The sequence below is a fragment of the Allobosea sp. 05T438 genome, from assembly GCF_056396025.1.
The window spans coordinates 1-54,252 of record NZ_JBFTKQ010000003.1; the positions used below are offsets into that span (position 1 = coordinate 1).

Annotated in this window: 53 protein-coding genes and 1 tRNA gene (1 of these 54 only partly in view); 28 read left to right on the plus strand and 26 right to left on the minus strand. The window is 66.8% G+C overall.

Translation table 11 applies throughout. From position 1 onward, the window contains the following. Nucleotides 1-72 precede the first annotated feature (72 nt). A tRNA-Met gene (locus tag AC1DIN_RS08435) sits at nt 73-149 on the plus strand. 176 nt (nt 150-325) lie between these two features. On the opposite strand, the gene AC1DIN_RS08440 is transcribed toward AC1DIN_RS08435, so the two are convergent. From AC1DIN_RS08440 to AC1DIN_RS08455, 4 genes are read right to left on the minus strand one after another with little or no spacing between them, the layout of a single operon-like run. Further along, complete coding sequence (locus tag AC1DIN_RS08440) at nt 326-1,075, minus strand: SDR family NAD(P)-dependent oxidoreductase (protein WP_476809391.1); 750 nt, start codon at nt 1,073-1,075, stop codon at nt 326-328. After that, entirely contained in the window at nt 1,075-2,364 is a 1,290-nt protein-coding gene (locus tag AC1DIN_RS08445) for an ABC transporter substrate-binding protein (RefSeq protein WP_476809392.1), read from the minus strand. Before AC1DIN_RS08445 ends, AC1DIN_RS08440 begins: the two co-directional genes overlap by 1 nt. Nucleotides 2,365-2,421: 57 nt before the next feature. Continuing rightward, nucleotides 2,422-3,717 (minus strand): ABC transporter substrate-binding protein, encoded by a 1,296-nt coding sequence (locus AC1DIN_RS08450; protein ID WP_476809393.1) that lies wholly within the window; start codon nt 3,715-3,717, stop codon nt 2,422-2,424. Next, entirely contained in the window at nt 3,689-4,480 is a 792-nt protein-coding gene (locus AC1DIN_RS08455) for a FadR/GntR family transcriptional regulator (protein ID WP_476809394.1), read from the minus strand. The genes AC1DIN_RS08450 and AC1DIN_RS08455 overlap by 29 nt, the downstream gene beginning before the upstream one ends. A gap of 110 nt (nt 4,481-4,590) precedes the next feature. Here AC1DIN_RS08455 and AC1DIN_RS08460 point away from each other — a divergent pair, with 110 nt between their 5' ends. From AC1DIN_RS08460 to AC1DIN_RS08480, 5 genes are all read left to right on the plus strand, one after another. Next, a complete protein-coding gene (locus AC1DIN_RS08460) occupies nt 4,591-5,715 on the plus strand; it encodes a mandelate racemase/muconate lactonizing enzyme family protein (RefSeq protein WP_476809395.1) in 1,125 nt (374 codons plus the stop codon). Nucleotides 5,716-5,911: 196 nt separating this feature from the next. Next, nucleotides 5,912-6,784, plus strand: coding sequence for a carbohydrate ABC transporter permease (locus AC1DIN_RS08465; RefSeq protein WP_476809396.1), 873 nt, complete (start codon nt 5,912-5,914; stop codon nt 6,782-6,784). Beyond that, the gene (locus AC1DIN_RS08470) at nt 6,777-7,604 is read left to right on the plus strand and encodes a carbohydrate ABC transporter permease (protein ID WP_476809397.1); all 828 of its coding nucleotides are present in this window, start codon (nt 6,777-6,779) and stop codon (nt 7,602-7,604) included. Before AC1DIN_RS08465 ends, AC1DIN_RS08470 begins: the two co-directional genes overlap by 8 nt. Nucleotides 7,605-7,607: 3 nt before the next feature. Further along, nucleotides 7,608-8,492 carry a DUF6772 family protein gene (locus AC1DIN_RS08475; RefSeq protein ID WP_476809398.1) on the plus strand — a complete coding sequence of 295 codons (885 nt, stop codon included), beginning with the start codon at nt 7,608-7,610 and terminating at the stop codon, nt 8,490-8,492. After that, nucleotides 8,492-8,827, plus strand: a complete 336-nt coding sequence (locus tag AC1DIN_RS08480) for a hypothetical protein (protein WP_476809399.1) — start codon at nt 8,492-8,494, stop codon at nt 8,825-8,827. Before AC1DIN_RS08475 ends, AC1DIN_RS08480 begins: the two co-directional genes overlap by 1 nt. Before the next feature lie 207 nt (nt 8,828-9,034). Here AC1DIN_RS08480 and AC1DIN_RS08485 read toward each other — a convergent pair whose 3' ends face one another. Continuing rightward, nucleotides 9,035-9,478, minus strand: coding sequence for a helix-turn-helix domain-containing protein (locus AC1DIN_RS08485; protein ID WP_476809400.1), 444 nt, complete (start codon nt 9,476-9,478; stop codon nt 9,035-9,037). Nucleotides 9,479-9,665: 187 nt separating this feature from the next. Here AC1DIN_RS08485 and AC1DIN_RS08490 point away from each other — a divergent pair, with 187 nt between their 5' ends. After that, on the plus strand, nt 9,666-10,469 hold the full coding sequence (locus AC1DIN_RS08490; RefSeq protein WP_476809401.1) for a DUF72 domain-containing protein: 804 nt from the start codon (nt 9,666-9,668) through the stop codon (nt 10,467-10,469). Between the two features lie 3 nt (nt 10,470-10,472). Here the strand turns inward: AC1DIN_RS08490 and AC1DIN_RS08495 are convergent, their stop codons facing one another. The 3 genes from AC1DIN_RS08495 to AC1DIN_RS08505 form a co-directional block, all read right to left on the minus strand. Further along, entirely contained in the window at nt 10,473-10,964 is a 492-nt protein-coding gene (locus AC1DIN_RS08495) for a YbaK/EbsC family protein (RefSeq protein ID WP_476809402.1), read from the minus strand. Continuing rightward, complete coding sequence (locus AC1DIN_RS08500) at nt 10,961-11,239, minus strand: hypothetical protein (RefSeq protein WP_476809403.1); 279 nt, start codon at nt 11,237-11,239, stop codon at nt 10,961-10,963. Before AC1DIN_RS08500 ends, AC1DIN_RS08495 begins: the two co-directional genes overlap by 4 nt. 80 nt (nt 11,240-11,319) lie before the next feature. Continuing rightward, the gene (locus AC1DIN_RS08505) at nt 11,320-11,904 is read right to left on the minus strand and encodes a TetR/AcrR family transcriptional regulator (RefSeq protein WP_476809404.1); all 585 of its coding nucleotides are present in this window, start codon (nt 11,902-11,904) and stop codon (nt 11,320-11,322) included. Nucleotides 11,905-11,987: 83 nt separating this feature from the next. On the opposite strand from AC1DIN_RS08505, the gene AC1DIN_RS08510 reads away from it, so the two are divergent. Then, nucleotides 11,988-12,800 carry a crotonase/enoyl-CoA hydratase family protein gene (locus AC1DIN_RS08510; RefSeq protein WP_476809405.1) on the plus strand — a complete coding sequence of 271 codons (813 nt, stop codon included), beginning with the start codon at nt 11,988-11,990 and terminating at the stop codon, nt 12,798-12,800. A 15-nt stretch (nt 12,801-12,815) separates the two neighbouring features. After that, the gene (locus AC1DIN_RS08515; RefSeq protein WP_476809406.1) at nt 12,816-13,241 is read left to right on the plus strand and encodes a DUF1330 domain-containing protein; all 426 of its coding nucleotides are present in this window, start codon (nt 12,816-12,818) and stop codon (nt 13,239-13,241) included. A gap of 47 nt (nt 13,242-13,288) precedes the next feature. On the opposite strand, the gene AC1DIN_RS08520 is transcribed toward AC1DIN_RS08515, so the two are convergent. Continuing rightward, nucleotides 13,289-14,293, minus strand: a complete 1,005-nt coding sequence (locus AC1DIN_RS08520; RefSeq protein ID WP_441469482.1) for a LysR family transcriptional regulator — start codon at nt 14,291-14,293, stop codon at nt 13,289-13,291. 109 nt (nt 14,294-14,402) lie between these two features. Here AC1DIN_RS08520 and AC1DIN_RS08525 point away from each other — a divergent pair, with 109 nt between their 5' ends. The 3 genes from AC1DIN_RS08525 (at nt 14,403) to AC1DIN_RS08535 (ending at nt 19,814) form a co-directional block, all read left to right on the plus strand. After that, complete coding sequence (locus AC1DIN_RS08525) at nt 14,403-15,239, plus strand: alpha/beta hydrolase fold domain-containing protein (RefSeq protein WP_476809407.1); 837 nt, start codon at nt 14,403-14,405, stop codon at nt 15,237-15,239. Between the two features lie 52 nt (nt 15,240-15,291). Next, entirely contained in the window at nt 15,292-16,491 is a 1,200-nt protein-coding gene (locus AC1DIN_RS08530; protein WP_476809408.1) for an efflux RND transporter periplasmic adaptor subunit, read from the plus strand. A 143-nt stretch (nt 16,492-16,634) separates the two neighbouring features. Then, nucleotides 16,635-19,814, plus strand: a complete 3,180-nt coding sequence (locus tag AC1DIN_RS08535) for an efflux RND transporter permease subunit (RefSeq protein ID WP_476809409.1) — start codon at nt 16,635-16,637, stop codon at nt 19,812-19,814. A gap of 76 nt (nt 19,815-19,890) precedes the next feature. Here AC1DIN_RS08535 and AC1DIN_RS08540 read toward each other — a convergent pair whose 3' ends face one another. Next, entirely contained in the window at nt 19,891-21,210 is a 1,320-nt protein-coding gene (locus AC1DIN_RS08540) for an ATP-binding protein (RefSeq protein WP_476809410.1), read from the minus strand. Continuing rightward, entirely contained in the window at nt 21,207-21,947 is a 741-nt protein-coding gene (locus AC1DIN_RS08545; RefSeq protein ID WP_441469477.1) for a response regulator, read from the minus strand. The genes AC1DIN_RS08540 and AC1DIN_RS08545 overlap by 4 nt, the downstream gene beginning before the upstream one ends. 232 nt (nt 21,948-22,179) lie before the next feature. On the opposite strand from AC1DIN_RS08545, the gene AC1DIN_RS08550 reads away from it, so the two are divergent. Beyond that, entirely contained in the window at nt 22,180-22,917 is a 738-nt protein-coding gene (locus tag AC1DIN_RS08550) for an alpha/beta fold hydrolase (RefSeq protein ID WP_476809411.1), read from the plus strand. Nucleotides 22,918-23,088: 171 nt separating this feature from the next. Then, nucleotides 23,089-24,837, plus strand: coding sequence for a cytochrome c biogenesis protein DipZ (locus tag AC1DIN_RS08555; protein WP_476809412.1), 1,749 nt, complete (start codon nt 23,089-23,091; stop codon nt 24,835-24,837). A gap of 147 nt (nt 24,838-24,984) precedes the next feature. Here the strand turns inward: AC1DIN_RS08555 and AC1DIN_RS08560 are convergent, their stop codons facing one another. Continuing rightward, nucleotides 24,985-26,028, minus strand: coding sequence for an alpha/beta fold hydrolase (locus tag AC1DIN_RS08560; protein ID WP_476809413.1), 1,044 nt, complete (start codon nt 26,026-26,028; stop codon nt 24,985-24,987). 311 nt (nt 26,029-26,339) lie between these two features. Between AC1DIN_RS08560 and AC1DIN_RS08565 the strand changes: the two genes are divergently transcribed. Further along, nucleotides 26,340-26,756 carry an organic hydroperoxide resistance protein gene (locus AC1DIN_RS08565; protein WP_441469473.1) on the plus strand — a complete coding sequence of 139 codons (417 nt, stop codon included), beginning with the start codon at nt 26,340-26,342 and terminating at the stop codon, nt 26,754-26,756. Nucleotides 26,757-26,845: 89 nt separating this feature from the next. Here the strand turns inward: AC1DIN_RS08565 and AC1DIN_RS08570 are convergent, their stop codons facing one another. The 5 genes from AC1DIN_RS08570 to htpX form a co-directional block, all read right to left on the minus strand. Continuing rightward, nucleotides 26,846-28,024, minus strand: coding sequence for a low temperature requirement protein A (locus tag AC1DIN_RS08570; RefSeq protein WP_476809414.1), 1,179 nt, complete (start codon nt 28,022-28,024; stop codon nt 26,846-26,848). Between the two features lie 196 nt (nt 28,025-28,220). Beyond that, on the minus strand, nt 28,221-29,813 hold the full coding sequence (purH, locus tag AC1DIN_RS08575) for a bifunctional phosphoribosylaminoimidazolecarboxamide formyltransferase/IMP cyclohydrolase (protein ID WP_476809415.1): 1,593 nt from the start codon (nt 29,811-29,813) through the stop codon (nt 28,221-28,223). A 105-nt stretch (nt 29,814-29,918) separates the two neighbouring features. Then, nucleotides 29,919-31,637, minus strand: coding sequence for a heparinase II/III family protein (locus AC1DIN_RS08580; protein WP_476809416.1), 1,719 nt, complete (start codon nt 31,635-31,637; stop codon nt 29,919-29,921). A gap of 120 nt (nt 31,638-31,757) precedes the next feature. Then, complete coding sequence (locus tag AC1DIN_RS08585) at nt 31,758-33,119, minus strand: RsmB/NOP family class I SAM-dependent RNA methyltransferase (protein WP_476809417.1); 1,362 nt, start codon at nt 33,117-33,119, stop codon at nt 31,758-31,760. A gap of 1 nt (nt 33,120) precedes the next feature. Further along, nucleotides 33,121-34,074 (minus strand): zinc metalloprotease HtpX, encoded by a 954-nt coding sequence (gene htpX, locus AC1DIN_RS08590; protein WP_476809418.1) that lies wholly within the window; start codon nt 34,072-34,074, stop codon nt 33,121-33,123. A 118-nt stretch (nt 34,075-34,192) separates the two neighbouring features. Between htpX and AC1DIN_RS08595 the strand changes: the two genes are divergently transcribed. Continuing rightward, nucleotides 34,193-34,414: a DUF1674 domain-containing protein gene (locus AC1DIN_RS08595; RefSeq protein ID WP_476809419.1), complete on the plus strand. Its 222-nt coding sequence runs from the start codon at nt 34,193-34,195 to the stop codon at nt 34,412-34,414. 86 nt (nt 34,415-34,500) lie between these two features. Next, a complete protein-coding gene (locus AC1DIN_RS08600) occupies nt 34,501-35,805 on the plus strand; it encodes a class I SAM-dependent methyltransferase (protein ID WP_476809420.1) in 1,305 nt (434 codons plus the stop codon). An 86-nt stretch (nt 35,806-35,891) separates the two neighbouring features. Here the strand turns inward: AC1DIN_RS08600 and AC1DIN_RS08605 are convergent, their stop codons facing one another. Further along, nucleotides 35,892-36,209, minus strand: a complete 318-nt coding sequence (locus AC1DIN_RS08605; protein WP_441469464.1) for a DUF2853 family protein — start codon at nt 36,207-36,209, stop codon at nt 35,892-35,894. Nucleotides 36,210-36,446: 237 nt separating this feature from the next. Between AC1DIN_RS08605 and AC1DIN_RS08610 the strand changes: the two genes are divergently transcribed. Beyond that, complete coding sequence (locus AC1DIN_RS08610) at nt 36,447-37,394, plus strand: 2-hydroxyacid dehydrogenase (protein WP_476809421.1); 948 nt, start codon at nt 36,447-36,449, stop codon at nt 37,392-37,394. A gap of 4 nt (nt 37,395-37,398) precedes the next feature. Here the strand turns inward: AC1DIN_RS08610 and AC1DIN_RS08615 are convergent, their stop codons facing one another. From AC1DIN_RS08615 to AC1DIN_RS08630, 4 genes are all read right to left on the minus strand, one after another. After that, nucleotides 37,399-37,911 carry a L,D-transpeptidase gene (locus AC1DIN_RS08615; protein WP_441469462.1) on the minus strand — a complete coding sequence of 171 codons (513 nt, stop codon included), beginning with the start codon at nt 37,909-37,911 and terminating at the stop codon, nt 37,399-37,401. Nucleotides 37,912-38,019: 108 nt separating this feature from the next. Then, nucleotides 38,020-38,844, minus strand: coding sequence for a heme ABC transporter ATP-binding protein (locus AC1DIN_RS08620; protein ID WP_476809422.1), 825 nt, complete (start codon nt 38,842-38,844; stop codon nt 38,020-38,022). Then, a complete protein-coding gene (locus AC1DIN_RS08625; protein WP_476809423.1) occupies nt 38,837-39,943 on the minus strand; it encodes a FecCD family ABC transporter permease in 1,107 nt (368 codons plus the stop codon). Before AC1DIN_RS08625 ends, AC1DIN_RS08620 begins: the two co-directional genes overlap by 8 nt. Beyond that, nucleotides 39,940-40,884: a heme/hemin ABC transporter substrate-binding protein gene (locus tag AC1DIN_RS08630; RefSeq protein ID WP_476809424.1), complete on the minus strand. Its 945-nt coding sequence runs from the start codon at nt 40,882-40,884 to the stop codon at nt 39,940-39,942. Before AC1DIN_RS08630 ends, AC1DIN_RS08625 begins: the two co-directional genes overlap by 4 nt. A 358-nt stretch (nt 40,885-41,242) precedes the next feature. On the opposite strand from AC1DIN_RS08630, the gene hmuQ reads away from it, so the two are divergent. From hmuQ to AC1DIN_RS08645, 3 genes are all read left to right on the plus strand, one after another. Next, nucleotides 41,243-41,590 (plus strand): heme-degrading protein HmuQ, encoded by a 348-nt coding sequence (gene hmuQ / locus AC1DIN_RS08635; protein ID WP_476809425.1) that lies wholly within the window; start codon nt 41,243-41,245, stop codon nt 41,588-41,590. A 10-nt stretch (nt 41,591-41,600) separates the two neighbouring features. Next, nucleotides 41,601-42,122 (plus strand): heme utilization cystosolic carrier protein HutX, encoded by a 522-nt coding sequence (hutX, locus tag AC1DIN_RS08640; protein ID WP_476809426.1) that lies wholly within the window; start codon nt 41,601-41,603, stop codon nt 42,120-42,122. A gap of 237 nt (nt 42,123-42,359) precedes the next feature. After that, complete coding sequence (locus tag AC1DIN_RS08645) at nt 42,360-43,715, plus strand: hypothetical protein (RefSeq protein ID WP_476809427.1); 1,356 nt, start codon at nt 42,360-42,362, stop codon at nt 43,713-43,715. A 16-nt stretch (nt 43,716-43,731) separates the two neighbouring features. Here the strand turns inward: AC1DIN_RS08645 and AC1DIN_RS08650 are convergent, their stop codons facing one another. Continuing rightward, entirely contained in the window at nt 43,732-44,409 is a 678-nt protein-coding gene (locus AC1DIN_RS08650) for a fused DSP-PTPase phosphatase/NAD kinase-like protein (protein ID WP_476809428.1), read from the minus strand. Between the two features lie 196 nt (nt 44,410-44,605). Between AC1DIN_RS08650 and ppa the strand changes: the two genes are divergently transcribed. After that, nucleotides 44,606-45,145 carry an inorganic diphosphatase gene (ppa, locus tag AC1DIN_RS08655; protein WP_441469454.1) on the plus strand — a complete coding sequence of 180 codons (540 nt, stop codon included), beginning with the start codon at nt 44,606-44,608 and terminating at the stop codon, nt 45,143-45,145. Between the two features lie 61 nt (nt 45,146-45,206). Here ppa and AC1DIN_RS08660 read toward each other — a convergent pair whose 3' ends face one another. Next, nucleotides 45,207-46,082, minus strand: a complete 876-nt coding sequence (locus tag AC1DIN_RS08660; protein ID WP_476809429.1) for an HpcH/HpaI aldolase/citrate lyase family protein — start codon at nt 46,080-46,082, stop codon at nt 45,207-45,209. A 91-nt stretch (nt 46,083-46,173) separates the two neighbouring features. Between AC1DIN_RS08660 and AC1DIN_RS08665 the strand changes: the two genes are divergently transcribed. The 6 genes from AC1DIN_RS08665 (at nt 46,174) to AC1DIN_RS08690 (ending at nt 52,727) form a co-directional block, all read left to right on the plus strand. After that, on the plus strand, nt 46,174-47,886 hold the full coding sequence (locus tag AC1DIN_RS08665; RefSeq protein ID WP_476809430.1) for a serine/threonine dehydratase: 1,713 nt from the start codon (nt 46,174-46,176) through the stop codon (nt 47,884-47,886). Between the two features lie 177 nt (nt 47,887-48,063). After that, nucleotides 48,064-49,125, plus strand: coding sequence for a MaoC family dehydratase (locus AC1DIN_RS08670; protein ID WP_476809431.1), 1,062 nt, complete (start codon nt 48,064-48,066; stop codon nt 49,123-49,125). A 152-nt stretch (nt 49,126-49,277) separates the two neighbouring features. Next, nucleotides 49,278-49,679 carry a succinate dehydrogenase, cytochrome b556 subunit gene (gene sdhC / locus AC1DIN_RS08675; protein ID WP_441469450.1) on the plus strand — a complete coding sequence of 134 codons (402 nt, stop codon included), beginning with the start codon at nt 49,278-49,280 and terminating at the stop codon, nt 49,677-49,679. A gap of 10 nt (nt 49,680-49,689) precedes the next feature. Next, nucleotides 49,690-50,082 carry a succinate dehydrogenase, hydrophobic membrane anchor protein gene (gene sdhD, locus AC1DIN_RS08680; RefSeq protein ID WP_441469449.1) on the plus strand — a complete coding sequence of 131 codons (393 nt, stop codon included), beginning with the start codon at nt 49,690-49,692 and terminating at the stop codon, nt 50,080-50,082. Nucleotides 50,083-50,086: 4 nt separating this feature from the next. Beyond that, entirely contained in the window at nt 50,087-51,919 is a 1,833-nt protein-coding gene (gene sdhA, locus AC1DIN_RS08685) for a succinate dehydrogenase flavoprotein subunit (RefSeq protein WP_476809432.1), read from the plus strand. Between the two features lie 10 nt (nt 51,920-51,929). Then, nucleotides 51,930-52,727 carry a succinate dehydrogenase iron-sulfur subunit gene (locus tag AC1DIN_RS08690; protein ID WP_476809433.1) on the plus strand — a complete coding sequence of 266 codons (798 nt, stop codon included), beginning with the start codon at nt 51,930-51,932 and terminating at the stop codon, nt 52,725-52,727. A gap of 246 nt (nt 52,728-52,973) precedes the next feature. On the opposite strand, the gene AC1DIN_RS08695 is transcribed toward AC1DIN_RS08690, so the two are convergent. Both AC1DIN_RS08695 and AC1DIN_RS08700 read right to left on the minus strand, forming a co-directional pair. Continuing rightward, nucleotides 52,974-54,215, minus strand: coding sequence for an NAD(P)/FAD-dependent oxidoreductase (locus AC1DIN_RS08695; protein WP_476809434.1), 1,242 nt, complete (start codon nt 54,213-54,215; stop codon nt 52,974-52,976). Further along, on the minus strand, nt 54,212-54,252 hold the final stretch of the coding sequence (locus AC1DIN_RS08700; RefSeq protein ID WP_476809435.1) for a glutamine amidotransferase. It continues 763 nt past the right edge of the window; 41 of the gene's 804 nt are visible here — the last part of the coding sequence; its start codon lies off the right edge, out of view — the gene reads right to left on this strand; its stop codon occupies nt 54,212-54,214. The genes AC1DIN_RS08695 and AC1DIN_RS08700 overlap by 4 nt, the downstream gene beginning before the upstream one ends.

Genomic DNA, 54,252 nt, shown 5'->3' on the forward strand with positions numbered 1-54,252 from the left:
GCCGTTTAAAGCCCAAATCGTCCCTGGAAACGCCTCACCGCAAACCCAGGACGCCTAAGGCCCAATCGTTGACGCGGGGTGGAGCAGCCCGGTAGCTCGTCAGGCTCATAACCTGAAGGTCGTCAGTTCAAATCTGGCCCCCGCAACCAAATCAAAAGCCCGCCCCTCAAAAGGCGGGCTTTCGATCGTTCAGAGCGCAAGCCCGGCATCCGCGCCAAGTCGCCAGAAAACTCCAGCCAGACGCCACAACTCAGATCCTGCACGCCAGGGAGCACCAGCCGGCACCACACGGCTTAGCCTCTAGCGACGCCGACAACCTCAGCGATCAAAGTCTCATCCCACCATCCACCGCGATTGTGGCACCGTTGATATAGCTGCCCTCCGGTGAGCAGAGCAGAAGCGCGATCCCGGCGCAGTCCCGGGCGCGGCCGACCCGGCCGAGGGGGATTTGCGCGAGAGCCTGCTGTTCCCGACCAGGCTGCGCAAGAATCGCGCGGTTGCGATCGGTGCGGATGGCGCCCGGCTGAATGATGTTGAAGGTGATATCATCTGCCCGTGTGGTGCGTGCGAGGTTAAGCATCATGTTCGTCTGCGCGGCCTTGGTGGCGGCGTAGTAGAGGCAATCGGCATTGGCGCGCGCCTCCTGCACGGAACCGATCGCGATGACGCGGCCGAAGCCCCGGGCCTGCATGCCGGGCAGGAAGGCTTTCAGAAGCCGCGCCGTCGCGTGCAGATTGACTTCGCCCTGCGCCGCCAAGGCATCGTCGCTCAAAGCGTCGAGCGTCTGGCGAACCTCCATCGAGGCGCAGAGGACGAGAATGTCGGGTGAAAGCGCTTGCCGCTCAAGCTTGCCCACGATGTCGCGGACAGCGCCCGGCTGTGCGAGATCGGCGATGAGAGCTTTAGCGCCACCGTCCTCACCGCCGAGCCGGCGCGCAACAGCTTCCGCCTCGTCGTCGCGGTCGTGGACGATAAGGCGCGCACCCGCGCCTGCGAGAGCGGACGCAATGGCAAGGCCGATCCCTCGGGCGGCGCCGGTGACGAGCGCAACACGCCCGGAAAGCGCGCCTGCCATCAGCCGAGCAGCGGCTTCACGCGCGCCGTCGCATCGTCCATCGCCTGCTGCGCCGGCTTGCGGCCGAGCACGGCAGCCTGTGTCTCCTCGATGAAGATGTCGTGGGCGCGCGCTTGTTCGTCGAAGGCGGGCAGATGGATGCGCGAGGCCTTGAGTGCGGCGGCCTCGTCGGCTGCATATGGCATCGCCGCCGTGAGCTTCTCATCGGCATAAGTCGAGATGCGGACCGGGCCGTTGCCGTTCAGCGCCATGGCGGTCGTGCCTGCCTTCGAGGACAAAGCGCGAATGAACTCCCAGCTCAGGGGCTTCTGCTTGGCATTCTTCGGAATCATCAGCGACCAGAACTCGACTGTCGGTGCGAAGGCGACCTTGCCGGAAAGGTCGGCGGCCATCGGCGGCAGCAGCGATTTGAAGCGCCCGCCATATTTGCCCTTGGACGGGTCGTTATAGGTGACGAGGCGGGCAAAGGGGTTGATCGTCATCGCGGCCCGGCCCTGCTGCATCCAGGTGGTGATCTCCTCGTTGTTCACCGTCGCGAAATTCCGCGGCAGCACGCCGGCCTTGTAGAAATCGGCGAGCAGGGTGAGTGCCTTGACCATCGGCGGCTCGGCCGCGACGATCTTACCGTCGGTGGTCATGTAGTCGCCGCCGAGGCAGCGTGCGAGCGTCAGGAAATTCGAGGCGAAGACGGCTGTGAAGGCGAGGCCATAGACCTGCGTGCCATCCTCGCGCTTGAAAGTCAGCTTGCGGGCGAGTTCCGTCAGCTCCTCGAATGTCGTCGGCAGCTTGGTGACGCCGCGCTCCTCGAGCAGGGCCTCGTTGTAGATCAGGGCATTGGTCGCATGGCGAACCGGGATGCCGTGCAGCGCATCGCCCACCTTGAGCGGCGCGATCAGGCCGGGCGCGAAATCGTCGAAGGCCTCGATCGGAGCCTGCTTCATCAGCGCGTGGAGCGGCTCGAAGAGCTGCAGGTTGCGCGGAACCGCCCGACCGTTGACGAGATAGGCGACGTCGATCGAGGTCTCCGACAGCGAGGCTTCGCGCAGCAATCGTTCATGTACCGCGTTGACATCGCCGAAGGTGACCCAGCTGACATCGGCTCCGGCAGCCTTGCGGAACGCTTCGGTCGCGTCCCCGCCGGGGCCGGTCGTGGCTGCGGTCTGATGGACTCGGTGGCCGAGCGCGGTCAGCGTCTTCGCCTGGGCAACGACGCTGCGCGGGAGAAGCACCGCGGCGGCCGCGGCACCAGTGAGCGCGCCGAACCGGCGGCGCGAGACGCGGGATGTCATCGATTGTCCTCCGGGATGTTGTTTCGACGCTGTCATCGCGCCGCTTCTGTCGGTCGTTCAGGCCGGCAGCAGCGGCTGCACGCGCTTGACCAGCGCGGCCATCGCCTCCTCAGGCGTCTTCATGCCAAGCACGGCGGCTTCCGCCTCTTCCTTGAACAGGTCGCCGGCACGCGCGGCTTCGTCGAAGGCCGGCATCGGCACGCGCGCGACCTTGAGCACCTTCAGTTCCTCGGCGGCATAGGGCACGGTACCGGCGAAGCCCTGGTCCGCATAGGTCGAGGCGCGCACCGGGCCGTTGCCGTTGAGCGCGGCCTTCAGCGTCGCATCCTTGGCGGTCATCGCCTTGATGAAGCTCCAGGCGAGGTCCTTGCGCCTGGCGTTCTTCGGAATGACCATGCCCCAGAACTCGACCTTCGCCGGGGCAGCATCGTATTTGCCGGCGAGCGTTTTCGAGGCCGGGACCGCGATGGTATTGATCTTGCCGGGGAATTTCGATTTCTGCGGATCGTTGTAGATGCGGTTGCGGCCCATGCTCTGCAGGCTCATTGCGGCCCGGCCCTGCTGCATCCAGACATTGACGTCCTCGGGCGAGAGTGTCGCGAAGCTGCGCGGGAAGGCGTTGATCTGGAAAAGCTCGCGCAAGGTGCGGATCGCGTTCAGCATCGGCGGCTGGTCGGCGACGCATTTGAAGTCGGGAGTGATGAAGTCGCCATCCCAGGCGCGGGCGAGGTCGATCACATTGGGGTAGGTCACGCCCGGCGTGCACAAGCCCACGACCTGTGTGCCGTCGCTGCGGCGATAGCTGCAGGCCTTGGCGATCTCGATCATCTCCTCGATCGTCGCCGGGGGCTTGGAGAAGCCCTTCTCGGCCAGGATTTCCTCATTGTAGTGCAGGCCGGAGGAGGCGTGGCGGAAGGGGACGGCGAGCTGGTGGCCACCGACCTTCATGCCCTGCATCAGGCCGGGAAAGATGTCGGCCGGGTCCTCGACCGGATCTTTCTTCAGGTAATCGTCGAGCGGCTCGAACAGGCTCGCGGCGCGCGGCACAACCTGCGTATTGACGACGAAGCCGACATCGACGGAAGTCTCGCCGAGGCTTGCCTCGCGGAACAGCCGCTCCTGCAGAGGCCCGGTGTCGAAGGTGGTCCACTGGACGGTGACGCCGTTCTTCTGCGCCCAGTCCTTGGTTATGTCGCCGCCCTGCGCGCCGGTCGCGACTGTCTGCATGACGCGGTGGGTGAAGACGTTGAACGGGCCGCTCTGCGCCTGCGCCGCGCTGCCGAGCCCGGCGAAGCTCAACCCCAGGATGCCGGCCCCGAACTGTCTACGGTCGAGCGTCGTCCTCTGGCTCATGGTGATCCTCCCTGTGGTTCGCGAGTTCCGCGATGGCGGCTTCTGCCGCTTCGAAATGCTTGTTCATGGCGGCAGAGGCTGCGGCGGGATCGCCGGCCCGGATCGCGTCGACGACACGGACATGCCGCTCGAAAGTGCGCTGCCAGTCGTCGGGACCGCGCGCCTCGCGCGAGTTGAAGATCTCCATCACTTCGCGAATGACCGGCCTGAGGCCCCGGATCTGGAAATCGAGCAGGCGGTTGCCCGATGAGGCCGCCACGGCTTCATGAAAATCGAGATCGGCCTCGATCCAGCGCGGCACGTTGCCGAGCGCATCCTCCATGCGGGCGAGGATGAGGTCGAGCTTCTCGATATCCTCGTCCGAGCGCCGCTGGGCGCTGTGCGCTGCGATCGGCGGCTCGAGGATGCGGCGCAGTTCCACCGCCTCGGTCAGGCCATTGGCGCGGCCGCGCACGGCGAAGCGATAGAAGCGGTCGAGCGGCGCCGCGTCGAGCGCCTGCACCCGCGTGGGCTTACCCTGCTGGATATGCACGACGCCCATTGCCGCAAGCTGCCGGATGGCCTCGCGCGCGATCGGCTTGCTGACGCCGAAAGAGGCCGCGATGCGCGCTTCCGAAGGCAGGGAATCGCCCGGCTTCAGCCGCCCCTCATGGATCGCCTGCGTGATCCGCTGGATCACGGCATCGCCAAGACGCATGGGCACGACATCGCCACCCGCGAACGGGTCGTCAGCATCCAGCACCGAACGGGCGATATCGCTCATCAACTTCCTCCGGTGGCGATCATTGACAGATGCCGCGTTCCTTGGCAACTGTTCAACCTATCAGATAAGTATATGTCGTTCAGCGACGCGTCTCGGGAGGGTCATGCCGCATGTCGGCCAGCCGCATCGCCAAAGTTGATGTCCATCCGTTGCGGGCGACGCTGCCCAAGGTCCAGCGGACCTCGCAGGGCGACTACCCCGCGATCGAGATCGTCGTGGTCGAGATCGAGACCGAGGACGGAACCGTCGGTTTCGGCGAGGGGCTGTGCCGGCGCGGCGCTGCCGGCTACGCGCGCTTCATCGAGGAAGCATTGGTTCCGCGACTGATCGGGCGCGACGCTGCCGACCGCAGAGCGCTCTGGAAGGCGATGCGTGCCGCCCTCTCCGGCCGCCCTGGCGGGCAGGTCGTCGAGGCGATCGCTGCGGTCGATATCGCGCTTTGGGACATTTCAGGGAAGCAGGCGGGGGAGCCGATTCATCGGTTGCTCGGGGGGATGGGGCGCAAGGAGGTTCCCGCCTATGCCTCCTCGATCAACTGGCTCGACGATGCGACGGTCGAGGCCGAGGTGGCGGCGGCACTCAAGGCCGGCTTCCGCGAGATCAAGGTCAAGCTCGGCCACCCACTCAACGATGCGGTGGCGCGGGCCAAGCTGATCCGCAGGCTCGCAGGCGACGACATCGCGCTCTATGTGGATGCGAATTGGGCCTATGACGTCGACGACGCGCTGATCGTCGGGCGGGCGCTCGCCGATCTCGGCTACGGCTTCTTTGAGGAGCCGATCGCCCCGCATGATCGTGAGGGCTACCGGCGCCTCGCGCAGCATCTGCCGATCCGGCTCGCCGCGGGCGAGAGCGATTTCGTCGCGGGCGAGGCGCTGACCATGCTGCAGGATCGCTCCCTCGGCCTGATCCAGCCGGACGTCACGCGCTCCGGCGGCATCACCGAGACATGGCGCATCGCCGAGCTCGCCGCGGCCTTCAATACCGCCTATGCGCCGCATGTCGGCTGGTCGGGCGCGATCTGCGTCGCCGCGAGCCTGCAACTGGCAGCGGCTGCGGAGAGCTTCCGCACCTTCGAATGCATGGTCTACGAGAACCCGCTGCGCGATGCCTTCACGTATCCGCTCGTCGGCGAAGGCTCGCAGCTCGTCGATGGCAAGCTCGCGATCCCGCAAGGGCCCGGCCTCGGCATCGCGATCGACCGCGAGGCGCTGAAGCGCTTCCGGGTGGCGTGATCATGGCCCCTCGTCGGTACGCGTTCTCACGCTCCCATTCGAGCCCTCATCCTGAGGAGCGCCGCAGGCGCGTCTCGAAGGATATTTCAGGGGGCTTCGGAGCCTTCTGGAGCATCCTTCGAGACGCCGCTGACGCGGCTCCTCAGGATGAGGGCTCGTGGGTGGGAGCCTGTGGTCCTGTGGGGAGGGCATATCCATGACCGCCCGCACGCCCATTTCCGCAATCGCGCTAGTCACGCCGGTCCAGTTGATGATCGGTGGGATCATTTTCCTGCCGGCGATCTATGTCTTCTGGCTCAGCCTCAACCAGTCCTCCTTCGGCCAGCAGGCGACATTCGTCGGCCTCGCCAATTACGCCAAGGTGCTGGCCGACCCCTATTTCTGGAAGGCGCTGCTGAACACGGTGATCGTCGTCGCCGTGGTCGTGCATGTCGAGTTGCTGATCGGGCTCGGCATGGCGCTGTTCTTCGCCTCGGGCGTGCCGTTTCGCCCTCTCCTGCTCGCCATCGTGCTCGCGCCCTATGCGGTGAGCGAGGTCTCGGCGGTGGTGATGTGGCGCTATTTGTTCGAGCCGGATGTCGGGATGATGAGCCGGCTTCTGGCCACCATCGGCCTGCCGCCGATCGAATGGGCTGTGAATCCGAGCCATGGCCTCGCCATGGTCAGCCTGCTCTCGATCTGGCTGCACCTGCCCTTCTCGTTCATCATCCTCTATGCGGCGCGGCTCTCGATTCCGACCGATCTCTATGAGGCCGCCTCGATCGACGGCGCCTCGGCCTGGACGTCGTTCAGTCGCATTACGCTGCCGCTGCTGATGCCGGCGCTGCTGATCGCCGCGCTGTTCCGCTACATCTTCGCCTTCCGCCTATTCTCCGAGGTCTGGCTGATGACCGGCGGCGGGCCAGCGCGGTCGACCGAGGTGATGGCGGTCTATCTCTATCTCGAAGCCTTCCGGTACAACGCCTTCGGCCCGGCCGCCGCCACAGGTTGGCTGCTCGTGCTCGCCTCGCTCCTGCTCGCGCTGTTCTACCTCCGCCGGCTCTACAAGGAGATGTTCGCGCGTGCCTAAGCTGCTTCGCCATGTCTTGAAGCTCGTCGGTGTGCTCGCGGTCGTCGCCTGGTCGCTGGTGCCGATCGGGCTGATCGCGCTATCGTCCTTCAAGTCCGATCGCGACATCTTCTCGACCACCGGCGCCTTTTCCTTTGCGCCGACGCTGGCGAACTACCAGGCGCTGTGGAGCCGCTGGGGCGATTTCTTCTTCGGCCTGTGGAACAGCCTCCTCGTCACGGTGGGCGCGACGCTGCTCGCGGTCGGCGTCTCCCTGCTCGCCGGCTTCGCCTATTCGCGCTTCGCCTCGCGCGGCCTGCAGGCCTCGGCCTTCTTCCTGATCTTCATCCGGCTGATCCCGCCGATCGTGATCACGCTGCCGCTGTTCCCGGTGGTGAACTGGCTCGGGCTCAACGACACGCATTTCGTGCTGATCGTGCTCTACGCCACCTTCTTCGTCTCGCTGGGGACGGTGGTGATGCGGACCTTCATCGACCAGATCCCGCGCGAGCTGGACGAGGCCGCGATGATGGACGGTGCCTCGCAGATGCAGATCATCGCCCGCGTCATCCTGCCGATGGCGGCGCAGGGGATGCTTGCGGTCTCGGTCTTCGTCATCGTCTACGCCTGGAACGAGTTCCTCTTCGCCTTCATCTTCACGACCACCAAGGCGAAGACCGCGCCATTGGTGATATCCGAGATGATCGGCGCCGTCGAAGGCGTCGAATGGGGCGTGCTCTTCGCCGCCTCGACCGTGCAGCTCGTGCCCGTGCTCGCCTTCGTCATCCTCATGCAGAAACACCTCGTCGCGGGCCTGACCGCCGGCGCGGTGAAGGGGTAAGCCATGACCCAACTCGACGATCTCAGACGCGCAATCCGCGAGAGCGATCCGCAGCTTAGCCGGTTCGACCCGCTGCCGCGGATCATCTGCCTCGACGATTTCGACCGCGGCATGTGCGGCTGGACACAGCTCGTCGGCAATTACGAGGATACGCTGGACGCGATGCTGCCGGGCTATGCCCAGCACAGCCACGCGATGCTCTCGACCCTGCCGAACTGGGATTTCGGTTCGCATGGCGGCGTCGATGGCTCCTATGCGCTGAAGATCGCCACCCGCCCGAAAAAGGGCGCGCAGAACGTGGCGATCAAGCGCCTGACCTTCCGCAAGGCCGGGCCGATCCGGCTCGAGGCCTATTTCACCTTCAAGCCCGAGGCGACAGAACTCGCGCTCTCGGAAACCGATATCCGCTCCTTCGGTTTCCTCTACGATCTCCAGATCGGCGATACGTCAGGGCCTGGCGACCGGGTGATGCCGCATCTGCGCTTCCTCAACGCGCAGGACGGGCAGCACATCCAGCGCTGGCAGTTCAAGCGCAAGACGACGCCGATCAAGCCGATCGGCACCGCCGGCAAGACGATCACGCATTACCATCTCGCTCCCGAGGACTGGGAGGACCTGCCCGGCGGCGAGCAGCGGCTCTGCTACAACGAGATCCCGACCAAGGTGAACTGGCACTATCTGCGCTTCGACTTCGACCTTGCCGCGATGCAGGCCACGCGCTTTCAGGTCAACGACCGGGTCTTCGCGATGGACGGCTTCGACTGCATCCGCATCCCCGCGATGAAGAACCTGTGGTGCATGCTGAACCTCGCCTTCTTCGCCGAGACGGATACCGACAAACGCGCTTTCGCCTATCTCGACTCCGTCTGCCTTTCGGGGGATTTCTGATGCTGCCCGAGAACCTCACTGCCGTCGTTGCCCGCAACGAGATCTGGACGGGGACAAGCGCGACCGAACCCTACGAGGCCGGCTGGGCGAAGGAAGCGATCGTCTTCATCCGTGCGCTCAAGGAGCCGAAGGGGCCCTTGCCGAAAGCCAGGGTCGAAATTTCGGCAGACGGGATGCATTGGTGCGCCGAGGGTTCGGAGTTCGACCTGCCTCCGGCGAAGGACGCCGTCACGTTTCAGAGGCTCAGCCATTTCGGCAACTTCCTGCGCGTTGCCGCGACGCTGCAAGAGGGCTCCGAGATCACCCTGCTCGTGACGTTCCACCTCAAAGCCTGATCACGGCGCAGCAGCTAACGTTCAGGAGGCGGTCAGTGTCGACAAGGCGGCCGCTGCATTCGCCGCCGCCGCTTGCGTTCCAGACTGCAAGGGCAAGGTGAGATCGGCCGCGGATTGCGGTTTAAGTCGCGGCCAATGGAGCGCCATCGGCCGGTTCGCCACGCCAGCTTCGTTGTTCCAAGCGAATCTTGCTGGGTGCATCCCGGTCTATGGATTGGCCTGTGATGCGTCGGCAGATTTGCCTTCTGCTTCGCTCTTTCCATCGGCCGCAACGGCCTCGACCAGACGGATCGCGAGCAGCCGCTGTTTTCGCGAACGGATTCGCGCGAACGCCTCGTCCAACCGGTGGCTTTCCGATGGCGGCACAGGCTCGGCCTCGTAGTCGGCGGCCGGCCCCTCGGCGAAGCCGTCCGCCGATGGAAACACGGCTAAGCCTTCGAAGAAGAAATGCAGATCGACGCCCAGCCGCTGAGAGAGAATGAAGATCGCGCCGGCGGTCAGCCGATCAGACCCATCCTCGTAGTTCCCGATTTGCTGATGCGAGACACCGAGCAGGCGGGCGATGTCCTTCTGAGCGAGACCCATCTTGCCGCGAAGCAGCCGAAGGCGGTCACCCACATGTCGATTGGCGTGAGTCAGTTCCGGTTTCATCGGGCGCTTTCAATCACGACCCACGGGAGAGACGCTCGCATTATGCCGGCGGCTTCCGAGGCGTCCACCTCTGCTGACAGGGGGGCGCGCCAGCCGCAGTAGCATGAGCATGGCCAATCGCTGAAAACGGGTGGTGCGTGACGAGCCACCGCGGCAGGATCGAAGATCCGGAGAGATGGAGCAGACCATGGCGTGCGAAGCAGGCAAGATCCATATCGGCATCGGCGGCTGGGTCTACGAACCCTGGCGCGGAGCCTTCTACCCGAAGGATCTGCCGCAGAAGCGCGAGCTCGAATACGCTGCGAGCAAGCTCACCTCGATCGAGATCAACGGCACCTATTATGGTTCGCAGAAGCCGGAGAGCTTCGCGAAATGGCGCGAGGACACGCCGAAGGATTTCGTCTTCGCATTGAAGGGCTCGCGGTTCTGCACCAACCGGCGCGTGCTTGCTGAGGCCGGTCCCTCGGTCGAGAAATTCCTGACCAGCGGATTGACCGAGCTCAGGCACAAGCTCGGACCGATCAATTGGCAGTTCATGCCGACAAAGAAATTCGATCCCGAGGATTTCGAGGCGTTCCTCAAGCTGTTGCCCAAGGAGCTGGACGGCATCTCGCTGCGCCATGCCGTCGAGGTTCGGCACGACAGCTTCCGCACGCCCGATTTCATCGCGCTGCTGCGTGAGTACGGCGTCGCCGTCATCACCTCGGCCGATGCCGATTACACGCAGATCGCGGATGTGACGGCGCCCTTCGTCTATGCGCGCATCATGGGCACGCAGGAAGCCGAGCCGACGGGTTATTCCGAGACCGGTCTCGCTCGCTGGGCCAAGGCAGCGCAGGATTGGGCTGAGGGCGGAGTGCCGGAGGGGCTGGAGACGGTCGGACCGGCCGCGCCCAAGCAGAAGCGCGACGTCTTCCTCTACGTGATCAGCGGCGGGAAGGTCCGTAATCCCGCGGCGGCGATGGAGCTGATCGCACGAACCAAGGGCTGAGCCTCAGGCGGTCGCGACGGCTTCCTGGGCGCCCACCTCCTGGCAGACATCGACCCATTGGGCTTCGGTCAGCTCGGCCATGCGCTGCGGTGCGATTCGCAGTGCGCTGTGCGTCGAGCCTGCTGCCGGGACGACCATGTCGAAGGCCTTGAGCGAAACGTCGCAATAGACCTTGAGCGGCGTTGCGAGGCCGAAGGGGCAGACGCCGCCGACCGGGTGCCCCGTCAGGGCTTCGACCTCTTCCTGGCCGAGCATGCGCGGCTTGCCGCCGAGCCCGGCCTTCGCCTTCCTGTTGTCGAGCCGCGCATCGCCGCGCGTCACGACCAGGACGACCTCCTCGCCGATGCGCAGCGAGAGCGTCTTGGCGATCTGGCCGGGCTCGACGCCATGAGCCGCGGCAGCGAGCGGCACGGTGGCGCTGCTCTCATCGGTCACGATGACGGCTATGTCGGGAGCGTGTTCGGCGAAGAAGGCGCGGACGGATTGAAGGCTCATCGGGCAATTCGCGAGGTCAACCAGAGGATCAGCAGGCTGGCGATCGCCGGCACGCCGAAGACGATAAGGAAGATGGGCGCTTCCTCCACCACCGTATAGCCCGCTCGGCTGACGCCGATCCAGAGGTTGATGAGGGCGCCGGCCAGCCAGAGCGGCAGGAACAGCCGGATTGCGAATGCGATCGGCCGGCTGGCCGAGATGGCAAGCCGGGGCGCGGCGACGAGCAGAATGCCGAGCAGGGCAAAGCCGATACCGATGACCTTGACGGTGTGCATGCGTCAAACCCGTTCAATCGAAAACATGATGAATAACAATTTATTACCTTCTTTTGCACGAGCCACGAGGCACTCGCGCTTCATTCATTTGCCGGGTTGCGCGTCCTGACAAGCAATCCCGCGGCGCGGCCGGCCGCCTCGATATAATCCGGATTGCGATGGATCAGCATGATCGAAAAGGCGCCATCCATCAGCAGGACGATTTCACGGGCCAAAATCTGCGGGTCGGCAAGGCCGCGGCTCTGCATCTCGCCGGCCAGCCAGTTTTCGAAGTTCGCCTTGTGCCGTGCCCCCGCCTTGATGGCAGGGTGGCCGGGCATGGCAGCCAATTCCGCGGCGGTGCGCAGGAAACCGCAGCCCTTCCATTTCGGATGCCTCGCGACACGGGCCAGATTGGCGAAGATCGCTTCGACCTTGCGGTCGACCCCGCCATCGGCTGCCCCGAACCAGCCAGCCATCTGTTTCAGGTTGGGCTGATCTCGGGCTTCGAGATAGGCGGCGACCAGATCGTCCTTGCTCTTGAAATGATAGTAGAGCGTCCGCTTGGTGAGGCCCGCCTTCTCGGCCACAGCGTCCATGCTGACGCGGCCGATGCCTTCCGCATAGAAGAGCTTCGTCGCGGCATCGACAATGCGCTTGCGCGTCGGGTTCGTGGCATCCGGCATATCGGCAATGTATACCGACTAGTGAGTGTACACCAAGCGCGATGGCGTCGATTTTTTCCGGCAACCTTGCTGGAGAAACGCCCATGGCCGAGCTCGTCCTGATCGAGACCCGCGATGCGATCGCGACCCTCACCCTCAACCGCCCCGACCGGCTCAACGCCCTGAATTACGCGTTGATCGACCGCCTGCTCGCGCTGCTGGATGCGATCGAGACCGATGACGGCGTGCGGGCCGTCATCCTGACGGGCGCCGGCGAGCGCGCCTTCTCCGCCGGAGGCGATATCCACGAATTCTCGCAAAGCGTCGCTCGCGGCGCCGATGTCGCGATGCGGGACTTCGTGGCACGCGGCCAGCGGCTCACGGCCCGTCTGGAGGCCTTCCCCAAGCCGGTCATCGCCGCGGTCAACGGCCTCGCCTTCGGCGGCGGCTGCGAGATCACCGAGGCCGTGCCGCTGGCGATCGCGAGCGAGCACGCTTCCTTCGCCAAGCCGGAGATCAATCTCGGCATGCCGCCGACTTTCGGCGGAACTCAGCGCCTGCCCCGGCTCGCCGGACGCAAGCGCGCGCTCGAGCTGCTGCTGACCGGCGACGTGTTTTCGCCGGAGCATGCCCTTGCGCTCGGCCTCGTCAATCAGGTCGTAGCGCATGACCAGCTCATGCCCGCTGCGCGCGACCTGGCCAGCCGCATCCTGCGGCATTCGCCGCTCGCGGCAGCGAGCATCCTGCGGGCGGTTACGCGCGGCCTCAACCAGAGCATTGCGGAGGGGCTCCTGGTCGAAGGCGAGCAATTCGCCCGGATGGCGCCGACCGCCGATCTGCGGGAAGGGCTCGATGCCTGGATCGCGCGCCGCAAGCCGGATTATCCCGGATCGTGGTCGCGTGACGCCGTCGCCTAGGCCGGGAGACCAAGCATGACGGGTTTCACAACCTTCACGCGCGAGACCTTCGCCGACTTTTGCGCAGACAACCGGCCGGGCCCGGTTCAGATGCTGAACCTGATCCGGTTGCACGCCGAAGCCCGCTATCCCGGCGGGCGGAAAGCGACCGGCGCGGAGGCCTATGCCAGCTACAGCCGGATCAGCGCACCCGTGTTTACCCGGCTCGGCGGCCGGATCGCCTGGAGGGGCGGGTTCGAGCTCGGAATGATCGGTCCGGAAGAGGAGCGCTGGGATATCTGCTTCATCGCCGAATATCCCAGCCCCGCTGCTTTCGCCGAGATGCTGCGCGATCCTGCCTACCGGGAAGCGATGGCGCATCGCATCGCGGCGGTTGCCGATAGCCGCCTCATCCGGCTCGGCGTCCTCCTCAGCGGTACAAGCTTCGACGGATCCGCATGACGCGACTGCGTCCCGAGCAGTGCGGGCAACCGGTCGTGCTCCTTGGCTCAGGCGGTCCCGACCAGGCCTCTTTCCGGGGCTTGGTCGGCAGCTTGCTTGGCCGCGAACTGCAGCGCCGGGCAGAGCATTGAAACGCCATTCGCATTCCCGACGAGATCGTCCTTCGCAAACAGCTCCGCCAGCCAGTCGACGAAAACGCGCACCTTGTTGCTGAGGTGCCGGTTCGGCGGATAGACGATGTGAAGCGGCTTCGGCGCCGCGCACCAATCGAGCAGGAGCGGCACAAGCCGCCCGTCCACGATCGGCTCGCGGGCCATGAAGGTCGGCAGTTGCACGATGCCATGGCCCGCGAGGCCGGCGGCGAGGTAGCCCGTGCCGTCATTGAGCGAGATGGTGTAGCGACCGTTGATCTCGATCGTTTCGGCCCGGTTCTGATAGATCATCGACAGCACGCGGCCGCCGAGCGCCGGCCGATAGGCGACGATCTGGTGGCCGTCTTCGATGTCGCGCGGATGGCGCGGCGTGCCGAAGCGGGCGAGATAGTCGGGCGAGGCGCAGGTGATGAGCTGCATTTCCCCGATCCGCCGGGCGATCAGGGTCTGGTCCGCGATCTCGCCGGCGCGCACCGCGCAATCCAGGTTCTCGCCGATGAGATCGGCCGGGCGGTCGCTGAGGCCGAGATCGAGCTGGATGTCCGGATAGCGGGCATGGAATTCGTGCAGCGCCGGAATGATCACGGTGATCGCCAACGCCGAACTGCAATCGACCCTGAGACGGCCGCTCGGGCGCGCCTGCGCCAGCGTGAGGCTGGCGTCGAGCTCGGCCAATTCGTCGAGCAGGCGCAATGCCCGCTCGTAATAGGCCGCGCCGTCCATGGTCACGGTCACGCGCCGCGTCGTCCGGTTCAGCAACTTGGCGCGCAGATGCGTTTCGAGCTGCTGGATCAGCTTCGTCACAGTCGGCTTGGGCATGTCGAGGAGATCGGCCGCGCGGGTGAAGGTGCCGGTCTCGACGACACGCACGAACGCCCGCATGGCGGTCAGTTGGTCCATGAGATGCTCGATTGTTTCTGATTGTGAATAATGAATGAGCGAATAGCTTATTTATTTCGAAACGGCGATTCACTAATTCGTGCTGCAACGCAACAGCGAGGGTGAGTCAATGCCCGCGATCGCCGCGCAGAAGCTGCAGCCGGTGCTTTCCGTCTTCTGGCGGGAAGAAAGCCTGAGCGCCCGTGGAGAGACCTTCTCGGGCCGGCTCTATGTTCCCGCCGAGGTTCCGGACGATGCCGGACTCGTGCTGCATCTCCATGGCGGTCACTTCAACAGCGGCTCGCCGGCGGAAGGGCAAGCCGTTGCCACGGCCCTGACCGAGGCCGGCGCGGTCGTGTTCTCGCTCTCCTATCCGCTCGCGCCGGTCCAGCGTTTCCCCGAGACGCTCGAACGCATCTATGGGGCGCTCGAGGCTCTTGCCATAGGGCGGTCTCGCTGGGCGACACGCGGCGCGCCCATCTATGTCGCGGGCGAGGAAGCCGGCGGAAACCTCGCCGCCGCGCTCGCCATGATGGCGCGGGACCGCGGCGGCCCGGCTCTCGCCGGGCAGATCCTGCTTTCGCCGATGCTCGATGCCTGCCTCGGCACGGCGTCCCTGCGCGGCGCCCAGGCCGGCCCGGTCGGTTGCCGCTGGGCCGATGGCTGGGCCGACTATCTCGGCACGCCCGAGCGAGCCGCCCATCCCTATGCGGCACCGCTGCAGGCGACGCGCCTCGCCGGCCTGCCGCCGGCGCTGCTGATCAGCGCGCAGGACGACCCGATGCGCGACGAGGCGGCGCAATACGCTTCCCGCCTCGGTCACGCCGGCGTCGCCGTTCGCCATGTCGAGCTTCCTGCGCCGACGCGCTGGCCGCAGGCCTATGCGGATGCGGCGGAGGAAGGCTCCTGTCTGTGCAAGACCTGCGGCGAGATCGCTGCCTTCTATGAGCGGACCGCGCCGTCCTAGCGGGCCCTCTTTCCGATCATCTCCCAGCATTTTCAAGGAAGGACCGACCCCTATGATTCAGGGAACGAACCGTCGCGGCCTTTTGGCCGGTCTCGCCGCCTCCGTCGCGCTGACTGCCGTCATCGCCTTTGCCCTCTCCGGCGGCCGCGCGCAGGGCGACACCACCCCCGCTCCCGCTCCCGCCGTGCCGGTCTCCGTCGCGACTGTGGAGGCGCGGGAGATCGTGCCCTGGGCCGAGTTCTCGGGCCGACTCGAGGCGATCGAGCGGGTCGAATTGCGCTCGCGCGTATCCGGCGTCGTCGAGGCCGTGCATTTCCGCGAGGGCAATCTGGTGAAGCAGGGCGAACTGCTCGTCAGCATCGACCAGGCGCCCTATCTCGCCGAACTCGAGCGGGTCCAGGCGCAGGTGCTTGCCGCACAGGCGCGCGTCGCGCTTGCCGAGAGCGAGAACGAGCGCGGCCAGCAGCTCAGCGCCAGCCGCAACCTGTCGCAGCGCGACCTCGACACCCGCGTGAACGCTCTGCGCGAGGCCCAGGCCAATCTCCGCGCTGCCGAAGCTGCCCGCCGCACGGCGCAGCTCAATCTCGACTACACGCAGATCCGCGCGCCGATCAGCGGCCGCATCGGCCGGCTCGACGTCACCGTCGGCAACCTGATCGCGGCCGGCGGCCAGGTGCTGACCTCGCTGCTTTCGGTCGATCCGATCTATGCGGCCTTCAATGCTGACGAGCGCAGCGTGCTCGACGCGCTGGCCTCGCTGCCTGACGGTTCACGCGCTCTGGAGCAGATCCCGGTCCGGCTGATGACGGCGACCGCCGATGCGGCCCAGTTCCGCGGCCGGCTGCATTTCGTCGATAACGGCATCGACGGCGCCAGCGGCACGGTGCGGGCCCGCGCCCTGCTCGACAATCCGAATGGCAAGCTGATGCCCGGCCAGTTCGTGCGGGTGCAGCTCGGCCAAGCCAAGGCCGAGCCGCAGCTCGTCATCAACGAGCGCGCCGTCGGCACCGACCAGAACAAGAAATTCGTCTTCGTCGTCGGCGACGACGGCAAGGCTGCGTGGCGCGAGGTTTCCCTCGGTGCCACGCATGACGGGCTGCGCGTCGTTAACGCCGGGTTGAAGCCCGGCGAGCGCATCATCGTCAACGGGCTGCAGCGCGTGCGGCCGGGTGCAGCCGTCGCAGCCGAGCCGGTGCCGATGGCGCAGAAGAGCGAGCTCAGGAAGCCCGCGACCGAACTCGCTCAACGCTGAGACCACAGCCGTCATTCTCAGGCGAAGCGGAGCGCAGACCCGAGAATCTCATGACCAGAAGACACTGGTTTCCGAGATGCTCGGGTCAAGCCCGAGCATGACGGTGCTTTCCCAACAAGATAACCGCTCCGAAGGGGCGCCCCATGAATCTCTCCAAGTTCTTCATCGACCGGCCGATCTTCGCGGCGGTCCTCTCCGTCCTGATCTTCCTGGCCGGGCTGCTCTCGATCAGGGCCCTGCCGATCTCGGAATATCCCGAGGTCGTCCCGCCGACGGTCGTCGTGCGGGCGCAATATCCCGGCGCCAGCCCGCGCGTGATCGCCGAGACGGTGGCGACGCCGATCGAGGAGCAGATCAACGGCGTTGAGGGCATGCTCTACATGTCGAGCCAGGCGACGACCGACGGCGTCATGACGCTGAACGTCACCTTCCGCCTCGGCACCGACCCGGACAAGGCCCAGCAGCTTGTCCAGAACCGCGTCAGCCAGGCCGAACCGCGCCTGCCCGAGGAGGTGCGGCGCCTCGGCGTCACCACGGTCAAGAGCTCGCCGGACCTGACGATGGTGGTCCACATCACCTCGCCGAACGGCCGCTACGACATGACCTATCTGCGCAATTACGCGGTGCTGAACGTCAAGGACCGGCTCGCGCGCATCGACGGCGTCGGACAGGTCCAGCTCTTCGGCTCCGGCGACTACTCGATGCGCGTCTGGCTCGATCCGCAGAAGGTCGCCGAGCACGGGCTCTCGCCCGGCGACGTCGTGCGCGAGATCCGCGCCCAGAACGTTCAGGCCGCGGCCGGCGTCATCGGCGCCTCGCCGAATGCGCCGGGCCTCGACCTCCAGCTTTCGGTGAACGCGCAAGGCCGCCTCCAGACCGAGGAGCAGTTCGGCGAGATCATCGTCAAGACCGGCACGGACGGCGCGGTCGTGCGGCTGAAAGACATCGCCCGCATCGAGCTCGGCGCCGCCGAATATGCGCTGCGCTCGCTGCTCAACGGCAAGTCGGCCGTAGCCGTACCGGTCTTCCAGGCACCGGGCTCGAACGCCATCGCGATCGCCGATCACGTGCAGGAGGTGATGCGCGAGATCAAGCAGAACATGCCGGAAGGCGTCGACTACTCGATCGTCTACGACACCACCCAGTTCGTGCGCGCCTCGATCAAGGCGGTGATCTCGACGCTGCTGGAGGCGGTCGCGCTCGTCGTGCTCGTCGTCATCGTCTTCCTGCAGACCTGGCGCGCCTCGATCATCCCGCTCGTCGCGGTGCCGATCTCGGTCGTCGGCACCTTCGCGGTGATGTACCTCCTCGGCTTCTCGATCAATGCGCTGAGCCTGTTCGGGCTGGTGCTCGCCATCGGCATCGTCGTCGACGATGCGATCGTCGTGGTCGAGAATGTCGAGCGCAATATCGAGAACGGTCTTTCGCCGCGCGAAGCGACCTACAAGGCGATGCGCGAGGTCTCCGGCCCGATCATCGCGATCGCGCTGGTGCTGGTCGCGGTCTTCGTGCCGCTCGCTTTCATCTCGGGCCTGACCGGGCAGTTCTACCGCCAGTTCGCGTTGACCATCGCGATCTCGACGGTGATCTCGGCGATCAACTCGCTGACCCTGTCACCGGCCTTGGCGGCGCTGCTGCTGAAGGGCCATCACGCTCCCAAGGATGGGCTGACGCGCGCCATGGACAAGCTGTTCGGCTGGTTCTTCCGCGCCTTCAACCGCTTCTTCAACCGCTCCTCGGAGGCCTATGGCGGCGGCGTGCGCCGGGTCATCTCGCATCGCGCAGTGATGCTCGCGGTCTATGTCATCATGCTCGGCCTCACCGGCGTGCTGTTCAAGGCGGTGCCGTCGGGCTTCGTGCCCGGCCAGGACAAGCAGTATCTCGTCGGCTTCGCCCAGTTGCCGGACGCCGCGACCCTCGACCGGACGGAGGATGTCATCCGCCGCATGGACGAGATCGCGCTGAAGCATCCGGGCGTCGAGAACGCGATCTCCTTCCCCGGCCTCTCGATCAACGGTTTCACCAACTCCTCGAATTCCGGCATCGTCTTCGTAGGCCTGAAGCCCTTCGACCAGCGCAAGGACGCGTCCTTGAGCGGCAACGCCATCGCGATGCAGCTCAACAAGGAGTTCTCAGGCATCAAGGAGGCCTTCATCGCGATGTTCCCGCCGCCGCCCGTGCAGGGGCTCGGCACCATCGGTGGCTTCAAGCTGCAGATCGAGGATCGCGCCGGCCTCGGCTATGCCGCGCTCGACGAGGCGACCAAGGCCTTCATGGCCAAGGCCGCGACCGCGCCGGAGATCGCCGGCATGTTCTCGAGCTTCCAGGTCAATGTCCCGCGGCTCTATGCCGATATCGACCGCACCAAGGCCCGCCAGCTCGGGGTGCCCGTGACGGAAGTCTTCGACACACTGCAGACCTATCTCGGCTCGACCTATGTCAACGACTTCAACCGCTTCGGCCGCACCTACACCGTGCGCGTCCAGGCCGATGCGCCCTTCCGCGCCCAGCCGGAACATATCGGCCAGCTCAAGGTGCGCTCGAACACAGGCGAAATGATCCCGCTCAGCGCGGTGCTGAACGTGCGCGCGGACTCCGGCCCGGAACGCGCCATGCGTTATAACGGCTTCCTCTCAGCCGATATCAATGCCGGCGCGGCGCCGGGCTTCTCCTCCGGCCAGGCGCAGGCCGCCGTGCAGCGCATTGCCGACGAAACCCTGCCCAAGGGCTTCGCCTTCGAATGGACCGAGCTGACCTATCAGGAAATCCTGGCCGGCAATTCGGCGGTGATCGTCTTCCCCGTCGCGATCCTGCTCGTCTTCCTCGTGTTGGCGGCCCAGTACGAGAGCATGACGCTGCCCATCGCAATCCTGCTGATCATCCCGATGGGCCTGCTCGCGGCGCTGACCGGCGTCTGGCTCTCGGGCGGGGACAACAACGTCTTCACCCAGATCGGCCTCGTGGTTCTCGTCGGACTATCCGCCAAGAACGCCATCCTGATCGTCGAATTCGCGCGCGAGCTGGAATTCGTGGGCAGAACGCCGGTCGAGGCGGCGATCGAGGCCAGCCGCCTGCGCCTGCGGCCCATCCTGATGACCTCGCTCGCCTTCGTCATGGGCGTGGTGCCGCTGGTGATCTCGACCGGGGCCGGCGCCGAGATGCGGCAGGCGATGGGCATCGCGGTCTTCGCCGGCATGATCGGGGTCACCGCCTTCGGCATCTTCCTGACGCCGGTGTTCTACGTGCTGATGAGGAAGCTCGCGGGCAACCGCCCGCTTGTGCGGCACGATATCGAGACGCCGCTCCTGCAAGCTGCGGAGTGACGAGGCGAGCCCGCTTGCGATACGCGGCGCGCAGAGCCTGCGCGCTGCGTATCGTCGTCTCGACCGCGGGGCCGGTTCAGCTCAGCGCCACTTCGGCGATCACGCCGCCGCCCGGGCGGTTGGCCAGCGTCAGCTTTCCGCCGATCGCCGCGGCGAGCTGCTGGGCGATGGCGAGCCCGAGGCCGGTTCCGCCCGTGTCGCGATTGCGGGATTGTTCGAGCCGGTAGAAGGGCTGCAGGACCGCTTCGAGCTGATCGGCGGGAATGCCGGGTCCGCGATCGAGGACGAGGATTTTCAGCCTTCCGTCCGGCGTCTTCTCGAGCTGGATCTCCGCCGCTCCGGCGAATTTCAAGGCATTGTCGATCAAATTGGTGAGGATGCGCCGCAGGGCATGCGGGCGCGTCACCACGACGGCGTCGATCGTCGCGGGCATCGTGACCGCCTTGCCGGTGTCCTGATAGTCGAAGGCGATGCTCTCGACGAAGGAGCGGAGATCGATGCGCGCCGGCTTCTCGGCATCGCCATGGGCACTTTTCGCATAGGCGACGCCTTCACGCACGAGCCGCTCGATCTCCGAGAGATCGTTGACGAGCTTGTCCTTCTCCGGCCCCTCCTCCGCCATCTCGGCGCGCAGCTTCATGCGCGTGATCGGTGTCTGGAGGTCGTGCGAGATCGCGGCGAGGATCTGGACGCGCTCCTGCAGGTAATGCGCGATCCGGTCCCGCATCGCATTGAAGGCGGTCGCCGCATAGGCGACCTCGACCGGGCCACTCTCCGCGAGCCGCTCCCCCTTGCGATTGGGGTCGAGGGTCTCGGCCGCACTGGCCAGCCGCAGCAGCGGCCTGATCGCCAGCCGGACCGCGAGCCAGGTGCAGAATACGAGAAGGAAGAGCTGGGCGAGGAGCACATAGGGCAGCCAGGTCGCGAGCGGCATCAGCTCCGGCAGCATGTCGATCGTCACCTGCGATCCGTCAGTGAGCGTGACATGGGCCTGCAGATGCTCACGCTCGCCCGGGATGCTTTCGACGCTGACCGGGAAGCGCTTGCCGGCCGCGACATTGATGGTCTCAGCGACTTCCGCCGCGCGCCGGCTGAGTTCGGGGACACCGGGCAATCCCGGCCCAAGCTCGTAGCGATAGGTGCGCCGGGCCAGCAGGCCGAGCCATTGCGGGCGCTCTTCCGGCGGCAGACGGTCGAGCAGGGCGATCGAGGTGGCGACGTCGTTCTCCAGCGTCGTATACATCGTCGCCTTCGCGCTCATGGTGCGTTCGTAGAACTGCAGGCTGAACGACAGGGCGTGTGCGATCGCGAGGCCGGCGAACAGGATGAGGAAAAGCCGCCAGCGCAGCGTGCGAGGCAGGTGCAAGTACCCGCCGATACGGGCGGCGGCGCTCATTGCCGCGCCGTCACGATCTCGACCGGCATGGCGAGGACATAGCCTTCGCTGCGCACGGTCTTGATATAGGCGGGCTCGCGCGCATCGTCGCGCAGGCGCTGCCTGACACGGCTGACGAGCAGGTCGATCGAGCGGTCGAAGAGCTCCGCCTCGCGGCCCTGGGTGAGGTTGAGGAGCTGGTCGCGGGAGAGCACGCGCTGCGGATGGTCGAGGAAGACCCGCAGCAGGCGGTATTCCGCACCGCTCAGCGCCACCGCAGTGCCTTCCTTGTCGAGCAGGTGGCGGGCGGTGGTGTCGAGCTGCCAATCGCCGAAGGCAATGAGCTGGCCGGCTTCCGTCACCTGCAGATTGGGCGGCAGCATGCGCGTGCGGCGCAGAATGGCCTTGATCCGCGCCAACAGCTCGCGCGCGACGAAGGGTTTCGCCAGATAATCGTCGGCGCCCATCTCCAGCCCGACGATCCGGTCGGTATCGTCGCTGCGCGCGGTCAGCATCAGGATCGGCGTGGTCTTGTGCCTGCCCGCGCGCAATTCACGGCAGAGCACGAGCCCGTCATCGCCCGGCATCATCAGGTCGAGGACGATGAGATCGACGCGGTCGGCGTCGAGAAAGGCGCGCATCTGCCGCCCGTCTGCGGCAGTCGTCACGCGCAGCCCGTTCTTCTTCAGGTAGCTCGAGACGAGATCCCGGATCTCCCGGTCATCGTCGACGACGAGCACATGGTCGATGTGGTCCATCAGCAAGGCTTCCGGCTTCTGTCGTGGTAGAAATAGCAGAGCCTCGGCGGTTTGCTCGGGCCTTCCGCGGGAGAATTGTAAGCGCGTGTATCGGCTCTCCGCCCCGCTACCGGCGCGGACAATGTTCCCGTCGAACCTCTCGCCTCCTTGCGACAGGGTGCCGGGGAGCACGCAGCCGCCTCGGTCGGTTTGCCTGGCTTCATCGCCTCCAGCGAACAGGAAGGAAGCTTCAATGCGCAAGGGTTTCATCTCGGCCGTCATCGGCGCGCTCGTGCTGCCGATCGCGGGCACATGTTCTGCCGTCGAAGCCGCGGCCATCCGCAACATCGTCATCGTCCACGGCGCCTTCGCGGACGGCTCCGGCTGGCGCAAGGTCTCGGACAGGCTGGTCGCAAGGGGCTACAACGTCACCGTCGTGCAGCAGCCGCTGACCTCGCTCCAGGACGACGTCGCCGCGACTCGTCGTGCGCTGGCGCTGCAGGATGGGCCGGTCATCAGCGATGCCGGCAACGACCCGAAGGTCGCCGGGCTGGTCTATATCGCCGCCTTCCAACCGGAAAAGGGCGAGAGCCTGGCGAAGCTCGCCGGCAGCAAGCCGGTGCCGAATGCCGCGCCCGACGCGATCAAGGCGACGGCGGACGGCTATCTCTATCTCGATCCGGCGCGTTTCGCTGCGGCCTTCGCGGCCGATCTGCCCAAGGCGGAAGCCGCGTTCCTCGCCCATTCGCAGGTGTTCGCCGCGCAGGCGGCCTTCGCCACCGAGGCCGGCGAGCCGGCCTGGAAGCGCAAGCCGAGCTGGGCGCTGGTGGCGAGCGACGACCGCTCGATCAATCCCGCGCTCGAACGCGACATCGCAACGCGGGCCGGCAGCACGGTGCGGGAGGTGGCCGCGAGCCACGCCGTCTATGCCTCGAAGCCGGCCGAGGTCGCGGAGCTGATCGCCGAGGCGGCCGGAGCCGTGTCCCGGTAGCGGCAGAGCGCCGGGCGAGGTTTACGACCGCTCGCCCGGCGCCGTTGGTACAGAGCGTTACAGATCGGCCTCTCGGAGAAATATCGGAGATACGTCGCTGGAGCTGAGTGCTGGTGCATTCGGCGGAGGCCTCGAAAGAAGCGCCGCCGCCGCTTTTTGAGAGGACCAGCCATGACCTTGTTCGTCATCTCCTATCTCGCCGGCGTGCTGACGATCCTCAGCCCCTGCATCCTTCCCATCCTGCCGTTCGTCTTCTCGCGCGCCGACCAACCTTTCATCCGCAGCTCCCTGCCGATGCTGATCGGCATGGCGCTGACCTTCGCGAGTGTCGCCAGCCTCGCCGCCATCGGCGGAAGCTGGGCCGTGCAGGTGAACGAGGTCGGGCGCGATGCGGCGCTTGCTCTGCTCGCGCTGTTCGGTGTCGCGCTCGTCTCGCAGCGGGCGGCCGCAATCTTCACCCGTCCCATCGTCGCGCTCGGCCAGCGGCTTTCCGCGAGCGACGAAGCGGGAGCCCGTTCCGTTGGCGGCTCGCTTCTGCTCGGCGTCGCGACAGGGCTGCTCTGGGCACCATGCGCGGGCCCGATCCTGGGCCTCGTGCTGACCGGCGCCGCGCTGCACGGAGCCTCATCGGAAACGGCTTTGCTGCTGGCCGCCTATGCTGCGGGTGCCGCAACCTCGCTCGCGCTGGCGCTCCGGGCCGGTGGTCAGGTCCTTGCCGCGCTGAAGCTTTCGCTCGGGGTTGGCGAGCGTGTTCGGCAGGGCGTCGGCGTCGCCGTTCTCGCGAGCGTGCTGGCGATCGGCTTCGGCCTCGATACGGGCTTCCTGACCCGGCTCTCCTTCGCCGGCACCGTCGGCATCGAGCAAAGGCTGCTGGATGCGCTCGGTCCGCGTCGGGCCGAGGCCGGACAGCCCCGCACGGCAGAGAATGCCTCTCAGCCCTATCGCAGCAATCTGCCGGATTATGGTGCGGCCCCCGGCCTCGACGGCGCGACCGGCTGGCTCAACGCGGATCCGCTGGGCGCCGAGCAGCTCCGCGGCAAGGTCGTGCTGGTCAATTTCTGGACCTATTCCTGCATCAACTGCATCCGCACCCTGCCTTATGTCCGCGCCTGGGCGGAAAAGTACAGGGACCAGGGCCTTGTCGTGGTCGGCGTCCATACCCCGGAGTTCGCCTTCGAGAAGAAGGTCGAGAACGTCCGGCAGGCGATCGCCCGCTTCGGCATCGTCCACCCGGTCGCGGTCGATAACGACTTCCGGATCTGGCGCGCCTTCCGCAACAGCTACTGGCCAGCGCTCTACTTCGTCGATGCGCAGGGGCATATCCGCCACAGCCAGTTCGGCGAAGGCGGCGAGGCGCGTTCGGAGCGGGTCATTCAGGACCTCCTTGCCGAAGCAGCCGGCCGTCGCGAGGCTCAGGCGGAGCTCGTCACCCCACTCGCGCCGGGAGCCCAGGCCCCGGCAGATCTCGGCAATATTCGCTCGGGCGAGGGCTATCTGGGTTATCTGAAGGCTGCGGGCTTCGCCTCGCCCGAAGGCGTCGCGGGCGACCGGCCGCAGGACTACAGCGTCAGGAAACTGAGGCTCAATCAATGGGGCCTGGACGGCAATTGGACGATCGCCGGGGAGAGCGCCGGCCTCGGACGCGCTGGCGGCGGCATCGCCTATCGCTTCAGCGCGCGGGATCTTCACTTGGTGCTCGGGCCCGGACCGGGCGGCAAGCCGGTGCGGTTCAAGGTCGCGATCGACGGGGCCGCGCCCGGTGCCGACCATGGCGCCGATGTTGACGCGGAGGGCAACGGCACGGTCTCGGAAACCCGACTCTACCAGCTCGTCCGCCAGACCGGCGATGTCAGGGAGCGCCTCTTCGAGATCCACTTCCTCGATCCGGGCGTGGAGGCCTACGCCTTCACCTTCGGCTGAGAGCTGAAAGCAAAGGCCCCGCTGCAAAGCGGGGCCTTTGTCGGCGGGCCATATGAAGGAAAAGCGGCCCCCGAGGGGACCGCTTTCACAAGAGAGATCGGACGGGCGACAGAAACGGGAGGCGCTCGACGCCTCCCTCGCAGTTCCTCAAAGCTTGTCGGCGTCGATCACCGCCCGGGCAAACTCCAGCGGCGCCTCCTGCGGCGGGTTGTGGCCGATGCCGCCCTTGAACAGCCGGTGCTCGTACTTGCCGGTGAAGCGCCTGGCATAGGCCGCGGGTTCGGGATGCGGCGCGCCATTGGCGTCGCCCTCGATGGTGATCGTCGGCACGCCGATGCTCGGGAAGGTGGCGAGCTTCTGTTCCAACGCGTCGAACTGCGCTTCGCCCTGCGCCAGGCCGAGCCGCCAGCGGTAGTTGTGGATGGAGATCGCGACATGGTCGGGATTGTCGAAGGCCGCCGCCGAACGCGCGAAGGTGGCGTCGTCGAACTTCCACTGCGGCGAGGCGAGCTCCCAGATCAGGCGGGCGAAGTCATGGGTGTACTTGGCGTAGCCGGCCGCGCCTCGCTCGGTGGCGAAGTAGTACTGGTACCACCATTGCAGCTCGGCCTTGGGCGGCAGCGGCGCCTTGTTCAACTCCTGGCTGCCGATGAGGTAGCCGCTGACCGAGACCATCGCCTTGCAGCGCTGGGGCCAGAGCGCGGCGACGATGTTGGCGGTCCGCGCGCCCCAGTCATAGGCGGCGATCACGGCCTTCTCGATCTTCAGCGCATCCATGAAGGCGATGATGTCGGTTGCCAGTGCCGCCTGCTGGCCGTTGCGCGCGGTCGCGGCCGAGAGGAAGCGGGTGCTGCCATAGCCGCGCAGATACGGCACGATCACCCGGTATCCGGCCTTCGCCAGGATCGGGGCGACATCGACATAGCTGTGAATGTCGTAAGGCCAGCCATGTAGCAGCAGCACCGGCGGGCCGTCCGCTGGGCCGTCCTCGGCGTATCCGACGTTGAGAACGCCGGCGTCGATCTGCTTCAACGCGGCGAAGGTTGTGTGCTGGCCGGCTCCGGCGGCCGCCGGGGAGGGCGAGCGAGTCTGGGCGCTGGCGCCGCTAACGGCGCCCAGCTGTGCAAAGGCGGCTCCGAGCGCCAGCGTGCTCAGGAAGCTGCGGCGGGGCTGATCGATCCGTTCCGACATGGTTCTGTTCCTGATTGCGTGGATAGCAAGGGGAGTGAGCCTGTCCGCTGTATCCGCGCTGTGTCCGTCAGCGTCGGATTTGCAAGCCTGCGTAGAGACCGGTGCCTCCGATACGAACGGATACAAACCGTCCGCCATCCGCGGCGGCGGGCGAGCGCTGCCGGAAGATCATTGTATCGCACTGTATCGGGGCGGCGAAAGCCGACGTTTCCTTGCATATGGGCCGATCCGCAAAACAAACCGGACGTGTCGGCTTGAGAAGCCCTCGGTCGCCAGCCGCCGACAGGAGCGGCATCAGATGGAGAGTTTCCATGAGCAGGATCGAGAAGGTTCTCTATACCGGCAAGACCCGCACCACCGGCGGGCGCGACGGCGCCTCGCGCAGCTCCGACAGCCGGCTCGACATCAAGCTGTCGCCTCCGGGCAGCTCGGGAGCGGGCACCAATCCCGAGCAGCTGTTTGCCGCCGGTTGGTCGGCCTGTTTCATCGGTGCGATCGGCCTTGCCGCGGGCAAGCGCAAGGTCGCCCTGCCGGCCGATCTCGCTGTTGATGCCGAGGTCGATCTGGGCACGACGGACGGCGCCTATTTCCTGCAGGCGCGTCTGAACGTCAGCCTGCCGGGCCTCGCGCCGGAACTCGCGCGCGAGCTCGTGGAGGAGGCGCACCAGACCTGCCCCTATTCCAGGGCCACGCGAGGCAACATCGATGTCGAGTTGAGGGTCGCCTAGCCGCCGACCGCGAAGAGGCCAGCCTCGGCTGGCCTTTTTATCCGCTTTTGCCCTGCCGACGATCTCATGCCGTCTATCGTCTGAGAGGCTCAGATCTCTTTCGGCCGCAGCGAGATCGCCTCCCAGGCGGCGACGACAATCAGGATCGCGGTGGCGGCCAGGCTGAACGCAAGCGGTGGCAGCGCGGCCGAGACGAGCGTGAGCAGAGCGAGCAGGCCTAGCCCGACGAGATGGGAGAGCGGCAACCAGCCAGCCGTCACCCGTTTGAACAGGAGATTACCAAGCAAGTAGAAGGCCGGCCCCGCGGCCACGGCGATCGCCGTCTTGGCGTCGGTGTGGCCGAGCGGATGGGCGATCACCAACTCGTCGCCGACCGCCACGAGGATGATGCCGGCGACCAGCAGTACGTGCAGGTAGGTATAGGCGATGCGCGCGATCCGGCCGGGGTCGGAGGCGTGGGCAATGAGCTGGCTGCCGCGCTCGGCGCCGATATGGAAGTAGATCCACCACATCGCGACCGAACTCACGAAGGAATTCAGGAATGCTGTCACGTTGACGCCGGTCACCGGCAGCTTGGCTGCGGTGGCACCGGTGATGAGGATCGATTCACCCAGCGCGATGATGATGAAGAGCGCGCAACGCTCGGCGAGGTGGCCGCCCTCGACATTCCAGTCAGTGGTCTGCGAGCGGCCGAGGCCGATGACGTGGAAGCCAAGCGCCGGACCGGCATATTCGATGCCGAGCGCGACTATCCAAAGCCCGAAGCGCAGATTGCCTTCGCACAGCCCGCCGGCGATCCAGAACAGGGCGGAGACCGCGAGCCAGATCGTGATGCGCTGGAAATTGCGATAATTCGCGGGTGAGGCGTTCTTCAGGCTCGCCATGGTGAAGAGCGAGCGGCCGAGCTGGATCGCGACATAGGCGCCGGCAAAGGCGAGGCCGTTCGATCCGAAGGCTTCCGGCACCGAGCAGGACAGGACGAGACCGAACAGCATCAGCACGAACAGCATGAGCCTGACCGGCGCCTGTTCGGGGTCGAGCCAGTTCGTCACCCAGCTCGTATAGATCCAGACCCACCAGACGGCGCCGAGCAGAAAGGCGGCCTGGGCCAGCCCGAGCGCGCTGAAATGCTCGAGCAGCGTGTGCGAGATCTGGGTGATGGCGAAGACGAAGACCAGGTCGAAGAACAGCTCGACGTAAGCGACCCTCGCATGCTGGTGTTCGACGCGCTCCCTAAGCAGCGCGCCGGGCTTGGCGCTTCGCGTCATCTCATGCCTCGCTCAACCTTCGATCCCACGCTCGCCGTCACCCCGGACAAGCCGAGATCGGCGATCCAGTGCCGGAGGGCTTCCAACAAGGGTTCAGGCATGGATCCCGGGTCTCCCTATGGTCGCCCGGGATGACAATGCGAGGACCCGAAAGGCTTCAGCTTGCAATCAGCCTGTCCCGCGGCCGCGGCCGCCGTCAATGGCGGAAGTGGCGGTGTCCGGTGAAGACCATGGCGAGGCCGGCCTCGTCTGCTGCCTTGATGACCTCGTCGTCGCGCATCGAGCCGCCGGGCTGGATCACCGCGGTGGCGCCCGCTTCCGCCGCCGCGAGCAGGCCGTCGGCGAAGGGGAAGAAGGCATCGGAGGCAACGACAGAGCCCTTGGCGAGGCTCTCGGCCACGCCTGCCGCCTTCGCCGCCTCGGCCGCCTTCCAGGCAGCGATGCGCGAGGAATCGACACGGCTCATCTGGCCGGCGCCGATGCCGACCGTGGCGAGATCCCTGGCATAGACGATGGCGTTCGACTTGACGTGCTTGGCGACGCGGAAAGCGAAGCGCAGATCGGCAAGCTCGCGCTCGCTCGGCTGGCGCTTCGTGACGACCTTGAGCTCCATGTCGTCGACGACGGCGTTGTCGCGCGACTGGGCGAGGAAGCCGCCGGAGACGGTCCGGAGCGCAAGGCCGGGCGCGCGGACATCCGGCAGGCCGCCGGTGAGCAGCAGGCGCAAATTCTTCTTGGCGGCGATCATGGCGATCGCCTCCTCGTCAGCGTCGGGAGCGATGATGACCTCGGTGAAGACCTCGACGATCTTCTTGGCGGCGGCCGCATCGAGCTTGCGGTTCAGCGCCACGATGCCGCCAAAGGCCGAGACCGGGTCGCAGGCGAGCGCACGCTCATAGGCCTCGAGCAACGAGCCGCCGGCCGCGACGCCGCAGGGGTTGGCGTGCTTGACGATGACGCAGGCCGCCGAGGCCTTCGGATCGAACTCGGCGACGCATTCGAAGGCCGCATCGGTGTCGTTGATGTTGTTGTAGGAGAGCTGCTTGCCCTGGACTTGGCGCGCGGTCGAGACGCCGGGGCGATTCTCCGGGGTGCGGTAGAAGGCAGCCCATTGATGCGGGTTCTCGCCATAGCGCATGGTCTCGGCGAGCGCGCCGCCGAGCGCGCGGAAGGCCGGGGCGGTATCGCCGAGCTCGTTGGCGAACCAGTTCGAGATCGCCGCGTCATAGGCCGCCGTGCGGGCATAGGCCTTCTGCGCGAGCTTGCGGCGCAGCGTCAGCGTGGTCGCGCCCTTCTGCGCCTCCAGGTCGGCGAGCACCGAGGGATAGTCGGACGGCTCGACGACCACGGCGACGTCGTGATGGTTCTTCGCCGCGGCGCGGATCATCGCCGGGCCGCCGATATCGATGTTCTCGATGCAGTCGTCATAGGATCTGCCGGCTGCGACCGTTGCCTCGAAGGGGTAGAGGTTCACGACCAGCAGGTCGATCGGCTGGATGCCGTGGCCGAGCATGGAGGCCTGGTGCTCGGGATGCGAGCGGATGGCGAGCAGGCCGCCATGGACCTTCGGATGCAGCGTCTTGACGCGGCCATCCATCATCTCGGGGAAGCCGGTGAGGTCGGAGACGTCGCTGACCGGCAGGCCGGCCTCGGCGATCGCCTTGGCGGTGCCGCCGGTCGAGACCAGCGCGATGCCGAGCTTGTGGAGGGCGCGCGCGAAGTCGATCAGCCCCGTCTTGTCGGAAACGGAAAGGAGAGCGCGTTCGACGCGGCGAAGTTCATTCGGCATCGGGGTTCTGGTCCGGCTTGGATTGCAGGGAAGGCAGTTCTTGGGCAGACGCGCGCGGGCTATCATGCTGCGCCGCGAAAGGCAAAGCTCAGCGTCGCAGAACCGTCACGCGTCGGGAGCGGGCTCGGCGGATTCGCGTTCGGCAATGGCCGCGGCCACCGTCTTGCCGGCGCGCGGATTGGCGGTGCTGATCCGGGTGAGGCGCCAGGCGATCCGCGGCGCGGCGGCGGCGTCGAAGGCGACGACGAGCTGCTCCGTGCGCCGTCTGCCGTCCGAAGCGGCCAGGAAGATGCTTTCCTCGAGCACGATCGGCAGCCCCCCGGCCTCGAAGCTCCAGACCTCGCCGGAAGCGAGCGCCAGCAGCGCGCCGCTGCCCTCGCGGACGAGGCTGGCACGGACATTGGGGTGAAGATGAAAGCGGGCCGCGGCCGGCAGCGTTTCGCGCATTCCGCTCAGCGCGACCTCGTCCTCGCCCGAAAGCATGGCTCCGTCCTGGGCGAGCAGGAGGCGGCGGGTGTGGAGCGCGCCGATGCTGCGGCGGTAGCCGTCATGGCTCGCGACCCATTCCGGACCGTCGGCGCCGTCCTGGCGTGCGACGCGGACATCGCGCGGCCCGGAGACGATCCGCATCTCGCCGAGAACCATGCCGAAATTCGCACTGGAGCGATCGTCGAGAACGAGGGCGGAGTGGGCGGCGGTGCTGCGCGCCGCGAGCCTGAGTTCCGGCGGGCCGAAGCGGCTCGCGCCGCAATTGACGATGATGCGCTGCGCGCCGCTGGAAAATTCGAAGGCGAGGCAGCCGGCATGGGCCTCGATCGAATAGGCGCCGTGCGGCGGTGCGCCGGCATCGGCGACGACGACGCTGCGACCCGCGGCGAGACGGCTATAGCCGGAATAGGCGGCATGCTCGGTCGGGCGGCCGCGCGCATCGTCATAGGCCGCGAGCGTCGCCATCAGGTCGGGTGCGGTCGTGCCCATGCCGTTGAACAGGGCAAGTGAACCGTCGCCGTGCCGGAACAGGCGCAAATGCGGCATCATCCGCTCGATCGCGGTCAGCACGCCGCGCGGCGGCTCGAGCCCGCGCGCCGCGAAAGTCTCCCGCAGCGGCAGCAGGTCGAGGAGAAGTTCGACGAGCAGGCGCGGATTGCGCGAGAGATGGCCGCCATCGGGCAGGATCTGTTCGTCCAACTCGTCGGAAAGCATCGTCTCGGCGCGGCGGCGGCGGGCGTCCTGCCCATCGAGGCAGATTGCGGCGAGGGTGACTGCGATCAGCGTGTTCAGCCGGTCGACCCCTTCCACAGCGCCGGCAAGCGCGAGGCTCAAACGATCGGCCAGACGTGCGACATGGCGCAGGAAGCGCTCGTAGAAGACGTGATCGGCACCTTCCAGCAGGAGGGGCGAGTGAGAGAGGAACGCGATCAGGCGGCGGGCGGCCACGGCCGGGCGGCGGGCGATATCATGCCGCTCGCGGCGCCTGGCGATGAAATCCTCGACGAGGCTGCGGGCATTGGCGCGGGCGATCGCGGTGTCGGCTGCACGCATGTGGCGCAGCCAGCCGAAGCCGTACAGAGCCTCGGCCCAGGCGTCGCTCGGCGGCTCGACATCGAAGGGCGATTCGCCGTGGCTGCGCAGGGTGCGGCCGGCGAAGCTGTAGTAGCCGGCGTAGAAATCGCCGGCGGTCGTCGGATCGGCAGTGCGCAGATCATGCGGCGCGAAGAGGAGACGGGTCGGGGTGCTGCGCCCAAAGGGCCAGAGCTTGCGCGTCGCGCCGACGAACTGGCCACGGGTCCGCCGCGCCGCCCGTCCGATCGCGGCCTGGGCCAACCCCCGTCGCTCAGACCAGCCGCTCAAAACCCCCGTATGCTCCGTCCCCGGGCGCGGCCCGATGCCGCGCGGATAGTACCAGCGGAGCCGCGCCGTCCCAGCGCGCGAATCCTTGCCCCGTCATAGCCTGATCAGGCGGCTTGCGTAAAATCCCGCCCATCCGGAGAGGCGCGGGGATTCGCCCTTCAACTGGTGCGGCAGGGTCCGGATATCACCGTTTGCGTCGATTGCTTCTGCCAAACCGCCGATTTCGGCCGCCTCGACGGGTTTACGACGAAACTGGGGATGACGGACGAGAAAGGCGGCGATCTGCGCTTCGCCCTCGGCGGCTTCGAGCGAGCAGGTGCAGTAGACCAGCCGTCCGCCGGGCTTCGTCAGGGCGGCGGCCGCATCGAGCAGGCGCGCCTGCAGGCCGGCGAGCCGGTCGCGATCCTCCGGCAGCTTGGTCCAGGCGACGTCCGGGTGGCGGCGGATCGTGCCGGTCGCGCTGCAGGGCGCGTCGAGCAGAACGGCGTCGAAGGGTTCGGCCTTCCAGGTCGAGGCATCGGCAGTGGCGACATTCGCCGTCAGGCCGAGGCGGGCGAGATTGGTCTTCAGACGGCGCAGGCGCGGCGCCGAGCGATCCAACGCCGTCACATCGGCGCCAGCGACGGCGATCTGGGCGGTCTTGCCGCCGGGCGCGGCGCAGAGATCGGCGATGCGTTCGCCGGATTGCGGCGCCAGCAGCTTCACCGGCAGCGCCGCGGCGGCGTCCTGCACCCACCACTCGCCCTCATCGTATCCGGGCAGCCCGGCGATGGCCTGCCGCTCGCGCAGCCGGACCGAGCCGGTCGGCAGGGCGATGCCGCCGAGAGCCTCGGCCCAGCGGGCGGGATCGGCCTTGACGGTGATGTCGAGCGGCGGCTCCTCGCCATGGCTCGCGGCGATCGCGGCGGCGGTATCCTCGCCATAGGTGGCGCGCCAGCTCTCGGCCAGCCAGTCAGGTGTGTCGCGGAAGGCGTCCATCTGCGTCTCGGCCAGGATCGCGTCACGCTCACGCACCAGCCGGCGCAACAGCGCGTTCCCCAACGCGGCATAACGGGCCGAGCGCGGGTCTTCGTGCAGATGCCGAATCGCGAGATCGACGGCGGCATGGTCGGGTACGTCGAGGAAGAGAATCTGTGCCGCTGCCGCCGTCACGATCGGCTCGAAGAGACCGGACCGCTGTGGGCTGCCCCGTTCGAGGCGGGCATCGACCGCGTGCTGGATCGTGCCCAGCCGGCGGAAGGCGGTGACGGCGATAGCGCGGGCGAGCCCGGCATCGGCGGCATCCAGGCCCGAATCCGGCAGCAGCCGCTCGAAGGTCTCGTCGAGCGCGACGTGGGCGCGCAGCACCTCGTCGATGACATCCGCGGCGAGGCGGCGCGCCGCGAGGCCGGGCGCATTGTCGCGCTTCGGGGCCGCTGCCTGCGGGCGGGGGCGCGAGGGGACGTGACCGGCCATCTCAGCCCCAGGGCCCGCGCTGGTGCGGCGGGTTGTCCCAAGAGCTGCCGCCGGCCTGGCCCCAGGGGCCGTTGCCGGCCTGGGAGGCGAACCCGGCTCCGGCAGCGCCAGTGCCGACGCCCATGATACGGGCCTGCTCCATCAGCGCGGCGATGCGGTTGCCGGTGTCGGGATGGGTCGAGAACAGATTATCCATGCCGCCGCCGGTCAAGGGATTGATGATGAACATGTGCGCCGTAGCAGGCTTGGCCTCGGCTGTCTCGTTGGGAATGTGCTGGACGCCCGCCGCGATCTTGGCCAGCGCATCGGCGAGCCAGACCGGATTGCCGCAGATCTGCCCGCCGAGCTTGTCAGCCTCGTACTCGCGCGAGCGCGAGATCGCCATCTGGATCAGGGCGGCCGCCATCGGCGCGAGGATCGACAGCAGGATCTGGACGATGAAATTCGGGCGGTTGTCGCGCGAGCCGAAGAACATGCCGAAGGTGACGAGCGAGGAAATCGCGCCGGCGAAGGTCGCCGTGATCGTCATGGTCAGCGTGTCGTGGTTCTTGATATGCGCGAGCTCATGCGCCATCACGCCGGCCAGTTCCTCATAGCTCAGCGTGCGCAGGATGCCGGTCGTTGCCGCCACGGCAGCGTTTTGCGGGTTTCGCCCGGTGGCGAAGGCATTGGGCTGGTCCTCATGGATCAGGTAGACGCGCGGCATCGGCATGTTCGCGCGCGCGGCGAGGTCGCGCACCATGCCGTAGAGCTCGGGCGCGGTTGTCGCGTCGACCTCCTGGGCGTTGTGGGCGGCGAGAGCCAGCCGGTCGGAGTTCCAATAGCTGAAGAGATTGGTCACGGCGGCGAAGCCGAGCGCCATCAGCATGCCGCCGCCGCCGCCGAGCAGATAGCCGACGGCGCCGAACAGCGCGGTCAGGCCTGCCATCAACATGCCGGTGCGAACGTAGTTCATCGATTCCTCTTCATCAGCAGCGCGCGGGACGGAAAGCCCTCGCGAAGGCCGGGTTCGTGCCCTATGTGGTGGGAACCAACCCGATCCTGCAAGAGAACGCGCAAGGAAACGAGCCGAAATGCCCGACAAAGCCGATGAGGAGATGCCGGGAGCCGCAGCGGAGCCGAAGGTGCTTTCACCGGCGGCGCAGCGGGCTCTGGCCGAGGCGGCCGCCCGGCGCGCCGCGATCGACGCGCATGCCGCCGACGTCGCGAAGCAGCGCGAGGTCAACGGGCGCGGCGGGCTCGAGCCGGTGCGCTACGACGACTGGGAAGTGAAGGGCATCGCCAGCGATTTCTGAGCGCCAGCCGGCCTCGGATACGCAGAACATTGCCAATCTGCGGCGTTGCGTCCAAACAGCAGCCGGATAGCAGTGGATTTTCGGTGATGGACAGCAACGACAAGCGCCTCGCGGCCCTGCGCCGCCTTCTAAGTGAGGCGCATGAGAAGCTCGGCCTGAAGCTCGGCTTCCGGCTCTGGGACGGCAGCTCCGTGCCCGCCTCCTGGCCCTCTGACGGGCTCGCCATCGCCGTCGCCGATGCCGGCGTGCCGGCCGCGCTGATCCGCAAGCCCAAGCTCGACACGCTGCTCAATCTGCATATCACCGACCGCATCTCGATCCAGAACGGCTCGATCTTCGATCTCGCCGCGGCGCGCCCCGAGGGCAAGGTCGGCAAGCTCGCGCGCAACATCCCGAAGAGTGCCGTCTTCGACGTTATCAGGCGCTTCGTCTTTGCGCCCGGCAAGGCCGAGACCGCGGTTAGCCACCGCAGGGGCGACGAGATTGCGCGTGACGGCGCCCCGGCCACCAACAAGGCCAACATCGCCTACCATTACGACGTCTCGAACGACTTCTACCGGCTCTTCCTCGACGAGGAGATGGTCTACACCTGCGCCTATTTCACCGAGGATCACGGCGATCTGGAACGGGCTCAGCGCGACAAGCTCGACATGATCTGCCGGAAGCTGCGCCTGAAGCCCGGCGACCGCTTCCTCGACATCGGCTGCGGCTGGGGCGCGCTGGTCTGCCATGCGGCCCGCTATTACGGCGTCGAGGCCCATGGCGTGACGCTGGCGGAGGAACAGCTCGCCCTGGCGCGCGAGAAGGTCGAGAAGCTGGGGCTTCAGGGCAAGGTTACGCTCCACCTGAAGGATTTCACGCAGATGGAGGGAGAGTTCGACAAGATCTCCTCGATCGGCATGTTCGAGCATGTCGGCATCCGCAATCACCCGTCCTATTTCCAGGCGGTGAACCGGCTGCTGCGGCCGCGCGGGCTTTACCTGCATCATTGCATCTCGCGGCGCGCCAAGAAGACCGAGAAGGCCTTCAACAAGATGCCGGCGGAATACCGTGCGCTGGTGCGCTACATCTTCCCGGGCGGTGAGCTCGACCATCTCGGCATGTCGATCGCCAATCTCGAGCGCCACGGCTTCGAAATCCACGATGTCGAAGGCTGGCGCGAACACTATCAGCGCACGACGCGGCTATGGTGGGAAAGGCTCGCAGCGAACAAGGCGAGAGCCGAGGCCGAGATCGGGCCGGAGCGGACGCGGATGTGGCTGCTCTATCTCGCCGGCTGCTCGCTCGCCTTCGAGCGCGGCGGGGCGCTGGTCAACCAGACGCTGGTCTCGAAGCGGCGCAAGGGGCCGTCGGGCCTACCGCTGACGCGCGCAGACCTTTATCGCGACTGAGCGGCCCCCGGCCGGCGTGACGGCCGGCCATGCCGTTCATCCCTGCATATGCGGGTGGGAGTGCCCGGCTTGGGCCGGGCCATGACCTACTTCTTGACGAAGAGGTCGAGCTTTCCGTGATGTTCGGCCAGCAGGTAGTAGAAGGTCAGGCGGGATTTGGTCCGGTCTGCCTTCATATGCTCGCAGATCGCCTTGATCGAGCCGTCGAGATCGCCGGACTTCAGACCGAGTTTCTTCTTCAGGAAATTCTCGCGGACGCGGTCGACCTCGGCCGGGTCCGAGCAGGCGACGTAGCGGGTGTCGGGCTTGCTCATCACGAGCGCATAGGCCTTGGACATTCCGGCGAAGGCAGCATCGTTCAGTGGCTTCTTGGCGAACTTCTTCACGTCGGCGAGGTGATCCATCTGGTTGCCCCTTCCTGGCCCGTCGTGGCACGGGCGGTTGCGTGTCGCGGCCGGAGGTTAACGCGGTTCCCTTCGGGCGGCGAGGGGAAAAAGCGCGTGATTGCCGGCTTTTGGAGCGATTCGATGCGTCTTTCGTCGAAGCCCGGAATGCGTGGAGCGGATGGCGGGGCATTTGCCGATGTGGGTTGAGCGAGCGGCGGCGTGGTGCTGCGATGCAGCATCCGCTGGAGCAACGCAATGAAGCCGACGATACTGATGGTGCCGCGCATGCCGGAGGCCCTGATCGCGCGGCTCAAGGAGAACTTCACCCTGCTGGGGCCGATGGAACGCTCTGCGCCGGACGCCTTGCCGCCTGGCGCGGAGCAGGCCGAGGCGCTGCTCACCATGGGAAGCCTCAGCACTGATGCCGCGCTGCTCGACGCGCTGCCAAGGCTCAAGCTGATCTGCTGCTATGGCACCGGGATCGAAGGCGTCGACCGTGCCCATGCCAAGGCGCGCGGCATTGCCCTCGCCAATGCCGGAGAGGCCAATGCCACCGGCGTGGCCGAGTTCGCGATGGGACTGTTGCTCGCCACCGCGCGGCAGATCCCGCAGGCCGACCGTTTCGTCAGGGCCGGGCGCTGGCAGGGCAATTCCGTCCAGCGCATGGCCTCGGTGCCAGGTCTGGCAGGGCGCAGGCTCGGCATCTACGGCCTCGGCGCGATCGGCAGCCGCATCGCGCGCCGGGCCGAGGCCTTCGAGATGGAAATCGGCTACCACAATCGCAGCCGGCGCGTTGATATGCCCTATCTCTATCACGACAGCCTGCTCAGCCTCGCCGACTGGGCGGACGTCCTCGTCGTCTCGGCCCGCGCCAGCGCCGAGAACCGCCATGCCGTCGATGCCGCCGTGCTGAAGGCGCTGGGGCCGCACGGGCATCTGGTCAACATCTCGCGCGGCATTGCGGTCGACGAGGGCGCGCTGTGCGCGGCGCTGGAGACCGGCGCGATCGCAGGCGCGGGGCTCGATGTCTACGAGCATGAGCCGCATGTCTCCGACGGGCTGAAGGCGCTCGACAATGTCGTGCTGACGCCGCACATCGCGGCCGCCTCGGACTCGGCTCAAGCGGCGCAGCAGGATGTCATGCTCGGCAATCTGCGGGCGTTCTTCGCCAGCGAACCGTTGCTCTCGCCCGTCACGATCTGAGAAGTCAGGGGAGAACGACCACCGGCGTGCCCATCTGGACGCGGGCGTACAGGTCGATCACGTCCTGATTATGCATGCGGAAGCAGCCATAGGAGGCGGCGGTGCCGATGGTGTTCGGCATGTTCGTGCCGTGAATGGCGTATTGTCCGCCGGGGCCGAGGCCGATGACGCGCGCACCCATCGGATTGCGCGGCGAGCCGCCGGGAATGACGTCGGGCAGGCGAGGATTGTCGCGCTTGACCTCGGACGGTGGAGCCCAAGCCGGGTCGACCTGCATCTCCTCGACATATTTGACGCCGCGCCATTGCTTGCCGGCCTTGCCGACCGCGATGGTGTAGCGAATCGCCTCGCCGGGAGAGACGACGAAATAGAGCTTCCGCTCGCCGGTGCGGATGATGATGGTGCCGGGCTCGAAGCGATCATCGCGTAGCCCGATGACGTCGCGTGCTTCGGCGCTGGTCAGGCCCGGCAGCAGCAAGGCTGCGGCGAGGCCGATGGCGGCAGCGTATCTGGCCATGGTCGAAACTCCCGTTCGGACGTGCACGGGTTTAGTCCTCAGTCATGAAGCATGGGTTGAGCGATATGGTGAAGCGGGATTCAGGATGAAGGGCGGGTGAATCGCGATTTAGGCAGCAGGGCGCGAGCGATGCTGCTGCGGCAGCAGGAAGGGCAAGCCCGGGGCGGGCGCCCGGCTCAGGGTCAGGTCTACCTTGAACACTTGGCGCAGCAAGGCGTCGTCCAACGTCTTCGCCGGCGAGCCCTGCGCGATGATCTGCCCCTGGTCCATCACCACCAGATGGTCGGCATAGGTCACGGCGAGGTTGAGGTCGTGCAGGACGATCAGCACCGCGACGCCGCGGGCCGCGATGTTGCGCGCCATGTCGAGCAGGGCCAGTTGATGGCAGAGATCGAGGCTGGCGATCGGCTCGTCGAGGAAGAGCACCTGCCGCTCGGCGACGCTGCGGCCGGCCTCGAGCTGGCAGAGGACGCGGGCGAACTGCACGCGCTGCTGCTCGCCGCCCGAGAGCGTCTGATAGCGCCGGCCGGCAAGGTCGATCACCCCGGCGGCTGCGAGACTATCTGCGACGATCGCCTCGCGGCGCTGGCGCGTCAGCGCCCGGCCTATGCCGTCGACGCCAAGGCTCGCGACCTCGTAGACGCTGAAAGGGAAGGCGAGGCGGGCATGCTGGGCCATGACGGCGCGCTGGCAGGCGAGGCGCCAGTGTGGCACCGCCGCCAGCGGCTCGCCGGACATGCGGATTTCCCCGCTGGCGGGCTTCGTCTCGCCGGTGAGGAGCTTGAGCAGGGTCGATTTTCCCGCGCCGTTCGGCCCGATCAGGATCGTGGTCGTGCCCCCGGCGAGCTGCAGGTTAGCGTCGGCGACGAGCCGGCGACCGCCTGCAGCGAAGCTCGCGCCATGGGCGGAGAGGATGGGTGTCGCTTCAGACATCGAGAGCGCTCGTGCGTCGCAGCAGCAGCCAGAGGAAGAAGGGCGCGCCGATCGTGGCGGTGACGATGCCGATCGGCAGCTCCGCCGGGACAACGATCAGCCGCGCGACGATGTCGGCGCCGACCAGCAGCATCGCGCCGCCGAGTGCCGACAGCGGCAGCAGCAGCCGGTGATCCGGCCCGACGCAAAGCCGGATCAGATGCGGCACGACGATGCCGACGAAGCCGATCATTCCGGCCGAGGCGACGCTGGCGCCGACGGCGAGCGCGACCAGCAGGATCGCCAGCGCCTTGATGCGCTGGACGGGGATGCCGAGGTGATAGGCCTCGGCCTCGCCGAGCATCAGCCCGTTCAATCCGCGCGCCAGCAGCGGCATGGTCAGCAGCAGCGGCAGGATGATTGGCGCGACCACTGAGAGCTTGGTCCAGCTCGCACCGCCGAGGCTGCCGAGCGACCAGAAGGTCAGGTCGCGCAACTGCCGGTCGTCCGACATGAAGGCGAGCAGGCCGGTCAGCGCGCTCGCCATCGCACCGAGCGCGACGCCGGCCAGCAGCATGGTGGCGACCGAGGTCCGGCCGCCGCGCGTGGCGATGACATAGAGCGCCAGCGTCGAAACGAGGCCGCCGCAGAAGGCGCCGACGGGCAGGGCGGCGAAGGGCAGTTTCATCACAGTGCCCGCCAGGAAACGGTCCCCCAGCACGATGGTGGCGGCCGCGGCCAGGGCGGCGCCGCTGGAAACGCCGACGAGGCCGGGGTCGGCCAGCGGGTTGCGGAACAGGCCCTGCATCAGGGCGCCGGAGATGGCGAGGCCGGCGCCGACGAGCAGGCCAAGCAGTACGCGCGGCAGGCGGATGTTGAGTACGACGAGCGCATCGCGACCATCCAGCAGCGTGGCGTCGCCCGTCAGCTTTGCCATCAGGATTTCGGCGACGCGCCCGGGAGGAATCGAGATGGCGCCCTGGCCGATCGCGACGATGGCGATCAGCAGGCAGACCAGGGAGAGGCCGACGACGGCCAGCAGGCCGATGCGGCGCCTGCCGGCGATCAGCGTCGTCAGCGCGTTGGAAGCGATAGCGGGGGCGGGTGCCGCAAGCGTCACGGGGCGGCGGCCGTCTTCAGCGGCGGGATCGCCGCCTCCGGATAAATCGCGGCCATCAGATCGCGTGCCGCCATCGGCGTGCGCGGGCCGAAGCCGAGCAGATAGAGCCCGTCCATATGGACAAGCCGCTTGTCCTTGGCCGCGGGCGTCTGGGAGAATGACGGCATGGCGAAGAGTTCGTCGGGGGTGGTGTTGTGGGCGCTGCTGTTGCGCATCATCAGCACCATCTCGGGCGCGGCTGCGGCGATCGCCTCGTCCGTCATCGGCTTGTAGCCTTCGATCGCATCGGCGACGTTGATGCCGCCCGCCAGTGAGATGATCGCATCGGCCGAGCTGTTGCGACCGCCGACGAGGGCGCGGCCATTCTGAAGCGAAAGCAGGAAGAGGACCCTTTTCTTCTTCGTCATGCCGGAGCGCAGTGTTGCCAACTCGTCGAACCGGGCCTTGGTCTGCGCCGCAAGGCGCTCGGCGGGAGCCGCAGCGCCGATCGCAGCCCCTATTGCGGCGATCTTCGTGGTGACGCCTTCCGGGGTCAGCCCGTCGTTGATGCGGGCGATCTTCACGCCGGATTCGTTCAGCAGCGAAACGGCGTCAGGCGGGCCAGCGCCGTCGATCAACATGATCAGCGAGGGCTTCAGCGAGAGGACGCCCTCGGCCGACAGCGCGCGGACGTAACCGACATTCGCCTTGTCCTTCAGCGCCTCGGCCGGGAACTGGCTGGTGGAATCGACGCCGACGATCCGATCCTGCAAGCCGAGCGCATAGATCACCTCGGTGATGACGCCACCGGCGACGACGATGCGTTCGGGTGCCTGGGCCAGGGCGGGGCCAAAGGAGCCGAGCGCGGCCAGGCCGAGCAATGACAAGGCCGAGGCCGCCAGTTCCCGCCGGTTCGGTTGCGCGGGACCGGAATGCATCGCTCGGTCGCGTGAGCCAGACATGTTGCAACTCCGTTCGGACGCGAGCGATGGGCCGCGGCCATTGCAATTCAGACCGATTTAAAAGATCGGCTCGTTTAGAATGGTTCAATACAAAGTAAATCCTTGTTTTTAATTCTTCAAAACAAGAATTGACCAGATGTATTGTTGACGGTGATATTCATCTTTACTACAAGGGGTCAAGGGCAGCGCCTGTGCGCCGCCGGCTTCGGTCGCGGCGCGTCGTCGCGCGGCCGCTCCCGGCGCGCATTCTCCAGGGTAGACGCTTCGCCAGGCGTGTATCGGGAAACGGCGATGACCGGCCGCGCAGCGGCACCGTTCCATTTCAGCCGTCTCGCGGCTTCACATGCAGGATGCGTCGATGTTCATCGCCATGAATCGCTTCAAGGTCGTCAAGGGCGAGGAGGTCGCCTTCGAGACCGTCTGGTCCTCGCGCAAGAGCCGGCTCGACGAGATGCCCGGCTTCATCGCCTTCCACCTGCTCAAGGGGCCGGAGAAGGAGGATCACACGCTCTACTCCTCGCACACGACCTGGGCCTCGAAGGACGACTTCGTCACCTGGACGAAGTCGGACCAGTTCCGCGAGTCGCATCGCAGTGCCGGCCAGCCGCGTCCGAAGCCGATCTATCTCGGTCATCCCGAGTTCGAGGGCTTCGAGACGGTGCTGAGCGAGACCAACCCGCACCTTCCCCGCCAGGCGGCCGAGTAAGGCGGCGGCGATGACCACTGCCGACGTCGCGACCCGCGATCCGATCGAGCATGCGCGCGCGCTGCTCGCTGCCAAGCCCGACGGCCTCATCGAGGCCGTGGCGCGCGAGGCGAATGTCTCGACACGCGCGGTGCTCGAGCTCCTGCCGGGCGAGCAGCGCCTCTTCGTAGCGCCTGAGCGCTTCGAGGATGTCTGGAAGGACCTCGCGACCTGGGGCACTGTGCTCTTCCTGATGCACACCCCCGACATCGTGCTGGAATGCGAAGGCGCGCTGCCGGTCGGCAGCTTCGGCCATGGCTACTACAACATCCACGGCGACAGCCCCATTGGCGGCCATATCAAGGCCGAGAACTGCCGCGCGATCTATCTGGTGGACCGCTCCACGGCGCAGGGCCGGCGGGCCTGCTCGGTCCAGTTCTTCAACGGCGCCGGCGAGGTGATGTTCAAGATCTTCGTGCGGCGCGATGCAGCGCGCCAGCTCCTGCCGGATCAACTGGCGCGGTTCGAGGCGCTGAAGACGAAATTCGTCTGAGCCGCAAAAAAGGCGACATGGTGCGGTTCATGCGCCGTGACCCGGGGGCGGGGATCATCGCCCCCTCTCCAGCTATCGGCCCGTGACCAAGTTTAATCGATCGTTAACCATACAGGCGCAGCCTCCTCGGCAGAAGGCGCGTCACCCGTGAATCAGTCCGCCGATCGTTCTTCCGTGAAGAATGGCGTGGGACCGGCACGAGACGGCCCATCCGATCATCCGAGCGTGGATGTCGATATGACCGCTCAAGTCGTCCTGGAACGGGTGCAGCTGCCGCCACGCCAAGCCATCGGGCGCCTGTCGGCGGGCCGGCGCTTTGTTGCGGCACGCGCGCCGCTGCTGCGCTCCAGCCTGAGCTCTTCGATCCTGCTCGGCCTGCGCTTCATTCAGGCGCGGCTGATCTCGGTGTGGGGGCTGCTGGTCGCCGCCATCCTCTGCCCGCCTTTCGTCTTTGCCGCCTTCGCCGTGTTCTCGGCGCTGGTCAATTTCGTTTCGATCGCGGCATTGCTGCGGCTGGAAGCCGTCTTCTTCCAGAGTGCTGATCGCGCGCGTCTCGGGCGTGCCTTCCGGCTTGCCGCGGCCGTCGGCCTGGCGTTCTGCGGTGTCGCCGCGATCTTGCTGGTCGGGCTGGTGCTGTCCGGCTGGGTCGCCCCGGCGATCGCCCTGCTGTTCCTCGTTTCGCTGTCGGCGCGCGCGGTCCTGAGACTGCTCTGGACCGAGGCGACCGCCGAGGGAGACTTCCGCGCGATCGGCAACAGCAACGTCGTCCAGGCCGTCGCGCAACCCGCGGTCATGTTGATCCTGATCGGCATCTTCGGGCCGAAAGCGCTCGCCCTCTTCATGGCCGATGCGCTGGGCCATGTCCTTGCTGCTCTCTATCTGCTGCGACGGCGCTGGCGCGCGATTTCGCCGTTCGTCGAGCCGCATCTGTGGTCGTGGCAGAGCCTGCTTGTCGCAGCCTATCATTGGCGAAGCGTCCCGCTGACATGGCTGCCGAGCGCGCTCCTGGCCTATGGCTTCGCGATCGCACCCGTGTTGGCGCTGCCCTACGCGGCCAATACGGCGCTCGCTGCGCAAGTCGCACTATCGATGCGCTTGCTCGACATGCCGACGCAGATGTTCGGTACGGTGTCGGCGCCCATCGCGCTCAACCGGTTGCGCGCCTATGCGGGGCCGCGCCGACGTTTCGTGGCACGGGTGATGGCGCTGGGCCTGATCGCTGCTGCGGCGATGCTGTTCGGCGCGATCGCCGTGGTCGCGACTTTGGTCGAGCCGCTGTTCGAGGGAACCCATTGGGACAATCTCGGCCCGGTTCTGGCGCTTCTCGCGCCGTTCTACGCCGGCATTGCGGTGCTGACGCCACTCCAGGACATGGCGACGCTGTCGCGCCAGCCAGCCTGGCAAGTGCTGATCAATGCACTGGCCCTGGTCGCGATCATCGCGGCGATGAACTGGTTCAGAGCGTTGTCGCCGGAGCTCCTGCAGGCGATCGGCCTGATCTCGATCCTGCGCGCGCTGGTCCATACGGGCTTCATCTGGCTGCACCTCGGGGACGCAGAGACCGCGCCGGTCGTCGGCAGCCCGGCGCGCTGAGCCGACGACGGCCCGGTCACTCCCGACGGATCAGCCTGTCGGCGATCAGCGACGAAACCACGCCCGGTTTGAATTCGCGCTCGAGCCGCTCCGGATCGTAGATGGTCTCGACCCAATCGAGGAATGCGATCCCCTTGGCCTCGCCCTCGCGGCGATAGGCCTCGAAGAAGGCATCCAGAATTCCGGTCTTGGCAAAGCGGAAATGGCCGTAGCGCAGCGAGAGCTGCCGCATGGCTTCCGCGAGCGGGCGCTTTTCGTGGATCAGGAGATAGAGGGCGGAGAAGAAGCCGGCCCGGTCCGCGCCCGACTTGCAATGCACCAGCACGGGTTCCTGCAGGCTCGCGAAGAAGTCCTTCGCATTGAGGATCGTCTCGCGGTCCGGCGCGCCGCGCGAGCGCAGGACGAAATCGATCAGGGCAATGCCGTGACGCTCGCAGGCTTCCTTCTGCAAGGGCCAGGAGCCGTGCTCGCGCCCGCCGCGCAGATTGACGATGGTCCTGATGCCCCGGCGGGCAAAGCCGGCGATCTGATGCGGTGCCGGCTGGGCCGAGCGCCAGAGCCGCGGCGTCACCCGATGCGTGTTGAGATAGGCCAGGCGGAAGATGCCGTGGTCGACGAGCAGCATATTGGCCCAGGCGCGCAGGCGCTGGCCGCGGCTCTCGATCGGCCGGTCCCAGCGTGCGATGCGTGCCATGCGACGGGCGTAACGCTCTTCATCGGGGCGCAGCCGGGTCAGCACGGAAAAGCCTTGGTCGATTTCATGCAGCGCCCGATACCAGCGTGACTCCGGCAGCGCAAATCATTGGGCAACCGAAAACCAAGGAAGGGGTTGGACTTTTCGCTCCGAACTTGCATAAGGCCCGGCGAAATTTTGTAACGACAGGTTCCCCATGCGCATCGACGCCATCTCCATCGGCAAGAATCCGCCCGACGAAGTCAACGTCCTGATCGAAGTGGCGATCGGAGGCGAGCCGATCAAGTATGAGATGGACAAGGACGCCGGCACGCTCTTCGTCGACCGCTTCCTTTATACGCCGATGCGCTATCCGGGTAATTACGGCTTCATCCCGCATACGCTCTCGGAGGACGGGGACCCCTGCGACGTCCTCGTCGCCAATACGCGCCCGCTGGTGCCCGGCTCCTACATCGCGGTTCGGCCGATCGGCGTGATGCTGATGGAGGACGAGGGCGGTGGCGACGAGAAGATCATCGCCGTGCCCGTGCCGAAGCTGACCAAGCGCTACGAGAACGTGCACAACTACACCGATCTGCCGCAGATCACGCTCGACCAGATCCAGCACTTCTTCGAGCACTACAAGGATCTCGAGCCCGGCAAGTGGGTGAAGCTCAAGGGCTGGGGGGACGCCGCCGAGGCCAAGAAGCTGATCATCGAGGCCATGGAGCGCGCCAAGGCCGCCAAGAAGGGCTGATCCCGGCGCCCCGCGATCCAGATGTTCACGGGGCTGCGCCATGCGCGGCCCCGTTTTCTTTTCAGGCTGCAATCGCTGCCGCCAGCGCGACCGTCCGGCGCGCCATGTCGGCGTGCAGTAATTCGACCATGCGGCCGTCGAGCTGGATCGCGCCCTTGCCGGTGTTCTCCGGCAGGTCGAAGGCGGCGATGATGGCGTTTGCTCGTGCCAGCTCGGCCTCGTCGGGGGCGAAAACCGCGTTGGCGATGCCGACCTGCGAGGGATGGATCAGCGTCCTGCCGTCGAAGCCGAGATCGCGCCCCTGCTCGCATTCGGCGCGGAAGCCGGCCTCGTCCTTGATGTCGTTGTAGACCCCGTCCAGGATGTCGATGCCATGGGCGCGGGCCGCCAGAATGGCCTGCGTCAGCCAGGGCAGCATCGGCGCGCGGCCGGGTACGAAGCGGGCCCGTGTCTCCTTGGCGAGATCGTTTGTGCCCATGACGAAGCAGGACAGGCGCGTCGCGGGGTCGCGGGCGGCGCGCGCGATGCGCTCGACGTCGAGGATGGCGAGCGGGGTCTCGATCATCGCCCAGACGGCGATAGCGGGGTCGGCCCATAAGCCGGTCAACTGTCCGCCGATCTCCTGCAGCGTCTCCGGCGCCGAGACCTTCGGAACCAGGATCGCCTGCGGCATCGCCTCCGTGGCGGCAGCCAGATCATCGGCGAACCAGGGCGTTCCGACACCATTGACGCGGATAACCAACTCGCGCCGGCCGTAGCCGCCGGCCTTCACTGCGGCGCAGACCTGCTCGCGCGCGGTAGCCTTGGCGTCGGGGGCGACTGCATCCTCAAGATCGAGAATCAGCACATCGGCTGCGATCTCGCGGGCTTTTTCCAGCGCGCGTGCATTCGAGCCCGGCATATAGAGGGCGCTGCGGCGGGGGCGGATCGTCGTCATCTTCTCTCCTGACTCGGCCGGCTTGTGCTGCACTGCACAGTAGAGCAACGCAGGCGCAATACCAGCTCTGCGAAAGGCGAAGGAGAGGGGCATGGCATGGTTCGCCGGGGTCGACGGCTGCAAGGCGGGCTGGATCGTCGCCATGGCTTCTGCCGATGGACGGGCCGCGCCGCTCGTCCGGGTGGTGCCGCACTTCGCCGATCTGTTCGCGGGTGAGATCGTGCCCGCGATCGTCGCGGTCGACATGCCGATCGGCTTGCCGGATCGGGTGAAGGGCTCCGGACGCGGGCCGGAGCAAGCGGTGCGTGCCCTGCTGGGCGACAGGCGATCCTCCGTGTTCGCGATCCCCGCGCGCTGCGCTGTCGAGGCCCGCGATTATGAACAGGCCTGCGCGCTGGCCCTCGCCCATTCCGAGCCGCCGCGGAAGGTCTCCAAGCAGGGCTTCCATCTCTTCCCGAAGATCCGGGAGATCGACGTCCTGCTGCGGGCCGAGCCGTCGATGTGCGAGCGCGTTTTCGAGGTTCATCCCGAACTGGCCTTCCGGACGATGAAAGGCGATCCGCTCACGCATCCGAAGAAGATCAAGGGTGTCGTCAATCCGTCCGGCATGGCCGAACGACGCGACCTGCTACGGGCGGCGGGGATCGCACCGGAAGCCGTCTTGGCGAGGCCGCCACGGGGCGCGGCCGGCGACGACCTTCTTGACGCACTGGCGGCGCTGGTGGTTGCCCGGCACATTGCCGCCGGGCACGGGAAGCCCTTCCCCAATCCGCCGGGACGCGATAGCCACGGGCTTCCGATTGCGATCTGGACCTATCGTCCGGTCTCCGAGCCTCAACAGGATATCGTCATGAGCGCACGTCCCGTCACCCGTCCGATGATCGAGGAAGCGGCGGCGCGCATCGCCGGCCATGCGCGGGTTACCCCGGTGATGCGGCTGGGCACGGGCGCTTTCGGCTCCGAGGCGGATGTCTCGCTCAAGCTGGAATGCCTGCAGCATGCCGGCTCGTTCAAGACGCGCGGCGCCTTCAACAACCTGCTGTCGCTGCCGGTGCCGGCGGCGGGCGTCTCGGCCGCCTCCGGCGGCAACCACGGCGCGGCCGTCGCCTATGCGGCGATGAAGCGCGGTGTGAAGGCGACGATCTTCGTCCCCGAGATTTCGCCCGCGGCCAAGATCGAGGCGATTCGCCGGTTTGGCGCCGATGTCGTGGTCGGCGGTGCCCAATATGACGATGCGCAGGCAGCCTGTGACCGTTTCGTCGCCGAGACCGGCGCGCTGAAGATCCACCCCTTCGCCGCGAAGGAGACGATCACCGGACAGGGCACGCTCGGCCGCGAATGGGATCTGCGGGAGCCCGACCTCGACACCGTGCTCGTCGCGGTCGGCGGCGGCGGGCTGATTTCCGGCATCGCGAGCTGGTTCGCCGGCAGCAAGGTCAAGGTCGTCGGCGTCGAACCGGAGGGGTCGCGCGCCCTGCAGGCCGCCCTCGATGCCAAGGGACCGGTCGAGGTGAAGGTCGCGTCGGTCGCCGCCGATTCGCTCGGTGCCCGCAATGTCGGTCAGCTCGTCTACGACGTGACGAAGGACAGCGTCGATCATGTCGCGCTGGTGCCGGATGCGGCGATCACCGAGGCGCAGGCAGTGCTCTGGCGCGATTTCCGCCTGGCGGTCGAGCCGGGTGGAGCGGCGGCACTGGGAGCGCTGCTCTGCGGCGCCTACCAGCCCGCGAAGGGCGAGCGGCTCGGCGTGCTGGTCTGCGGCGCGAATATCGATCTGACGAAGCTCGCGGCGATCGTGGGTTGATCGGGGCGTCATTCTCGGGCGCCGCGCAGCGGTGACCCGATAACCTCCTGAGGAGCAGGGCGCGCCTCCTTGCGCGAGACGCTCGCGTCAAGCCTGCGCATGCTGCTCGTGCTTTCGTCGGGGCTGGACGATCGCCTTCGTTGCAGCGCAAAATCGCACGCGATCAGGAGGCGACGCATGTCAGGCTCTGCGCCCAAGACCAGTTCGGGCCGCTTCTTCGAGGACTTCCACCTCGGGGAGACCATCGTCCATGCGACGCCGCGCACGGTGACGGCGGGCGATGTTGCGCTCTATACGGCCCTCTATGGTCCGCGCTTCGCAGTGCAGTCCTCCGAGGCTTTCGCCCGCGCCGTCGGCTATCCGGCCGCGCCCGTCGACGATCTGCTGGTCTTCCACATCGTCTTCGGCAAGACCGTGCCGGATGTTTCGCTCAATGCCGTCGCCAATCTCGGCTATGCCGACGGGCGCTTTCTCAAGCCGGTCTTCGCGGGCGACACGCTCTCCACCACGTCGGAGGTGATCGGGCTGAAGCAGACGTCTGCGGGCGATGCCGGCATCGTCTATGTCCGCTCCATCGGCCGCAACCAGCATGGCGAGATCGTGCTGAGCTATGCGCGCTGGGTGCTGGTGCGCAAGCGCACGCCGGGCACGCCGGCCCATGCCGAGCAGGTGCCGGAGCTGGCCAAGGCCGTCCAGCCGGAAGCGCTCGGCGAGGGCTGCCCGCCCCTTGATCTCGCAGCCTATGATGATGCGCTCGCGGGCTCGTCCTTCCGCTGGAGCGACTACGCGGCCGGCGAACGGATCGACCATGTCGACGGCATGACCGTCGAGGAGGCGGAGCACCAACTCGCGACGCGCCTCTACCAGAACACGGCCAGGGTGCATTTCGATGCCCATGCGGCCCAAGGCAGCCGGTTCGGCAAGCGGCTGATCTATGGCGGCCATGTCATCAGCCTGGCCCGGGCTCTCTCCTTCAACGGGCTCGGCAACGCTTTCCACATCGCCGCGATCAATGGCGGGCGGCATGTCGCGCCGCTCTTCGCCGGCGACACCGTCTATGCCTGGAGCGAGGTGCTGGCGAGCGCGGAGCTGCCGGGCCGCAGCGATGTCGGCGCCCTTCGTCTCAGGCTCGTCGCGACCAAGAACCGGCCCTGCGCCGACCTCCCGTTGAAGCTGGGCGATCAGTATGATCCAAGCGTGATTCTCGATTTCGACTACTGGGCGCTGATGCCGCGCTAAGCCTTTTGTAACGAAATGACGATTTTCATAATCTGTAACTTCGTTCTGCGCGTGCCGCATTGCAGCGCCGGAACGGTTTCGTTAGAGAACCAGTCACTCTAGAATGATCCCAAATGGGTCCGCCGTCTTTCAGCGGGCCGCTTGATCGGAGAATGATATTGGCCGAGGTCAAGCCCGCTGCTCGCCCGCTTTCGCCGCACCTTCAGATCTATCGCTGGTCCTGGACGATGGCGATGTCCGTCGCCCATCGTGTCACCGGCACGGGGCTCTATCTCGGCACGGTGCTGATCGCCGCCTGGCTGGTTGCCGCCGCTTCCGGCCCCACCGCCTTCGACGCGGCCCAGGCCATCGCCGGCTCCTTGCTCGGCCGCCTCGTGCTGTTCCTCTACAGCTTCTCGCTGATCCACCACATGCTCGGCGGTCTCAGGCATTTCGTCTGGGACATGGGCAAGGGCTATGAGCTGCAGACGCGCATGAACCTCGCCAAGTTCACGCTGATCGGCTCCGTCAGCCTGACGGTCCTGATCTGGATCGTCGCGCTGGCCCTGCGCTGAGGAGTTCGCCATGCAGTCCAATTCCTCGATGCGCACCCCGCTCGGCCGCGTCCGCGGCCTGGGTTCCGCCAAGTCCGGCACCGGCCATTTCTGGCTGCAGCGCGTTACTGCGGTCTCGAACCTCATCCTCACGGTAATCTTCGTGGGTATCGTCATCGCGCTGGTCGGCCGGCCCTATCCGGCCGCGGTCGCGCTTTTGTCGAACCCCTGCGTCGCGATTCTGATGCTGCTCTTCATTCTGTCGGCCTGCATCCACATGCGGATCGGCATGCAGGTCATTATCGAGGATTACGTCACCAGCGAGGGTCCCAAGATCCTCGCCGTGATGGCCAACACCTTCTTCGCCATCGTTGTCGGCGCGGCCAGCGTCTACGCGGTGCTGAAGCTGTCTTTTGGAGGCTGATCCGATGGCGATCACCAAGTCCCGCCCGGTCCCGGCCTATACCGGCACCGCCTATCCGATCACTGACCACACCTTCGACGTCGTCGTCGTCGGCGCCGGCGGCGCGGGCCTGCGGGCCACCGTCGGCTGCTCGCAGGCCGGCCTGCGCACCGCCTGCATCACCAAGGTGTTTCCGACCCGCTCGCACACCGTCGCCGCGCAGGGCGGCGTCGCCGCCTCGCTCGGCAACATGGGTAAGGACACCTGGCAGTGGCACATGTACGACACCGTCAAGGGGTCGGACTGGCTCGGCGACCAGGACGCCATCGAATATCTCGTGCGCAATGCGCCGGCTGCCGTCTACGAGCTCGAGCACTGGGGCGTGCCCTTCTCGCGCACCGAGGACGGCCGCATCTACCAGCGCCCCTTCGGCGGCATGACCACCGACTTCGGCGAGGGCCCGCCGGCCCAGCGCACCTGCGCCGCGGCTGACCGCACCGGCCACGCCATGCTGCACACGCTCTATGGCCAGGCGCTGCGCTACAATACCGAGTTCTTCATCGAGTACTTCGCCATCGACCTGATCATGGACGAAGACGGCCATTGCCGGGGCGTGATCGCGCTCAAGCTCGATGACGGTACGCTGCACCGCTTCCGCTCGCAGCAGACCATCCTGGCGACCGGCGGTTATGGCCGCGCCTATTTCTCGGCAACCTCGGCCCATACCTGCACCGGCGACGGTGGCGGCATGGTGCTGCGCGCCGGCCTGCCGCTGCAGGACATGGAGTTCGTGCAGTTCCACCCGACCGGCATCTACGGCTCGGGCTGCCTGATCACCGAGGGCGCGCGCGGCGAGGGCGGCTATCTCACCAACTCGGAGGGCGAGCGCTTCATGGAGCGCTATGCCCCCTCGGCCAAGGACCTCGCCTCGCGCGACGTCGTCTCGCGCTCGATGACGATGGAGATCCGGGCTGGCCGCGGCGTCGGCAAGAACAAGGATCACATCTACCTGCACCTCGACCATCTCGATCCGAAGATTTTGCACGAGCGCCTGCCGGGCATCTCGGAGAGCGCCAAGATCTTCGCCGGCGTCGACGTCACCCGCGAGCCGATCCCGGTGCTGCCGACCGTCCACTACAACATGGGCGGCATCCCGACGAACTATCACGGCGAGGTGCTGACCAAGGTCGGCGGCGATCCGGATACGGTCGTTCCCGGCCTGATGGCGCTGGGCGAGGCGGCCTGTGTCTCGGTGCATGGCGCCAACCGCCTCGGCTCCAACTCGCTGATCGACCTCGTCGTCTTCGGCCGCGCGGCGGGACTGCGTTGCGCCGAGACGGTCACGGCCGGCGAGAAGCAGCCGGAGCTGCCGAAGGGCTCCTCCGACCTTGCGCTCACCCGCCTCGACAAGTACCGCAACGCCTCGGGCGCCACGCCGACCGCGGTGCTGCGCGACCGGATGCAGCGGACGATGCAGGACAACTGCGCCGTCTACCGCACCGGCGAGACGCTGGAAGAGGGCCACAAGCTCATCCACGAGGTCTGGGGCGGCATCACCGATGTCGGCACCAAGGATCGCTCGCTGATCTGGAACTCCGACCTGATCGAGACGCTGGAATTCGACAACCTGATCACCCAGGCGGTCGTCACCATGGACTCGGCGCTGAACCGTCCGGAAAGCCGCGGCGCCCATGCGCGCGAGGACTATCCGAACCGTGACGACAAGGACTGGATGAAGCACACCCTGTCCTGGATCGACGACGAGAAGCGCACGGTCACCCTCGACGACCGGCCGGTGCACACGTACACGATGTCCAACGACATCGAGTACATCAAGCCCAAGGCGCGGGTGTACTGAGGACGATCCGATGGCCGAATTCAATCTCCCGAAGAACTCCCGCCTGACCGAGGGCAAGGCTTGGCCGAAGCCGGCCAGCGCCAAGAACGTCACTGAGTTCAAGATCTATCGCTGGAACCCGGACGATACCGCCAATCCGCGCACCGACACCTATTATGTCGACCGCGACGATTGCGGGCCGATGGTCCTGGACGCGCTGATCTGGATCAAGAACAAGGTCGATCCGACGCTGACCTTCCGGCGCTCCTGCCGCGAGGGCATCTGCGGCTCCTGCGCCATGAACATGGACGGCAAGAACGGGCTGGCCTGCACCACCGGCATCGACGAGTGCGGCGGCACCGGCAAAAATGCGGGCAAGGTCGCGATCTATCCGCTGCCGCATATGCCGGTGGTCAAGGACCTCGTCCCGGACCTCACCCGCTTCTATGCCCAGCATGCCTCGATCGAACCCTGGCTGAAGACGACGACGCCGGCGCCGGAGAAGGAGTGGCGCCAGGCCAAGGACGACCGCGAGAAGCTCGACGGCCTCTACGAGTGCATCCTCTGCGCCTGCTGCTCGACCTCCTGCCCGAGCTATTGGTGGAACGGCGACCGCTATCTCGGCCCGGCCGCGCTGCTGCAGGCCTATCGCTGGCTGATCGACTCGCGCGACGAGGCGACCGGCGAGCGGCTCGACAATCTGGAAGACCCCTTCCGGCTTTATCGCTGCCACACCATCATGAACTGCGCGAATGCCTGCCCGAAGGGGCTCAACCCCGCCAAGGCGATCGCGGAAGTCAAGAAGATGATGGTCGCGCGCCAGGTCTGATCCGGCGCGAATACTACTGGCGCGGCCGTCTGACACGACGGCCTGCGCTTCCGGTGCTCACGTACTGACGCTCCGCTCCGGTTCTCGGCCACGCCAGCCGACACACGCCAGCGCATTCGCGCTCGGCTCGCCACGGCGTCATTGTGATGTTGGAACCGAAATTCCCGTCATTGCGAGCGCAGCGAAGCAATCCAGCAGCCGTCGAGTGAGCCTTTCTGGATTGCTTCGCTGCGCTCGCAATGACGATCAGCGAATATAGCGCTCTGGCCTGAACGGCTTCGGATCGGCCGGGGGCGGCTCGCCGCAGACCATGGCGGCTATGATCTCGCCGGTGATCGGGCCGGTCGAGAAGCCGATATGCTGGTTGCCGAAGGCGAGCCAGAGACCGGGATTGCGCGGCGCGGGGCCGATCATCGGCAAGGAATCCGGCAAGGTCGGCCGCGCCCCGCGCCAGGTCTCGCCGACGATTTCGCCAAGCGGAAAGGCCTCGCGCGCCGCGACTGTCGCGCTGTCGATCTGACGGTGGTCGTCCGGGGCATCGCGGAACGAGAGATCGACGCCGCTGGTGACGCGAAAGCCCTGCTCCATCGGCGCCAGGTAGTAGGCGCCGTCGACATCGTAGACCGGCCGCGACAGCCGGGTGCCGGCACCCGGCTTGAGATGGCGGTGATAGCCGCGCTCGACATCGAGCCAGGGGTCGAGACCCAGCGGCTTCAGCAGATCGCCGCTCCAGGGGCCGAGCGCGACCACCGCGATGTCGGCATCGAAGCTGCCCTTCGCAGTGTTCGCGCGCCAGCCGGCACCTTGGCGGGCGAGACCGGTGACCGCGGCCTGCACGATGCGCCCGTCACGGCCGGCGAAGAGGGAGGCGTAGGCCGCGGTGACGGCGCCGGGGGAATCGACCGAGCCGACGCAGGGGATCAGCAGAGCGACCGGGAAGATCGGGTTCAGGCTCGGCTCGACGGCGGAGAGGCCCTGCCGGTCGAGGATCTGCGACTTGATGCCGTGGCGCTTCAGGAAATCATGCTCGGCCTGGGCCGCTGCGTGGCCGGCGTCGGTGCGCCAGAGCTTGAGCGTACCGGTCTCGCGCAGGCGATGTGCGACGCCGGCCTCAGTCATCAGGGCACGATGACGCTCGACCGTGCTGGCCGTGAGCGATGCGAGCGCGGCGATGCGGGCGGCTGCCTGGGAGGGGCGGGCCTCCCAGAGGAAGCGCAGCAGCCAGACTGGCCGGGCGAGGGCGCGGCGCCAGCTCAGATTGAGCGCGGGGTGGCGATTGCCGAGATAATCCGTGATCTTCGCATAGAGCGAGGGGTTGTTGAGCGGCAGGATCGAGGAACTCGCGAGCACCCCGGCGTTGCCATAGGAGGTCTCGCGCCCCGGCTCCTTGCGGTCGATGAGCGTGACGGCGATGCCGCGCTTCTGCAGGGCAAGCGCGCAGGAGACGCCGACCATGCCGGCGCCGAGAACAAGAGCTGTGCGGGTCAAGTGCGTTGCAGGCCGGCTGCGGCCGGCTCCTCCAGCC

What these genes read in the sequence shown, in the direction of transcription:
- AC1DIN_RS08440 (WP_476809391.1), bottom strand. Translation starts at nt 1,075, where the DNA reads ATGGCAGGCGCGCTTTCCGGGCGTGTTGCGCTCGTCACCGGCGCCGCC.
- AC1DIN_RS08445 (WP_476809392.1), bottom strand. Translation starts at nt 2,364, where the DNA reads ATGACATCCCGCGTCTCGCGCCGCCGGTTCGGCGCGCTCACTGGTGCC.
- AC1DIN_RS08450 (WP_476809393.1), bottom strand. Translation starts at nt 3,717, where the DNA reads ATGAGCCAGAGGACGACGCTCGACCGTAGACAGTTCGGGGCCGGCATC.
- AC1DIN_RS08455 (WP_476809394.1), bottom strand. Translation starts at nt 4,480, where the DNA reads ATGAGCGATATCGCCCGTTCGGTGCTGGATGCTGACGACCCGTTCGCG.
- AC1DIN_RS08460 (WP_476809395.1), top strand. Translation starts at nt 4,591, where the DNA reads ATGTCGGCCAGCCGCATCGCCAAAGTTGATGTCCATCCGTTGCGGGCG.
- AC1DIN_RS08465 (WP_476809396.1), top strand. Translation starts at nt 5,912, where the DNA reads ATGACCGCCCGCACGCCCATTTCCGCAATCGCGCTAGTCACGCCGGTC.
- AC1DIN_RS08475 (WP_476809398.1), top strand. Translation starts at nt 7,608, where the DNA reads ATGACCCAACTCGACGATCTCAGACGCGCAATCCGCGAGAGCGATCCG.
- AC1DIN_RS08480 (WP_476809399.1), top strand. Translation starts at nt 8,492, where the DNA reads ATGCTGCCCGAGAACCTCACTGCCGTCGTTGCCCGCAACGAGATCTGG.
- AC1DIN_RS08485 (WP_476809400.1), bottom strand. Translation starts at nt 9,478, where the DNA reads ATGAAACCGGAACTGACTCACGCCAATCGACATGTGGGTGACCGCCTT.
- AC1DIN_RS08490 (WP_476809401.1), top strand. Translation starts at nt 9,666, where the DNA reads ATGGCGTGCGAAGCAGGCAAGATCCATATCGGCATCGGCGGCTGGGTC.
- AC1DIN_RS08495 (WP_476809402.1), bottom strand. Translation starts at nt 10,964, where the DNA reads ATGAGCCTTCAATCCGTCCGCGCCTTCTTCGCCGAACACGCTCCCGAC.
- AC1DIN_RS08500 (WP_476809403.1), bottom strand. Translation starts at nt 11,239, where the DNA reads ATGCACACCGTCAAGGTCATCGGTATCGGCTTTGCCCTGCTCGGCATT.
- AC1DIN_RS08505 (WP_476809404.1), bottom strand. Translation starts at nt 11,904, where the DNA reads ATGCCGGATGCCACGAACCCGACGCGCAAGCGCATTGTCGATGCCGCG.
- AC1DIN_RS08510 (WP_476809405.1), top strand. Translation starts at nt 11,988, where the DNA reads ATGGCCGAGCTCGTCCTGATCGAGACCCGCGATGCGATCGCGACCCTC.
- AC1DIN_RS08515 (WP_476809406.1), top strand. Translation starts at nt 12,816, where the DNA reads ATGACGGGTTTCACAACCTTCACGCGCGAGACCTTCGCCGACTTTTGC.
- AC1DIN_RS08520 (WP_441469482.1), bottom strand. Translation starts at nt 14,293, where the DNA reads ATGGACCAACTGACCGCCATGCGGGCGTTCGTGCGTGTCGTCGAGACC.
- AC1DIN_RS08525 (WP_476809407.1), top strand. Translation starts at nt 14,403, where the DNA reads ATGCCCGCGATCGCCGCGCAGAAGCTGCAGCCGGTGCTTTCCGTCTTC.
- AC1DIN_RS08530 (WP_476809408.1), top strand. Translation starts at nt 15,292, where the DNA reads ATGATTCAGGGAACGAACCGTCGCGGCCTTTTGGCCGGTCTCGCCGCC.
- AC1DIN_RS08535 (WP_476809409.1), top strand. Translation starts at nt 16,635, where the DNA reads ATGAATCTCTCCAAGTTCTTCATCGACCGGCCGATCTTCGCGGCGGTC.
- AC1DIN_RS08540 (WP_476809410.1), bottom strand. Translation starts at nt 21,210, where the DNA reads ATGAGCGCCGCCGCCCGTATCGGCGGGTACTTGCACCTGCCTCGCACG.
- AC1DIN_RS08545 (WP_441469477.1), bottom strand. Translation starts at nt 21,947, where the DNA reads ATGGACCACATCGACCATGTGCTCGTCGTCGACGATGACCGGGAGATC.
- AC1DIN_RS08550 (WP_476809411.1), top strand. Translation starts at nt 22,180, where the DNA reads ATGCGCAAGGGTTTCATCTCGGCCGTCATCGGCGCGCTCGTGCTGCCG.
- AC1DIN_RS08555 (WP_476809412.1), top strand. Translation starts at nt 23,089, where the DNA reads ATGACCTTGTTCGTCATCTCCTATCTCGCCGGCGTGCTGACGATCCTC.
- AC1DIN_RS08560 (WP_476809413.1), bottom strand. Translation starts at nt 26,028, where the DNA reads ATGTCGGAACGGATCGATCAGCCCCGCCGCAGCTTCCTGAGCACGCTG.
- AC1DIN_RS08565 (WP_441469473.1), top strand. Translation starts at nt 26,340, where the DNA reads ATGAGCAGGATCGAGAAGGTTCTCTATACCGGCAAGACCCGCACCACC.
- AC1DIN_RS08570 (WP_476809414.1), bottom strand. Translation starts at nt 28,024, where the DNA reads ATGACGCGAAGCGCCAAGCCCGGCGCGCTGCTTAGGGAGCGCGTCGAA.
- purH (WP_476809415.1), bottom strand. Translation starts at nt 29,813, where the DNA reads ATGCCGAATGAACTTCGCCGCGTCGAACGCGCTCTCCTTTCCGTTTCC.
- AC1DIN_RS08585 (WP_476809417.1), bottom strand. Translation starts at nt 33,119, where the DNA reads ATGGCCGGTCACGTCCCCTCGCGCCCCCGCCCGCAGGCAGCGGCCCCG.
- htpX (WP_476809418.1), bottom strand. Translation starts at nt 34,074, where the DNA reads ATGAACTACGTTCGCACCGGCATGTTGATGGCAGGCCTGACCGCGCTG.
- AC1DIN_RS08595 (WP_476809419.1), top strand. Translation starts at nt 34,193, where the DNA reads ATGCCCGACAAAGCCGATGAGGAGATGCCGGGAGCCGCAGCGGAGCCG.
- AC1DIN_RS08600 (WP_476809420.1), top strand. Translation starts at nt 34,501, where the DNA reads ATGGACAGCAACGACAAGCGCCTCGCGGCCCTGCGCCGCCTTCTAAGT.
- AC1DIN_RS08605 (WP_441469464.1), bottom strand. Translation starts at nt 36,209, where the DNA reads ATGGATCACCTCGCCGACGTGAAGAAGTTCGCCAAGAAGCCACTGAAC.
- AC1DIN_RS08610 (WP_476809421.1), top strand. Translation starts at nt 36,447, where the DNA reads ATGAAGCCGACGATACTGATGGTGCCGCGCATGCCGGAGGCCCTGATC.
- AC1DIN_RS08615 (WP_441469462.1), bottom strand. Translation starts at nt 37,911, where the DNA reads ATGGCCAGATACGCTGCCGCCATCGGCCTCGCCGCAGCCTTGCTGCTG.
- AC1DIN_RS08620 (WP_476809422.1), bottom strand. Translation starts at nt 38,844, where the DNA reads ATGTCTGAAGCGACACCCATCCTCTCCGCCCATGGCGCGAGCTTCGCT.
- AC1DIN_RS08630 (WP_476809424.1), bottom strand. Translation starts at nt 40,884, where the DNA reads ATGTCTGGCTCACGCGACCGAGCGATGCATTCCGGTCCCGCGCAACCG.
- hmuQ (WP_476809425.1), top strand. Translation starts at nt 41,243, where the DNA reads ATGTTCATCGCCATGAATCGCTTCAAGGTCGTCAAGGGCGAGGAGGTC.
- hutX (WP_476809426.1), top strand. Translation starts at nt 41,601, where the DNA reads ATGACCACTGCCGACGTCGCGACCCGCGATCCGATCGAGCATGCGCGC.
- AC1DIN_RS08645 (WP_476809427.1), top strand. Translation starts at nt 42,360, where the DNA reads ATGACCGCTCAAGTCGTCCTGGAACGGGTGCAGCTGCCGCCACGCCAA.
- AC1DIN_RS08650 (WP_476809428.1), bottom strand. Translation starts at nt 44,409, where the DNA reads ATGGCACGCATCGCACGCTGGGACCGGCCGATCGAGAGCCGCGGCCAG.
- ppa (WP_441469454.1), top strand. Translation starts at nt 44,606, where the DNA reads ATGCGCATCGACGCCATCTCCATCGGCAAGAATCCGCCCGACGAAGTC.
- AC1DIN_RS08660 (WP_476809429.1), bottom strand. Translation starts at nt 46,082, where the DNA reads ATGACGACGATCCGCCCCCGCCGCAGCGCCCTCTATATGCCGGGCTCG.
- AC1DIN_RS08665 (WP_476809430.1), top strand. Translation starts at nt 46,174, where the DNA reads ATGGCATGGTTCGCCGGGGTCGACGGCTGCAAGGCGGGCTGGATCGTC.
- AC1DIN_RS08670 (WP_476809431.1), top strand. Translation starts at nt 48,064, where the DNA reads ATGTCAGGCTCTGCGCCCAAGACCAGTTCGGGCCGCTTCTTCGAGGAC.
- sdhC (WP_441469450.1), top strand. Translation starts at nt 49,278, where the DNA reads ATGATATTGGCCGAGGTCAAGCCCGCTGCTCGCCCGCTTTCGCCGCAC.
- sdhD (WP_441469449.1), top strand. Translation starts at nt 49,690, where the DNA reads ATGCAGTCCAATTCCTCGATGCGCACCCCGCTCGGCCGCGTCCGCGGC.
- sdhA (WP_476809432.1), top strand. Translation starts at nt 50,087, where the DNA reads ATGGCGATCACCAAGTCCCGCCCGGTCCCGGCCTATACCGGCACCGCC.
- AC1DIN_RS08690 (WP_476809433.1), top strand. Translation starts at nt 51,930, where the DNA reads ATGGCCGAATTCAATCTCCCGAAGAACTCCCGCCTGACCGAGGGCAAG.